The 57,671-nt window shown below is 66.8% G+C and carries 51 protein-coding genes and 1 pseudogene (2 of these 52 cut by a window edge); 23 read left to right on the top strand and 29 right to left on the bottom strand.

The window, feature by feature from the left end; genetic code table 11:
- Positions 1 to 1,239 carry the 5' portion of a formimidoylglutamate deiminase gene (locus VER16_RS02770; protein WP_324805346.1) on the bottom strand. The gene continues 132 nt to the left of window position 1, outside the view, so only the first 1,239 of its 1,371 coding nucleotides appear in the window; the start codon lies at positions 1,237 to 1,239; its stop codon lies off the left edge, out of view.
- Between the two features lie 67 nt (positions 1,240 to 1,306).
- Between VER16_RS02770 and hutI the strand changes: the two genes are divergently transcribed.
- The 5 genes from hutI to VER16_RS02745 all read left to right on the top strand — a co-directional run bounded on the left by hutI (position 1,307) and on the right by VER16_RS02745 (position 8,886).
- Positions 1,307 to 2,530 carry an imidazolonepropionase gene (gene hutI / locus VER16_RS02765; protein WP_324805345.1) on the top strand — a complete coding sequence of 408 codons (1,224 nt, stop codon included), beginning with the start codon at positions 1,307 to 1,309 and terminating at the stop codon, positions 2,528 to 2,530.
- Positions 2,527 to 4,068 (top strand): histidine ammonia-lyase, encoded by a 1,542-nt coding sequence (hutH, locus tag VER16_RS02760; protein ID WP_324805344.1) that lies wholly within the window; start codon positions 2,527 to 2,529, stop codon positions 4,066 to 4,068. Before hutI ends, hutH begins: the two co-directional genes overlap by 4 nt.
- Complete coding sequence (gene hutG, locus VER16_RS02755) at positions 4,065 to 4,922, top strand: N-formylglutamate deformylase (protein ID WP_324805343.1); 858 nt, start codon at positions 4,065 to 4,067, stop codon at positions 4,920 to 4,922. The genes hutH and hutG overlap by 4 nt, the downstream gene beginning before the upstream one ends.
- A complete protein-coding gene (hutU, locus tag VER16_RS02750; protein ID WP_324805342.1) occupies positions 4,919 to 6,586 on the top strand; it encodes a urocanate hydratase in 1,668 nt (555 codons plus the stop codon). Before hutG ends, hutU begins: the two co-directional genes overlap by 4 nt.
- Before the next feature lie 191 nt (positions 6,587 to 6,777).
- Positions 6,778 to 8,886: a TonB-dependent receptor family protein gene (locus tag VER16_RS02745; RefSeq protein WP_324805341.1), complete on the top strand. Its 2,109-nt coding sequence runs from the start codon at positions 6,778 to 6,780 to the stop codon at positions 8,884 to 8,886.
- 39 nt (positions 8,887 to 8,925) lie between these two features.
- Here VER16_RS02745 and VER16_RS02740 read toward each other — a convergent pair whose 3' ends face one another.
- Positions 8,926 to 9,702, bottom strand: coding sequence for a hypothetical protein (locus tag VER16_RS02740; RefSeq protein ID WP_324805340.1), 777 nt, complete (start codon positions 9,700 to 9,702; stop codon positions 8,926 to 8,928).
- A gap of 78 nt (positions 9,703 to 9,780) precedes the next feature.
- The gene (locus VER16_RS02735; RefSeq protein WP_324805339.1) at positions 9,781 to 10,362 is read right to left on the bottom strand and encodes a TetR/AcrR family transcriptional regulator; all 582 of its coding nucleotides are present in this window, start codon (positions 10,360 to 10,362) and stop codon (positions 9,781 to 9,783) included.
- Between the two features lie 69 nt (positions 10,363 to 10,431).
- On the opposite strand from VER16_RS02735, the gene VER16_RS02730 reads away from it, so the two are divergent.
- Complete coding sequence (locus tag VER16_RS02730; RefSeq protein ID WP_324805338.1) at positions 10,432 to 10,977, top strand: thioesterase family protein; 546 nt, start codon at positions 10,432 to 10,434, stop codon at positions 10,975 to 10,977.
- A gap of 3 nt (positions 10,978 to 10,980) precedes the next feature.
- Here VER16_RS02730 and VER16_RS02725 read toward each other — a convergent pair whose 3' ends face one another.
- The 9 genes from VER16_RS02725 to VER16_RS02685 all read right to left on the bottom strand — a co-directional run bounded on the left by VER16_RS02725 (position 10,981) and on the right by VER16_RS02685 (position 19,910).
- On the bottom strand, positions 10,981 to 11,700 hold the full coding sequence (locus VER16_RS02725) for a hypothetical protein (RefSeq protein WP_324805337.1): 720 nt from the start codon (positions 11,698 to 11,700) through the stop codon (positions 10,981 to 10,983).
- An 81-nt stretch (positions 11,701 to 11,781) separates the two neighbouring features.
- Positions 11,782 to 12,249, bottom strand: coding sequence for a hypothetical protein (locus tag VER16_RS02720; protein WP_324805336.1), 468 nt, complete (start codon positions 12,247 to 12,249; stop codon positions 11,782 to 11,784).
- A 16-nt stretch (positions 12,250 to 12,265) separates the two neighbouring features.
- On the bottom strand, positions 12,266 to 13,069 hold the full coding sequence (locus tag VER16_RS02715; protein ID WP_414716006.1) for an SGNH/GDSL hydrolase family protein: 804 nt from the start codon (positions 13,067 to 13,069) through the stop codon (positions 12,266 to 12,268).
- Positions 13,066 to 13,485, bottom strand: a complete 420-nt coding sequence (locus tag VER16_RS02710; RefSeq protein ID WP_324805335.1) for a hypothetical protein — start codon at positions 13,483 to 13,485, stop codon at positions 13,066 to 13,068. The genes VER16_RS02715 and VER16_RS02710 overlap by 4 nt, the downstream gene beginning before the upstream one ends.
- Positions 13,486 to 13,651: 166 nt before the next feature.
- Positions 13,652 to 16,039 carry a GH92 family glycosyl hydrolase gene (locus VER16_RS02705; RefSeq protein WP_324805334.1) on the bottom strand — a complete coding sequence of 796 codons (2,388 nt, stop codon included), beginning with the start codon at positions 16,037 to 16,039 and terminating at the stop codon, positions 13,652 to 13,654.
- Between the two features lie 135 nt (positions 16,040 to 16,174).
- Positions 16,175 to 16,462: a hypothetical protein gene (locus tag VER16_RS02700; protein WP_324805333.1), complete on the bottom strand. Its 288-nt coding sequence runs from the start codon at positions 16,460 to 16,462 to the stop codon at positions 16,175 to 16,177.
- A gap of 72 nt (positions 16,463 to 16,534) precedes the next feature.
- Positions 16,535 to 16,861: a hypothetical protein gene (locus tag VER16_RS02695; RefSeq protein ID WP_324805332.1), complete on the bottom strand. Its 327-nt coding sequence runs from the start codon at positions 16,859 to 16,861 to the stop codon at positions 16,535 to 16,537.
- A 123-nt stretch (positions 16,862 to 16,984) separates the two neighbouring features.
- The gene (locus tag VER16_RS02690) at positions 16,985 to 19,447 is read right to left on the bottom strand and encodes a S9 family peptidase (RefSeq protein WP_324805331.1); all 2,463 of its coding nucleotides are present in this window, start codon (positions 19,445 to 19,447) and stop codon (positions 16,985 to 16,987) included.
- 133 nt (positions 19,448 to 19,580) lie between these two features.
- Complete coding sequence (locus tag VER16_RS02685) at positions 19,581 to 19,910, bottom strand: hypothetical protein (protein WP_324805330.1); 330 nt, start codon at positions 19,908 to 19,910, stop codon at positions 19,581 to 19,583.
- A gap of 156 nt (positions 19,911 to 20,066) precedes the next feature.
- Here VER16_RS02685 and VER16_RS02680 point away from each other — a divergent pair, with 156 nt between their 5' ends.
- Together VER16_RS02680 and VER16_RS02675 are read left to right on the top strand one after the other, a co-directional pair.
- Positions 20,067 to 20,843 carry a HipA family kinase gene (locus VER16_RS02680; protein ID WP_324805329.1) on the top strand — a complete coding sequence of 259 codons (777 nt, stop codon included), beginning with the start codon at positions 20,067 to 20,069 and terminating at the stop codon, positions 20,841 to 20,843.
- Positions 20,821 to 21,213 (top strand): DUF3037 domain-containing protein, encoded by a 393-nt coding sequence (locus VER16_RS02675; RefSeq protein ID WP_324805328.1) that lies wholly within the window; start codon positions 20,821 to 20,823, stop codon positions 21,211 to 21,213. The genes VER16_RS02680 and VER16_RS02675 overlap by 23 nt, the downstream gene beginning before the upstream one ends.
- A 14-nt stretch (positions 21,214 to 21,227) precedes the next feature.
- On the opposite strand, the gene VER16_RS02670 is transcribed toward VER16_RS02675, so the two are convergent.
- From VER16_RS02670 to VER16_RS02660, 3 genes are all read right to left on the bottom strand, one after another.
- On the bottom strand, positions 21,228 to 21,452 hold the full coding sequence (locus VER16_RS02670) for a hypothetical protein (RefSeq protein WP_324805327.1): 225 nt from the start codon (positions 21,450 to 21,452) through the stop codon (positions 21,228 to 21,230).
- A 62-nt stretch (positions 21,453 to 21,514) separates the two neighbouring features.
- Complete coding sequence (locus tag VER16_RS02665; protein ID WP_324805326.1) at positions 21,515 to 22,867, bottom strand: serine hydrolase domain-containing protein; 1,353 nt, start codon at positions 22,865 to 22,867, stop codon at positions 21,515 to 21,517.
- A 146-nt stretch (positions 22,868 to 23,013) separates the two neighbouring features.
- Complete coding sequence (locus VER16_RS02660) at positions 23,014 to 25,554, bottom strand: membrane-bound PQQ-dependent dehydrogenase, glucose/quinate/shikimate family (protein ID WP_324805325.1); 2,541 nt, start codon at positions 25,552 to 25,554, stop codon at positions 23,014 to 23,016.
- A gap of 521 nt (positions 25,555 to 26,075) precedes the next feature.
- Between VER16_RS02660 and VER16_RS02655 the strand changes: the two genes are divergently transcribed.
- Complete coding sequence (locus VER16_RS02655) at positions 26,076 to 27,173, top strand: hypothetical protein (protein WP_324805324.1); 1,098 nt, start codon at positions 26,076 to 26,078, stop codon at positions 27,171 to 27,173.
- A gap of 61 nt (positions 27,174 to 27,234) precedes the next feature.
- Here VER16_RS02655 and gyrA read toward each other — a convergent pair whose 3' ends face one another.
- The 6 genes from gyrA to ligA form a co-directional block, all read right to left on the bottom strand.
- A complete protein-coding gene (gene gyrA / locus VER16_RS02650; RefSeq protein WP_324805323.1) occupies positions 27,235 to 29,949 on the bottom strand; it encodes a DNA gyrase subunit A in 2,715 nt (904 codons plus the stop codon).
- Between the two features lie 288 nt (positions 29,950 to 30,237).
- A complete protein-coding gene (gene mtnA, locus VER16_RS02645; protein ID WP_324805322.1) occupies positions 30,238 to 31,302 on the bottom strand; it encodes an S-methyl-5-thioribose-1-phosphate isomerase in 1,065 nt (354 codons plus the stop codon).
- Between the two features lie 47 nt (positions 31,303 to 31,349).
- Positions 31,350 to 32,090, bottom strand: a complete 741-nt coding sequence (locus tag VER16_RS02640; protein WP_324805321.1) for a DUF3011 domain-containing protein — start codon at positions 32,088 to 32,090, stop codon at positions 31,350 to 31,352.
- A 132-nt stretch (positions 32,091 to 32,222) separates the two neighbouring features.
- Entirely contained in the window at positions 32,223 to 33,179 is a 957-nt protein-coding gene (gene epmA / locus VER16_RS02635) for an EF-P lysine aminoacylase EpmA (RefSeq protein ID WP_324805320.1), read from the bottom strand.
- A complete protein-coding gene (locus VER16_RS02630; protein ID WP_324805319.1) occupies positions 33,176 to 33,661 on the bottom strand; it encodes a GNAT family N-acetyltransferase in 486 nt (161 codons plus the stop codon). The genes epmA and VER16_RS02630 overlap by 4 nt, the downstream gene beginning before the upstream one ends.
- Positions 33,662 to 33,713: 52 nt before the next feature.
- The gene (ligA, locus tag VER16_RS02625; protein ID WP_324805405.1) at positions 33,714 to 36,185 is read right to left on the bottom strand and encodes an NAD-dependent DNA ligase LigA; all 2,472 of its coding nucleotides are present in this window, start codon (positions 36,183 to 36,185) and stop codon (positions 33,714 to 33,716) included.
- A gap of 235 nt (positions 36,186 to 36,420) precedes the next feature.
- On the opposite strand from ligA, the gene VER16_RS02620 reads away from it, so the two are divergent.
- Together VER16_RS02620 and VER16_RS02615 are read left to right on the top strand one after the other, a co-directional pair.
- Positions 36,421 to 37,533 (top strand): pyridoxal phosphate-dependent aminotransferase, encoded by a 1,113-nt coding sequence (locus VER16_RS02620; protein WP_324805318.1) that lies wholly within the window; start codon positions 36,421 to 36,423, stop codon positions 37,531 to 37,533.
- A gap of 244 nt (positions 37,534 to 37,777) precedes the next feature.
- Positions 37,778 to 38,110, top strand: a pseudogene (locus VER16_RS02615) (REP-associated tyrosine transposase); the annotation flags it as partial.
- Positions 38,111 to 38,141: 31 nt separating this feature from the next.
- On the opposite strand, the gene zipA reads toward VER16_RS02615, so the two are convergent.
- From zipA to VER16_RS02585, 6 genes are all read right to left on the bottom strand, one after another.
- Positions 38,142 to 38,879, bottom strand: coding sequence for a cell division protein ZipA (gene zipA, locus VER16_RS02610; RefSeq protein WP_324805316.1), 738 nt, complete (start codon positions 38,877 to 38,879; stop codon positions 38,142 to 38,144).
- 46 nt (positions 38,880 to 38,925) lie between these two features.
- Positions 38,926 to 42,429, bottom strand: coding sequence for a chromosome segregation protein SMC (gene smc, locus VER16_RS02605; protein ID WP_324805315.1), 3,504 nt, complete (start codon positions 42,427 to 42,429; stop codon positions 38,926 to 38,928).
- 246 nt (positions 42,430 to 42,675) lie between these two features.
- Complete coding sequence (gene rplI, locus VER16_RS02600) at positions 42,676 to 43,128, bottom strand: 50S ribosomal protein L9 (protein ID WP_108765551.1); 453 nt, start codon at positions 43,126 to 43,128, stop codon at positions 42,676 to 42,678.
- A gap of 105 nt (positions 43,129 to 43,233) precedes the next feature.
- Complete coding sequence (gene rpsR, locus VER16_RS02595; protein ID WP_002804494.1) at positions 43,234 to 43,464, bottom strand: 30S ribosomal protein S18; 231 nt, start codon at positions 43,462 to 43,464, stop codon at positions 43,234 to 43,236.
- An 11-nt stretch (positions 43,465 to 43,475) separates the two neighbouring features.
- Entirely contained in the window at positions 43,476 to 43,913 is a 438-nt protein-coding gene (gene rpsF, locus VER16_RS02590) for a 30S ribosomal protein S6 (RefSeq protein ID WP_049445625.1), read from the bottom strand.
- A gap of 226 nt (positions 43,914 to 44,139) precedes the next feature.
- Complete coding sequence (locus tag VER16_RS02585) at positions 44,140 to 44,478, bottom strand: HesB/IscA family protein (protein WP_006452998.1); 339 nt, start codon at positions 44,476 to 44,478, stop codon at positions 44,140 to 44,142.
- Positions 44,479 to 44,607: 129 nt separating this feature from the next.
- Between VER16_RS02585 and asnS the strand changes: the two genes are divergently transcribed.
- From asnS to VER16_RS02525, 12 genes are all read left to right on the top strand, one after another.
- Entirely contained in the window at positions 44,608 to 46,002 is a 1,395-nt protein-coding gene (gene asnS, locus VER16_RS02580; protein WP_324805314.1) for an asparagine--tRNA ligase, read from the top strand.
- Between the two features lie 33 nt (positions 46,003 to 46,035).
- Positions 46,036 to 46,335: a hypothetical protein gene (locus VER16_RS02575; protein ID WP_005410232.1), complete on the top strand. Its 300-nt coding sequence runs from the start codon at positions 46,036 to 46,038 to the stop codon at positions 46,333 to 46,335.
- A gap of 7 nt (positions 46,336 to 46,342) precedes the next feature.
- Entirely contained in the window at positions 46,343 to 46,657 is a 315-nt protein-coding gene (locus tag VER16_RS02570) for a hypothetical protein (protein ID WP_324805313.1), read from the top strand.
- A gap of 10 nt (positions 46,658 to 46,667) precedes the next feature.
- Positions 46,668 to 47,303 carry an FMN-binding negative transcriptional regulator gene (locus VER16_RS02565; RefSeq protein ID WP_324805312.1) on the top strand — a complete coding sequence of 212 codons (636 nt, stop codon included), beginning with the start codon at positions 46,668 to 46,670 and terminating at the stop codon, positions 47,301 to 47,303.
- 74 nt (positions 47,304 to 47,377) lie between these two features.
- A complete protein-coding gene (gene can / locus VER16_RS02560; RefSeq protein ID WP_324805311.1) occupies positions 47,378 to 48,040 on the top strand; it encodes a carbonate dehydratase in 663 nt (220 codons plus the stop codon).
- Positions 48,041 to 48,056: 16 nt separating this feature from the next.
- Positions 48,057 to 48,578 carry a 3-hydroxyanthranilate 3,4-dioxygenase gene (locus VER16_RS02555; protein ID WP_324805310.1) on the top strand — a complete coding sequence of 174 codons (522 nt, stop codon included), beginning with the start codon at positions 48,057 to 48,059 and terminating at the stop codon, positions 48,576 to 48,578.
- Positions 48,579 to 48,988: 410 nt separating this feature from the next.
- Positions 48,989 to 50,263, top strand: a complete 1,275-nt coding sequence (gene kynU, locus VER16_RS02550) for a kynureninase (protein WP_324805309.1) — start codon at positions 48,989 to 48,991, stop codon at positions 50,261 to 50,263.
- 32 nt (positions 50,264 to 50,295) lie between these two features.
- On the top strand, positions 50,296 to 51,663 hold the full coding sequence (locus VER16_RS02545; protein ID WP_324805308.1) for an NAD(P)/FAD-dependent oxidoreductase: 1,368 nt from the start codon (positions 50,296 to 50,298) through the stop codon (positions 51,661 to 51,663).
- The gene (gene sbcB, locus VER16_RS02540; protein ID WP_324805307.1) at positions 51,663 to 53,102 is read left to right on the top strand and encodes an exodeoxyribonuclease I; all 1,440 of its coding nucleotides are present in this window, start codon (positions 51,663 to 51,665) and stop codon (positions 53,100 to 53,102) included. Before VER16_RS02545 ends, sbcB begins: the two co-directional genes overlap by 1 nt.
- Positions 53,099 to 53,785, top strand: a complete 687-nt coding sequence (locus VER16_RS02535; protein ID WP_324805306.1) for a DUF2461 domain-containing protein — start codon at positions 53,099 to 53,101, stop codon at positions 53,783 to 53,785. The genes sbcB and VER16_RS02535 overlap by 4 nt, the downstream gene beginning before the upstream one ends.
- A complete protein-coding gene (locus VER16_RS02530; protein ID WP_324805305.1) occupies positions 53,785 to 54,777 on the top strand; it encodes an aldo/keto reductase in 993 nt (330 codons plus the stop codon). Before VER16_RS02535 ends, VER16_RS02530 begins: the two co-directional genes overlap by 1 nt.
- Before the next feature lie 42 nt (positions 54,778 to 54,819).
- On the top strand, positions 54,820 to 55,371 hold the full coding sequence (locus tag VER16_RS02525; RefSeq protein ID WP_324805304.1) for a DUF2939 domain-containing protein: 552 nt from the start codon (positions 54,820 to 54,822) through the stop codon (positions 55,369 to 55,371).
- Positions 55,372 to 55,944: 573 nt separating this feature from the next.
- On the opposite strand, the gene VER16_RS02520 is transcribed toward VER16_RS02525, so the two are convergent.
- Complete coding sequence (locus tag VER16_RS02520; RefSeq protein WP_324805303.1) at positions 55,945 to 56,892, bottom strand: 5'-nucleotidase; 948 nt, start codon at positions 56,890 to 56,892, stop codon at positions 55,945 to 55,947.
- A 48-nt stretch (positions 56,893 to 56,940) separates the two neighbouring features.
- On the bottom strand, positions 56,941 to 57,671 hold the 3' portion of the coding sequence (locus tag VER16_RS02515) for an NAD kinase (protein ID WP_324805302.1). 43 nt of this gene lie beyond the right edge of the window; 731 of the gene's 774 nt are visible here — the last part of the coding sequence; its start codon lies beyond the right edge, outside the window; it ends in the stop codon at positions 56,941 to 56,943.

The following is a 57,671-nucleotide window of genomic DNA, read 5'->3' as shown; positions in this document are numbered from 1 at the left end:
CACCCAGCTGTCAAGCCACGCGTCGCCCTGCCGGGCCTGCAGCGCAGGATGCGCGGGGTCCAGTTCCAGCAGATCGGCGCTGGCACCCGGCTTCAGGCCGGCCGGTACACCCAACGCCTGCGCGCCGCCGCGCAGGGCACCGTCGAACAGGAACCGGCCACTGCTGCGGCCCGCATCCGGGGCCAGCACATTGCGCCCGCGCAGGGCCAGGCGCTGGCCGTATTCCAGCAGGCGCAGCTCTTCGGCGGCGTCGATCAGCACATTGGAATCCGAACCAATACCAAAATGTCCCCCTTCGCGCGCAAACGCCTGCATCGGGAACAGGCCGTCACCCAGATTCGCTTCGGTGATCGGGCACAGACCCGCCACCGCACGGCTGCCGACGATGGCCGCACGTTCGTCATCGGTGATGTGGGTGGCGTGTACCAGGCACCAGCGCGCGTCCACCGGTGCGTGGTCATACAGCCACTGCACCGGCCGCTGGCCGCTCCAGGCCAGGCACGCCTCGACCTCGCGCACCTGTTCGGCGATATGGATGTGCACCGGCCCGGTGTTCAGCGGCAGCAGGGCGTTGAGTTCCCTGCCGGTGACGGCGCGCAGGCTGTGCGGCGCAATCCCCAGGACAGCATCGGGCAGCGTGGCCAGAGCGGTCTTCGCTCCTTCCAGCAGCCGCGCGAACCCGTCCACGTCGTGGATCAGCCGGCACTGCGCGGGATTGGGCGGCGCGCCACCAAAATCGGCGTGTGCATAGAACACCGGCAGCAGGGTCAGGCCGATACCGGTCTGCTCGGCCGCCGCCGCGATGCGCGCACTCGTTTCGGCCGGGTCGGCGTAGGGCTGGCCATCGGCCTGGTGGTGCAGGTAGTGGAACTCGCCGACGCGGGTGAAGCCGCTTTCCAGCATTTCCATGTAGGCCTGGGCGGCGATGGCCTGCACGGCGTCCGGACACAGATGGGCCAGGAAGCGATACATCAGCTCGCGCCAGCTCCAGAAACTGTCACCGTCGCCGCCACCGATCTCGGTCAGGCCGGCCATGCCGCGCTGGAAGGCGTGGCTGTGCAGGTTGGGCAGGCCCGGCAGCAGCAGGCCAACGCGGGTGTCACCGTCCTGTGCACCCTGCCCAGTTTCAATGCAGGCGATGCGCCCGCCCTGCACCTGCAGGCGCACGTCGCGCGCCCAACCCTCGGCCAGCAGGGCGTGGGCGGCATGGAAACAGTGCGGGGAACGCGAATCGGACATGGCTGGACAACCCGAAATGGACGCCTATATTGTATAGACATATAAGCACAGCCGCGTTGTGGATGCCATGCACGTCGATACCCTCTGGTCCAACGTCCACCTGATGACCCTCGATGGCGAGGGCCTGGGTGTCATCACCGATGGTGTGCTGGCCTGTGCCGGGGGCCGCATCGTCCATGTCGGCCCCGCTGGCAGCGATGCGCACCTGCAGCCGACCACCCGCATCGATGGCGAAGGCCGCTGGATCTCGCCGGGCCTGGTCGACTGCCACACCCACCTGGTCTACGCCGGCAACCGCGCCAATGAATTCGAGCAGCGCCTGCAGGGTGTCAGCTACGCCGACATCGCCCGGGCCGGCGGCGGCATCGTCTCAACCGTGCGCGCCACCCGCACCGCCTCGGCCGAACAGCTGGCCAACGAAAGCCGCCCGCGCCTGCTGGCGATGCGCGCCGAAGGCATCACCACGATCGAGATCAAATCCGGCTACGGCCTGACCCTGGACGACGAGCGAAAGCAGCTGCAGGTGGCCCGCGCACTCGGCGAGGAATGCCGGGTGAACGTGGTGCCGACCTTCCTCGGCGCGCACGCGGTGCCGCCGGGGCGCGAGGCGCAGGAGTACACCGACGAGGTGTGCAACGTGATGATCCCGGCCATCGCTGCCGAAGGCCTGGCCGAGGCCGTGGACGTGTTCTGCGAGAACATCGCCTTTTCCCCAGCGCAGGCGCGGCAGGTTTTCGAAGCGGCGCGTGCGAACGGGCTGGCGGTGAAGATCCACGCCGAACAGATGAGCAACCAGCATGGTGCCGAACTGGCGGCCGGCTTCGGGGCGCTGTCGGCCGACCATATCGAACACCTCGACGAAGCTGGCATCGCCGCCATGGCCGCCGCCGGCACCGTGGCCGTGCTGCTGCCGGGCGCGTTCTATTTCACCCGTGATACCACCCTGCCGCCGATCGCCGCGCTGCGTGCGGCCGGCGTGCCGATGGCGCTGGCCACCGACAGCAACCCGGGCACCTCGCCGCTGACCAGCCCGTTGCTGGCGATGAACATGGGCGCCACCCTGTTCCGCCTGACCGTGGACGAATGCATTGCCGGCTTCACCCGTGAAGCGGCGCGCGCGCTGGGCCGCGGCGAACGCATCGGCCGCCTGGCCGTGGGCATGGACTGCGACCTGGCGATCTGGGACATCGACGCGCCGGCCGACCTGGTCTATCGCATGGGATTCAACCCGCTGCACGCGCGCGTGGTGCGCGGGCAGCCCGACCTGCCTGCTTCCTGGAGCAACACATGAGCAACACCCTGGTTCTTCGCCCCGGCCATGTCACCCTCGCCCAGTGGCGGCAGGTCTACCGCGGTGCGCCGCTTGCACTGGACCCGGCCGCGTTGCCGGTTGTGCGCGCCAGCGCCGCCGCGGTGGCCGCCATCGTCGCCAAGGGCGCGCCGGTGTATGGCATCAACACCGGCTTCGGCAAGCTGGCCAGCGTGCGCATCGAGCGCGAAGACCTGGCCACCCTGCAGCGGAACATCGTGCTCTCGCATGCCGCCGGCGTGGGCGAGCCGATGCCGGCCAGCGTGGTGCGGCTGATGATGGCGCTGAAGCTGGTCAGCCTGGCGCAGGGCGCTTCGGGCGTGCGCGAGGAAACCCTGCTGCTGCTGGAAGCGATGCTGGTGAAGGGCGTGCTGCCGGTGGTGCCCGCACAGGGCTCGGTCGGTGCGTCGGGTGATCTGGCCCCGCTTTCGCACCTGGCCAGCGTGATGCTGGGCGTGGGCGAGGCCTTCCTCGGCGAGGAACGTCTGCCGGCGATGGACGCCCTGGCACGCGCTGGCCTGCAGGCGGTGGAGTTGGACGCGAAGGAAGGCCTGGCCCTGCTCAACGGCACCCAGTTCTCCACGGCGTATGCGCTGGCGGGCCTGTTCGAGATCGAAACCGTGTTCCAGGCCGCGCTGGTGACCGGCGCGCTGTCGGTGGAAGCGGCCAAGGGCTCGGACACCCCGTTCGACCCACGCATCCATGCCATCCGTGGCCAGCGCGGGCAGATCGCCACCGCCGCCACGCTGCGTTCGCTGATGCAGGGCTCGGACATCCGCGAATCGCACCGCGACAACGATGTGCGCGTGCAGGATCCGTACTGCCTGCGCTGCCAGCCGCAGGTGATGGGCGCGGCGCTGGACATCCTGCGCCAGGCCGCGACCACGCTGGAAATCGAAGCCAACGGTGTCTCCGACAATCCGCTGGTGTTTACCGATACCGGCGAAGCACTGTCGGGCGGCAACTTCCACGCCGAGCCGGTGGCCTTCGCCGCCGACATGCTGGCGATGGCCGTATGCGAGATCGGTTCGATCAGCGAGCGCCGCCTGGCGATGCTGGTGGACCCGGCGCTGTCCGGCCTGCCCGCCTTCCTGACCCCGCGCCCGGGCCTGAATTCCGGCTTCATGATTCCGCAGGTGACCGCTGCGGCGCTGGTTTCGGAAAACAAGCAGCGTGCCTACCCGGCCAGCGTCGATTCGATCCCGACCTCGGCCAACCAGGAAGACCACGTGTCGATGGCCGCGCACGGTGCGCGCCGCCTGATGCAGATGGCCGAGAACGCGGCCAACGTGATCGGCATCGAGCTGCTGGCTGCGGCGCAGGGCTGCGATTTCCACGCCCCGCTGCGCTCCAGCGCCGCTCTGGAAACCGTGCGCGCTACCCTGCGCGCGCAGGTGCCGACGCTGGAAGAGGATCGCTACTTCCACCCGGACATGGTGATCGCCACGAACCTGGTGCGCAGCGGCATGCTGGCACAGGGCCTGGGTGAACTGCTGCCGACCGTGGAGCCGCAGGCATGAGTGCCGCCCGCCCCGAATGGCTGACGGTGCACGAGGGCGACGCCCCGTTGATCGTCAGCTTCCCGCACACCGGCAGCGAGCTGCCGCACGAGCTGATGGGCGACTACCACTCGCCGTGGCTTGCCCGCCGCGATGCCGACTGGTGGGTGCACGAGCTGTACGACTTCGTGCGCGGCATGGGCGCGACCACCGTGCGCTCGGCCATTTCGCGTTCGGTGATCGACCTCAACCGCGACCCCAGCGGCGTGTCGCTGTATCCGGACCAGAACACCACCGGCCTGTGCCCGTTGACCACCTTCGACAACCAGCCGCTGTACCACGCTGGGCGCGAACCGGATGAAGCGGAGATCGCCCGCCGCCGCGAAACGTATTTCGCGCCGTACCACGATGCGCTGGCTGCGCAGATCGCACGCCTGCGCGCGCGCCACGGCACGGTGGTGGTGTATGACGCGCATTCGATCCGATCGCATATTCCGCACCTGTTCGACGGCGAGCTGCCGCAGTTCAACCTGGGCACGGCCGGCCCATCGGGTGCACCGGATACCTCCTGCGACAACGCGCTGAGCGATGTGATGGAGAACCTGCTGAAAATCAGCGGCATGAGCCAGGTGCGCAACGGCCGCTTCAAGGGCGGCTGGATCACCCGCCACTACAGCGACATTGCCGGCGGCGTGCACACGCTGCAGATGGAACTGGCCTGCCGTGGCTACATGCACGAACCGCTGCCCGACCAGGTGGACGAACACAGCTGGCCCACCCCGCTCGACCCCGAACACGCCGCACCGCTGCGCCACACCCTGGCGCAGGTGCTCAATGCCTGCCTTGAATTCGCTACGAACCGGAGCGCCGCATGACCCGCAACGACCCCAGCCGCACCATCATCGCGCCCACCGGCACCACGCTGAACGCCAAGAGCTGGCTGACCGAAGCGCCGCTGCGCATGCTGATGAACAACCTGCACCCGGACGTGGCCGAGCGCCCGCAGGAACTGGTGGTGTACGGCGGCATCGGCCGCGCCGCACGCGACTGGGAAAGCTTCGATGCCATCGTCGAAACGCTCAAGCGGCTGGACGATGACCAGACCCTGCTGGTGCAGTCGGGCAAGCCGGTGGGCGTGTTCCGCACCCATGCCGATGCACCGCGCGTGCTGATCGCCAATTCCAACCTGGTGCCGCGCTGGGCCAACTGGGACCACTTCAACGAGTTGGATAGGAAGGGCCTGGCCATGTACGGCCAGATGACCGCAGGCAGCTGGATCTACATCGGCGCGCAGGGCATCGTGCAGGGTACCTACGAAACCTTCGTGGAAATGGGCCGCCAGCATTTCAGTGGCGACCTCACCGGCAAGTGGCTGTTCACCGGTGGTCTGGGCGGCATGGGCGGCGCGCAGCCGCTGGCCGCGGTGATGGCCGGTGCATCGTGCCTGGCTGTCGAGTGCCGCAAGAGCAGCATCGACATGCGCCTGCGCACCGGTTACCTGGACACCTGGACCGACAACCTGGATGAAGCACTGCGGCTGATCGATGAAGCCTGCAAGGCGGGCACGCCGAAGTCGGTAGGCCTGCTGGGCAACGTGGCTGACGTGCTGGCCGAACTGCTGGAACGCGGCATCAAGCCGGATCTGCTCACCGACCAGACCTCGGCGCACGACCCGGTGAACGGCTACCTGCCGCAGGGCTGGACGGTGGAGGAATGGGACCAGAAGCGCGTTTCCGCACCGAAGGTCGTGGAAAAGGCTGCGCGCGAATCGATGGCCAACCACATCCGCGCCATGCTCGGCTTCCACGCGCTGGGCGTGCCGACCGTGGATTACGGCAACAACCTGCGGCAGATGGCGCTGGAAGAAGGCGTGGAAGATGCCTTCGATTTCCCCGGTTTCGTGCCGGCCTACATCCGCCCGCTGTTCTGCCGTGGCATCGGCCCGTTCCGCTGGGCCGCGCTGAGTGGCGATCCGGAAGACATCGCCAGGACCGATGCCAAGGTGAAGGAGCTGATTCCGGACAACCCGCACCTGCACCGCTGGCTGGACATGGCCGCCGAGAAGATCAAGTTCCAGGGCCTGCCGGCGCGCATCTGCTGGGTGGGGCTGGGCGACCGTGATCGACTGGGTCTGGCCTTCAACGAAATGGTGGCCAACGGTGAACTGAAAGCACCGGTGGTGATCGGCCGCGACCACCTGGACAGCGGCAGCGTGGCTTCGCCGAACCGCGAAACCGAAGCGATGGCCGATGGTTCCGATGCGGTGTCCGACTGGCCGCTGCTGAACGCCCTGCTCAACACCGCCAGCGGCGCGACCTGGGTGTCGCTGCACCACGGCGGTGGCGTGGGCATGGGCTTCTCGCAGCACGCCGGCATGGTGATCGTGTGCGATGGTACCGAGGCGGCGGCGAAGCGGATTGGCCGCGTGCTGTGGAACGACCCGGCGACAGGCGTGATGCGCCATGCCGATGCGGGGTATGAGATCGCGGTGGAATGCGCGAAGGAGAAGGGGCTGGATCTGCCGGGGATTCTGGGCTGATCGAGCGTCGCCGGGCACTGCCCGGCGCTACCGCGGATTCTTGTAGAGCCGAGCCGATGCTCGGCTCCGTGAGAAAAGCAGTCGAGCATGGCTCGACTCTACAGGGCATGCCCCATACGCCTCCGATGGGTGACGTGGGGCACGGGACCTGTTAACTTGCGCGCCACTTTTGTGGTTTACAGCCTGTCCGCATGTCGCTCTCGTCTTACCGCCCCACCCCGTCCCTGCTGTTCCTGGCCGTCTCGCTCGGCCTTGCCGCCACCGCCCACGCCGCCCCGCAGGCCACCACGCTGGACGCGGTGCAGGTCACTGCCGCCGATGCCAGCGCCCAGGCGCGCGAGGCGCTGAAGCGCGTGCCCGGCGCCGGCAATGTCATTGACGTGGCCAAGGCCGACAGCCGTTTGTCCAGCAGCGCCGACGTGCTGGCCTACCAGCCCGGCATCAGCGCGCAGTCGCCGGGCAACGAGGGCACCAAGGTGTCGATCCGCGGCTCGGGCATCAACCGTGGGCCGGGCGCCCATGCGTCGGGCATCGCTGTTTCCCTTGATGGCCTGCCGCTGACCGGCGCGGGCGGCACGCCCTACGAACTGCTGGAACCGCTGTGGCTGTCGCGGGTGGAGGTGTTGCGCGGCGCCAACGGTTTCGAGCGCGGCGCGCTGGCGCTGGGCGGTGCCATCGACTATGTCAGCCGCAGTGGCCGTGATTCGGCCGGCGTGCAGCTGCACTACGAAGCCGGCAGCCGCGGCTACCAGAAGCGCGGGATCAGCTGGGGTGGCGTCAGTGGTGATGTTGATTACTTCCTGGCCTACACCGACAGCGAATTCGACGGCTACCAGCGCCACGCGCGCGGCGACGGCAAGGGCGCGATGGCCAACATCGGCTGGCAGATCAACCCGGACCTGCAGACGCGCTTCTTCGTCCGCTACCGCGAGACCAATCACGAAACGCCCGGACGCCTGACCCGCGATCAGATCCGCAACGACCCACGTGCGGCCAACCCGGCCAACCTGGCCATCGATGCGCGCCGCCCGCAGCCGGGCAGCACCTGGATCGGCAACATGACCACGCTGCAGATCGACGAGGATTCCTCGCTGCAGGCCGGGCTGGTCTACCACAAGTACCCGATGGACCTGGGCGAGAGCCTGTACCGCCAGCAGCTGGACTACGCCGACCTCAACGCGACGCTGGACTACCGCCGTCGCCACCCGCTGTTCGGCCTGGACAGCGAAACCACGGTCGGCCTGCGCGTGACCCACGATCTGGATGCCAATGTGCGCGAATCGCTGCGCTTTGCCAGCAACGGTTATGCCGCAGGCACCCGCACGCGCGACTTCCAGCATCTGGGTACGCAGAGCACGCTGCACATCGGCAACAACCTTGCGCTGAACGATCGCCTGCGCGTGCAGACGGGCCTGGCCCTGATCAACACCCGCAGCGATGTGCAGGTCACCTGGCCCAGCAGCGGTGGTCGCCTGCGCGACCACGACTGGGATTACGCGCCGCGCCTGGGCTTCACCTGGCAGCACAGTGCGCAGACGCAGTGGTTCGGCAACCTCAGCCGCTCGGTGGAAGCACCGCATCCGTGGTCGATGATCTGGGGTTCGAACCAGTTCTTCGGCGCCGGCAACGGCCCGTCGACCGGCCGCCAGAGCACGCCGGTGCCGATGCAGGACCAGACCGCCACCACGCTGGAACTGGGCGCACGTGGAGAGGCCGCGCTGGGCCGCTGGGAACTGACCGGCTACTACGCGCACGTGAACCACGAACTGCTGAGCGTTGAACTGCAGCCGGTGCCGAACCTGTTCGTGGCCGAAAACAACGCCAGCCCCACGGTACATCGTGGCATCGAGGCCTGGCTGGACAGCACGCTGTGGCAGGGGGTGCCGGGGCGCCTGTCGCTGCGCCAGGCCTATACCTTCAGTGATTTCCGCTACCGCCACGACGCGCGCTTCGGCAGCAACCGCCTGCCCGGCCTGCCGCAGCACAGCTACCAGGCCGAACTGCGCTTCGACCATGCCTCGGGCCTGTACGCCGCGCTGAACACCGAGTACGCCTCGCGCATCGCGGTGGACTATGCCAACACCTTCTGGGCCGACAGCCACGTGATCTTCGGCAGCCGCATCGGTTACGACGCGCCGGGCGGCCGCTGGCAGGCGTGGGCGGAGATGCGCAACATCGGCGACCGCCACTACGCGGCCACCGTCACGCCGGGCTACAACGATGCGGGCAAGGATGTCGCCCGCTCGACGCCGGGCGAAGGCCGCGGCGTGTATGCAGGGGTGCGCTGGCGCTTTGAGTGAGCGGCGATCAACAGCCCCCATGCAGGCGCACGCAGGGCCTTACAACCCCTGCACCACCTGCATGAGGCTGACCGCACCGGGTGCCAGTTGCTGCGCGAACCCACCCAGCAACGCGAAGAACACCAGCAGGCCCAGCAACGGCCAGAGCGTGTGTGACAGGCACAGCCGCCACCAGCCCTGTGCACCCATGCCCTGCATGCGCCGGTACAGGCCGCCAACAATCGCGGCGTCCACCAGCAGTTCGGCCATCAACACTGGCGCCGACCACACCACCCAGGCGCTGGCCAGCAGCACGCCTGCCACAAGCGCAAGGATGCCGGCCACGGCCAGCAGCGGTAGACCGGCGTCGCCATCGGCGGCGTCCAGCAGTGAGCCACCGTCGCTGTCCATCGCCGACGCTGCAGACGCCTCGCCCCAGGACGCCGACGCCCCGCCGCCACCGGAATGGCCACCTTTGCCGCCCCATGCAGGCCCCCCGCGCGGAACACCGCCGCCGCCACCGTTGCTGGCAGCCGCGTCCGCCGCATCGGCCACGCTGTCCCAGCGCCAGCGGATCCAGATCCACATCAGCAGCAGGAACACGGCATAGGCCAGCAGCACCGCCAGCGGGTAACGCAGCAGCATGCTGTCCAGCCCGGCCAGGCGCAGCGCATGTGATGCGAGGAAGCCGGCGCCCCCGGTCAGCAGCACGATCAGCACCATCTGCAGGCGCGGCCAGCCGTGGTGCTGCAGATGGCGGCGCGCACGCGCGACCTCGCTGCTGCGGGTCATCGGCAGCTTCAGCGGCGTGCGGTTGAAATGCCTGGTCTGCTTCATGCCGGCACTTGGCCGGACAGATACGGGTGCTGCATGCGGACATCCTTGCCGGGCACGCGCGGGTGCGTCCGGTCGATTCTAGCCTGCTGGCGGCGCGACCGCCTTCAGCAGCTGCGCAGCCACCTGGTCAAACGGGGCGATGTCCTGCAGCGCGCGGCTCATGGCCACGGCGCCTTCCACGCTGGCAATGACCAGGCTGGCCAGCCCGGCGGCCTGTTCCGGCGCGTGGCCGTCGGCCACGAAGGCCTGGGCCAGATGGCCCTGCCAGCGTGCGAACACGTCGGCCGCCGCCGCCCGTGGCTGGCTCGCCACGGCGTCCACCGGTTCTTCCACTGCCGCGGCCAGCACCGGGCAGCCGGCACGGTACTGCGTGCGCAGCAGCCGCCCGCGCCACATCGCCAGGAACTGCTGCAGGCCCTGCACCGCCCCGCCCTGCAGCAGCTCCACCAGCAGGGCCTCGACCTTGTCGCCGGCCATGTGGGTGGCGCGGGCCAGCAGCTCCTGCTTGCCGCCGGGGAAGTGGTGGTAGGTCGAGCCCAGTGGCGCTTCGGCCAGCTTGGTCACCTCGCGGATGCTGGTGGCGTTGAGGCCGACGCGCGCCAGCATCTGCGCAGCAGCATCGATCACACGCTGTGGGGCATCGGACGATCGCGGACTCATGCCGCTCTCCTTGCTAGGACAGTCGTCATAGATTAGCGTATCGACCGTCCTATAACAGTCGTCATAGTCATGAATCTCTGGTTCCGCCTGTTGCACCTGCTGCTGTGCAGCCTGTTCCGGCCAACGCTGGACGCCCCCTTCGGGGTATCGCGCCTGCCGTTCCGGGTGCTGCCCAACGATCTGGACAGCAACCTGCACATGACCAATGGCCGCTACTGGAACATCTTCGACCTGGGCCGGCTGGACCTGATCCTGCGCATGGGCCTGGGCAAGGTGGCACTGCGCGAGAAGTGGGCACCCATCGTCGGCGCCGGCACCATCCAGTTCCGCCGCGAACTGAAACCCTTCCAGACGTTCACGCTGGAAACGCGGCTGGCCGGCTGGGTCGGTACACGGGTCATCATGGAACAACGCGTACTGGTCGGGCCTGAACAGAAAGTGGCCACGCGCGCCATGCTGGTCACCGGCATCTACGACCGCCGCGCGCGCAGTTTCGTTGGCATGGATCGCATGATGGCGGCCATCGGCTGCAGCACGCCGCCCTCGCCACCGCTGAGTGCCGCCGCCGAAGCGCTGCTGGCGGCCGATGCGGCACTGAAGCGCGACGACGACTGATCTTCAGCGCGCAGCAACTGCACCCGGCAACGGACCTGCCTGCGTCACCTGCGTGCGCGTGCCCACGTGCAGCACATACTCGAAGCTCTGCTGCATGTGCCCGTATGCCTCGTCGCCCGGCGCGCCGTAGTTCGCCCCCACCCTGATCGTGTGCCGCCCGCGCGACAGTGGCTTGATCATCAGCCAGTAGCCATCGGCGGCGGCCAGACGCGAGGTATCGTCGTCGGGGTCCATGCGGAAGCAGCCCGGGCTCTTTACCCGGTGCACGCGCATGTCGCCCAGCAGCTGACCATCCAGCACGACCACCGCGCTGAGCAGATGCTCATTGTTGACTGCCGCACCAGCCTGCATCTGCGCACAGGGCAGATCCGGGTCAAGCTGGTAATAGGCCATGTTGATGATCGGCAGCAGCAGGTACTTGCCTTCGGGTACATCGCATTCGCGGTTCGGCGCGAAGCGCCCGTTGGTGCCGGCCAGATACCAGAACGGTCCCTCCTGACCCAGCTCGCACAGCCGGCCATCGGGGTCGAGGTACGGTGGCACCCGCTGCGCATCGGCCCAACGCCACCAGCGCGCGGTCCACTCGCTCAATGAAGCGCCCGCTACAGCCTCGCCGGTGACCGGTGAGGCAACCGGGGTCGCACTGCCCGCCACACCGGCAAACAGCAGTGCCGCCATCGCTGCGCCCCAACGACGCGCGCGTCCAGCCTTTTCCTTGTGCATTCCCTGCCCTCGCATCCCTGGCGGCCAGCGCGTGCGGCCGCTTCGGGCGCACTGTAGCGCATCGGTTTCGGGGAAGGGGGACTAGAGCGCCTTCTTCAGTACACCCTGCAAGCGGCGCTTGTGGGTTTCCACCGCCTTCCAGTTCCAGTCGCACACCGGCGGAACATCCAGCGCGCCGCGCTCGCGGGCCAGCGCAGCGCGCTCGGTGAGGGCCTGGACCTTCGCGCTGCAGTTCGCATCGATGGCCATCGGCAACAGGATCGAAATCAGTCCCCAGCCGGACACCATGACGCGCGCCGATTCACTACGCCCGGTGTCGAAGGGACGCACACGCACGGCACCGCCCATGTCCGCGTACTGCACACCCACCAGCAGCAGGCCGCCGGACTCCCACTGCAGTGCCCTGGCGTGCTCGCAAAGCGCCTCGGCGGACACGTAGCGGCGTGGCGGCACGCCGGCACGTGGATAGAGTTCAGTGACCAGCACCGGGTTGCGCTTGAAGACAGCGCGCGCCACGGTCTCGACCACCTTGTTGGAAACGGCCGCCATGTCGTCCCGGATGCAGTCAGTGCGTGGCCGCCGGCGCGTCCTGCAACGCCTTCGCAATCGCCTGTTCGGCCAGCGGCGACATCAGCGCATAGCCTTTCGCGGTGGGATGCACGCCATCGGCAGCCAGGGCGGGGTCCAGTCCACCGGCTGCATTGGCCATGGCCGCGTAGTAATCCAGGTACACCAGCCCCTGCGCATCGGCGTACTGCTTGAGTGCGGCGTTCAGCGCGCGCACCTTGGGCGCAGGTTCGATACCGGGCATCCAGCGATACTCGCTGACCGGCAGCACCGAGGCCAGTACCACGCGGATGCCGTTGGCGCGGGCCAGCTCGACCATGCTGTGCAGGTTGTCTTCGATCATCGCCTGCGTGCTGGGACCGGTATTGCCGGCAATATCATTCGTGCCGGCGAGGATGAGCACCACGTCCGGCTGCAGCGCAATGACATCCTGGCGGAAACGCAGCAGCATCTGCGCCGTGGTCTGCCCGCTGATGCCGCGGTTGAGGTAGCCCTTGCCGGGGAAGAACGTGGACGGGTCCTTCTCGCCCCACAGCTGGGTAATGGAATCGCCGTAGAACAGCACGCGCGGCACACCGGCCTGCTTGGCTGGTACGCGCGCGTTGGCCTCGCGGTAACGGGCCAGGTTGGGCCAGTCGGACAGGCGCTGCTGCATGCCGCGCACCTCGTCCGGGGTGAGCTGGTCCACCGGCTTCAGCAGCAGCGGGTTGACCGCCACAGGCGGCTGCGCCTGCGCGCAGGCCATGGCCATCAGCAGGGCCACGGCAGTGGCGCAGTAACGCGAACGTCGAAGGTGGGTCATGAGTTTTCCAGCAGGAACTGGCTGATCTCGCGCCGCAGATCAAGATCGTCGGTCTGCCGCGCGGCTTCGTCGGCGCGCAGCGCGAATTCATAGCCGCGCTCGTTCTCACCCTGGTCGATGTGACGCCGCGCCAGTTCCAGGCAGATCGATGCCTCACCTTCGATGACGCCCAGCCGGCGTGCCTGGGTCAACGCGCGCTGGTAATAGCCGATCGCTACGCCGCTGTCGCTGGTGAAGTCACCCAGGGTTTCCCAGAGGAAAGGATGGTCGCGGCCTTCCACCGCCATCGCATCGCAGTACTGCCGCAGTTCGTCGTGCAGCCGCCACTGGCTGCGGGTATCGCCGTGGGTGCTGGCATTGGCCATTTCGACCGCCACGCCCAGTACGTGCTCGTACACGTCCTGTGGAATTTCCATGGGGACCTCCTGCCGCTTGTCTGTCGCATGGTCAGGCTAGCACGGGCCGGGGGGCATTCATCCACGCATGGCGTGGATCTACTGGGCCGGGTGGCGCCCGGCCGGGTGTTGATTCATCCACGCATGGCGTGGATCTACGGGTGGAAGGCCGTTTGCTGACGCCGATTCACCGGGGCCCGTGCGAGGGCGGTACGTCCTGTGCGCCCCACTGCTCGTTCTTCGTGCTGCCCAGTTCGAAGTCCAGGGTGCCGCCGCGCTGCACGAAGCTGGCCGGCAACCAGCTGGCATTGCTGGCCTTGCCATTCACCTGCAGCGACTGCACGTACGGCGCATCCATCGCTGCGCCGCGCGCGCGCACCACGATCTCCGCGCCCGGGCGGGTGATCACCGCCTCGGTGAACAGCGGGCTGCCGATCACCAGGTCCGCGCGGCCCGGATACACTGGGTACAGGCCCAGCGCCGACCACACGTACCACGAGGACATCTGGCCGAGGTCATCATTGCCAGGCATGCCTTCAGGCGTGTTGGTCCAGATCTGCCGCATCGCCTGACGCACGGTTTCCTGGGTCTTCCACGGCTGGCCGAGGAAGTTGTACAGCCAGGGCGCAGCGATGGACGGCTCGTTGTCCAGCTCGGCGTGCAGCGGACCGGACTTGGTCACTGCCCACGCACCATCCGGCTTGCGGAAGAACGCATCGAGCCGCGCGATGCTGGCTTCGCGGCCCCCCAGCGCCTCGAACAGGCCCGCCGGATCGAACGGCACCATCCACAGGTACTGCGCGCCACTGCCTTCGACGAAACCATCATCAGCGGCCGGATCAAAGGCCGGCCAGCTGCCATCGGCATTGCGCGGCTGGATGTAGCCCTGCTGCGCGGTGGCCTTGGGGTTGTAAAGATTGCGCCACCAGCCGGAGCGCTCACGGAGCTGCTTTGCACCCTGCGCATCGCCGGCGGCGAGGGCCAGCTCGGACAGGCCGAAATCGGCGCTGACCATTTCCAGCGTGTCGGCCGCACTGCCCCAGCCCGGCGCGCCTTCCGGCATGTACTTCAGGGCAAGCCACTGGTCCAGGCCCGGGCGCTGGCCCACGCACAGCACCGGGCAACCGCGCTTGTCCAGGTCGCGCGCGGTGGGCACGGTCGCCGCCTTCTTCAGCGAGGCGTAGGCGCGCTGCAGGTCGAAGCTGCGGCCGCCAAAGGCATGGATCGCCGCCACCGACGGCGGCGACGGATCGCCGTTCATCACACCGGTGGCGCCGGTGATGTGGGTCCAGCGATCCCAGACGCCGCCATTCTGGTCGGCCTGGTTGAGCAGCGACTGCGCCACGTCCGAGCCCACCTGCGGCTGCAGCAGGGTCAGCAGCTGCAGCTGCGAGCGGTACACATCCCAGCCCGAGTAGTTGGCGTACTGCGCCTGCTGCCGCTTGGACAGCGCATGCACCTTGCCATCCATGCCGCGGTAACGGCCATCGCCATCACTGTGCAGGTTGGGCGCCAGCATGGCGTGGTACAGCGCGGTGTAGAACACGGTGCGTTCATCGGGCGTGCCGCCCTGCACCCGCACCTGCCCAAGCAGTTCGTTCCACTTCGCGCGGGTAGCCGCCTGCGTGGTCGCCACAGTCGTGCCCTGCGGACTCTCACGGCGCAGATTGGCCCGCGCGCCGGCTTCATCGACGTAGGAAACACCGATGCGCGCGGTCACCTGCGGCGTGCGCTTGGCATCGAAACTGATCCAGCCGCCCGCGCCCTTGCCTGCCGGCGGGTGACCCTTGCTGCCATAGGTGGTGCCACCGCCGCCCTCGCGTGCGCCGGCCTGCACGGTGTCATCGCGCCAGGTGCCGCCCACCTCGAACGGCTGGTCGAACTCGGCGACGAAATGCAGGGTGTAGTAGCTCTCGCGGCGGTCCTCGGCGAGGTAGCCGCAGAAATTGCCGCTGGTGACCGAACCGCGCACGGTGCGCGTGGCCGGGTCGATGATGATGGTCGAGTTGCTGCTGCCCACCTCGCTGTCGGAGGTGCGGAACAGCAGGTTGGCCGGCTTGTCGGCCGGGAACTGGAACTGGCCTACCGCGGTGCGCGCCGTGGCTGCCAGGCTCACGGCCACGCCGTTGTCGAGGGTGAGCGTGTAGGCGCCGGGGCTGGCGCTTTCCTTCGCGTGGTCCAGCAGGCTGGTATAGCGCACGCCGGCATTGGCCGAAGACGGCGACAGCTCGACGGGCAGGGTTACCGGCATCAACGGAATATCGCCGCTGGCGCCTGTACAGCCGGTGCCATTGACGTGGGTCAGGCTGAAACCGCGCACGCCATTGCTGCGCCACTCATAGCCACCGGGCGCGGCAATCGGGAAGCGCTTGCCCGGCAGCGCGGTCATTTCCGGGCTGAAGGCCACCATGCCGAAGGGCACCGTCGGCCCCGGGTAGACGTTGCCGGCGTTGGTGGTGCCGATGAAAGGATTGACCTCGGCGGCCAGGTCCTGCGCGGGTGCCCTGGCGGCGAGCAACGGCAGCGGGGACAGCGTCAACACAGCGGACACGACGACCAGCAACGAACGGGACATCGACAACTCCAGTGGAAGGTGGCACCCACGCGCCTTGAACCATTGAGAGTAGTGCGCACCCGCATGCCCGGCGACGGGCCGGAGGTCATGGTTGGTGGTACCCGGTCACGATCACGGCCATTGGCCGCGCGCCGATCAGAACAGCGTGCCGAGCCTGAACAGCGGCAGATAGGCTGCGAACATGGCAATCGGGGTCGCCATCATCAGCACCGCGCTACCGACCAGTGCCGACAGCCGCGCATGCCCTGCGAGCCAGGCGGCAACCACCAGCAGCGGGCCGAGCCAGACCAGGCCGTAGCTGCTGGCAAACAGCTGGGTGATCAGCGGCAACGGCTGCCCCGCTTGGGCAAACCGCTCAACGAAGCTGGGTATCGCAAATCGGCCGAGTGCCGTACAGCCCGCCGCGGCGGTGCCACTGAACAACAGGCCGACCAGCAGCCATCCCCATCCGGTACGTCCTGGTGCAGCGATTCTCATGGCGACGTCCGTGCGCGGTCAGTACGTGCCCTGCACGAACGGCTGCCCCGCCTGGGTGGTGCCGATGATCATCGCCAGCGATTGACCGTTCCTGTGGAAACCGGCCGAGCAGATGGCATCGCGGCCCTGGCCACATTCGATCTCGGGGAAGCCTGGCAACGCAGCCTGCCCGGATTCCGGCGGTGAGACCTGCCAGCCCGCCGCATCAAGCAGACGCTTGGCCTTGGCATAGGGCATGCCGGCGCTGATGCCCAGCGCGGCCAGTTCGCCGGTCTTTTCCTGCGCCGATGCAATGGCCGGTGCAATGGCCAGTGACAGGAGCACAGCAGGAATGATGGTTTTCATTGAACGCATCCGTGGCAAACACCAGAGCTGCAGCGTACCGCAGCTTTGCGGCAATGCAATGGCATTGCCCTTGTAGAGTCGAGCATGGCTCGACTCTACAAGGGCAGTCGAGCAGGCTCGACGTTACTTGGCGTTCTTCACGTAGGTATCGAACCAGTTCAGCATTTCCGACACCAGCTGCTCGTTCGATTCCAGCGCGGTGTACCAGTGCGGTTCGTTCGGCAGCATCACCAGGCGGGTGGTGCCGCCGTTGCCACGGATGGCCTGGTACAGCTTGCGCGACTGGAACGGCTCGGTGCCCGGGTTGGCATCGTCTTCGCCATGGACCAGCAGCAGCGGCAGCTTGATCTTGTCGGCGTAGAAGAACGGCGAGGCCTTCAGGTACACGTCCTGCGCCTGCCACACCGAGCGACGCTCGTTCTGGAAGCCGAACGGGGTGAACGTCTTGTTGTACGAACCGCTGGTCGCCACGCCGGCCTTGAACAGGTTGGTGTGGGCGATCAGGTTGGCGGTCATCAGGCCGCCATGACTGTGGCCGGTGACACCGATACGGTTGCGGTCGACCACACCCATGTCCACGGCCTTGTCCACCGCAGCCTTGGCGTCGGCCTCCAGCTGCTCCAGATAGGTGTCATAGGCGGTCTTCGGATCGCCGACGATCGGGAACGAAGCGTTGTCGATGATCGCGTAGCCGGCCAGCAGCATCAGACGGTACGGCTGCAGGCGGGTGAAGGTCTGCTGCGAACCCGAGACCTGCCCGGCCTGGGCCGCGTTGGCGAAGTCGGCCGGGTACGCGTACAGGATCGCCGGCACGCGCTGGCCTTCCTTGTAGCCCGGTGGGGTGTACAGGGTGAAGGACAGATCCACGCCGTCGGCGCGCTTGTAGGTCACCAGCTGCTTCTTGATCTGGCGCACTTCCGGGGTCGGGTCGACCAGCTTCGTCAGTGCAGTTGCCGTGGACGCGAACTGCGCCTCACCTTCCTTGGCGGCGGCAACCGCCTCGCCCTGCTGGCGCACGAACGCGTTCGGCGGGTCCATCACCGACTGGTGCCAGGTCAGGTAGCGGCCGGGGGTATTGCTGAAACCGAGGAACTGCTCATAGGCATCGGCATCGCTGCGGAACAGGCGCTCGCTCTTCAGCGAACCCAGGTCCAGGCGGTCCAGGAACGGGCGGTCGCCCTGCGGCGAAGCGCCCTGCCCGCGCAGGAACACGAAATTGCCTTCCTGGCGCACCACCGCTGCGCCGTTGGGCAGGCGCTTGAACACCAGGTTGCCCGGGTCGCCGTACAGCTCGTCGCTGGACATGTCCCACAGCAGGCGGCCTTCCTTCTTCGGCTGGTCGACATCGACGATGCGGGTCTGCACCCAGTGGCGGTTCTCATCGTTCTCGAACATGAAGGACACGGCCGGATCCGCCGACCAGGCCAGGCCTTCGAAACGCTGCGCGGTGCGGGCGATTTCCACCGGCTTGCCATTGAACGGGGCCTTCAGCATCAGCACGCGGTCGCGGTGCGGCACGGTCACCTTCCAGTCGCCCTTGTCCAGCGCTTCGGCATAGACCAGGGTGGCCGGATCGGTGGAACGCCAGTCGAAACCACGCGGGCCTTCCGGCACGCCGTGCACCGGCACGCGGTCGGCCAGCGGCAGGCTGGCGATGGCGGTGGTCTTGCCACTGGTGATGTCCAGCACCGCAACGTCGTTGGCGAAGCGCTGGTAGGTCACCGCGTGCGAGAACGGCGGCTTGATCGATTCGGTCAGCACGTGCACGCCATCGGGCGCGGCGCTGACGTCGTTGAAGATGGCGGCGCTGCCGACCGGGCGCACCTTGCCGCTGGTGGTGTCGACCACCGCCAGCTGCGAGGCGCCGTAGTAGGCGAACAGCTTCTCATCGTGCGCGCTGGTCAGCGTGTCACGCGCTTCATAAGTGCTGCTTTCGCCGCTGCTGCCCAGCGATTCCTGCGCATCCGGGCCGGTCGGCACGCCGCCGTCGGACGGGGCCGCGCCCTGGTTGGCCGGCACCAGCTTCACCAGCAGGTTCTGGCTGCCCCCCAGCCACTGCACGGTGCTGCCGAAGATCGGGTTGAGCTGCACGCCCGGCACCTGCTTGACCTGGCCGGTGGCTGCATCGCCCACCCACAACTGCACGCTGTTTTCCACCGCATTCTGGAACGCGAAGTGGCTGCCATCGGCCGACCACTGCGCCGCACCGGCGCAGCCCTGCGGCAGGTCGACCTGGGTGGTCTTGCCGCTGGCGATTTCCACCACGCTGAAATCGGCCACGCAGGCCGGAATGCCGTAGCCACCGGGGGTGTCATGGCGGCTGCGGTTCTTCGGCTCCAGGCGCACGCCGGCCAGCTTCAGGTAGGGCTGGGCCACACGGGCGATGGATGGATAGGTCTGTGCGGTGGTCAGCAGCAGGCGCTGCCCGCTCGGGTCGACGTTCGGTGCCGGCGGCGGCGGTGCCTTCAGCACCTTGAGCAGTTGTTCCGGCGGCTTTGCGTAATCTGCAAGGGCCGGGCCAGAGGCCAGCAGGCCGACGGTGGCAACGGCGATGGCCGCCGCCAGAGAAGTGCGTTGGATGAGCATCCGTGGTCCCCAGGGGTGTGATCGGGCACCCGCCAGGCAGCGGGCATCGGCCGAATCTAGCACCCCGGGGTAGGTTGTGAATGGGCCGGAAGCAATGCTCGCCGGGCCATGCCCGGCGGACGAAGGACAGGATTCACTGCTGCGCGTGCAGGTCCCACGTAGTCAGGTAATCGGGGTCCACCACGATCTCGCCACCGGAGCGCAACCGGTACTCGCCCGGTTCAGCCGGCAGGTACTGGTCCAACATGGGCGGCAGGTACCGCTCATGGCCATCGGCCTCGTCGGCCAGCACTACGCCTTCCTCGGCACTGATGCGCAGCACCGTACCCGAATACTGCTGCTGGTCCTGCATCTGGCCATCACCGCCGTAGCGGGTGATACCCACCAGCACCACCTTGCCGATCATCTGCTCTGCCTTGACATCATCCAGGGTCGGCAGCAGGGAATGGGATTCATCGTTCATGGGTGCACCTCCAAAGCCTGCAAGTACATCGTGGAAACGCTTGAAGGATGGCAGCTCTCGTACACCACGGCCATCCTGGCCGGTTCACGCTCCCCGGGGTCTGATGCTGCCACCGCAAGCGGCAGGGTGAAGTGAAGACTGCAGTAGAATCCGTTCATGCGCACTGTCCATGCCCTCCGCTACATCACCCCGCTCCGCGAAGGGGGTTCATTGCCCGCCGTGGTCGAGACCGACGACGACGGCATGGCCGTGCTCAAGTTCCGTGGCGCCGGCCAGGGCCCGAAGGCATTGATCGCCGAGCTGATCGCCGGCGAAATGGCCCGCGCGGTCGGCCTGCCGATTCCCGAAATCCTGTTCGTCGAGCTGGACAGTGAATTCGCCCGCACCGAACCGGACCCGGAGATCCAGGATCTGATCCGTGCCAGCGAAGGCCTGAACCTGGGCATGGACTACCTGCCCGGCGCGATCAACTACGACCCGGCAGCGATGCCGGTGGACGCCGATCTGGCCTCACGTATCGTCTGGTTCGATGCGTTCACCAGCAATGTCGACCGCACCACGCGCAATCCCAACCTGATGGTGTGGCACCGCAAGCTGTATCTGATCGACCATGGCGCGGCGATGTACTTCCATCACGACTGGGCCAACGCCGGCGACGCCTGCGAAAAGCCCTTCGTGCTGATCCGCGACCACGTGCTGCTGCCGTTTGCCAGCCGCATTGCCGAGGTGGATGCCGAGCTGGCCGCGCGCCTGCCCGATGCGGAAATCGAGCGCATCGTTGGCCTGGTGCCGGACAGCTGGCTGGTGGATGAGCCCGCCTTCGACAGTCCCCAAGCCTATCGGCAGGGCTACATCAACTACCTCAAGCACCGTCTGAAGGTGCGTGCGGTGTTCGTGCAGGAGGCCGTCCGTGCCCACGCTGCACACGTATGACTATGCGGTCATCCGCGTGGTGCCGCGGGTGGAGCGCGAAGAGTTCATCAACGTCGGGGTGATCGTCTCCTGCCCCGGCGCACGCCACCTGGAAGCAGCCATCGAGATCGATGCAGCGCGCCTGCAGACGTTCGCGCCCGCACTTGACCAGGAGGCACTGCAGCCGTGGCTGGATGCCATCGTGGCGATCTGTCGCGGCGATGCCAATGCAGGCCCGATCGCGCAGCTGCCTGCGCGTGCGCGCTTCCATTTCCTCACGGCCAAGCGCAGCTCGATCGTGCAGATGTCGAGCACGCACGTCGGCCGCACCGCCGACCCGGCCGGCGTGGTCGAGCACCTGATGACGAAGATGGTGCGGGTCCCGCGCTGAGGCGGCGCCTTGTATCAACGTCCGGCGCGTGTCCGGCGCCATGCGATGAACGCACAACTTCCGGCGGCGGCGATGAACAGCCCTCCCGCTGCCATCTGACCGTGCAGGTAACCCTGCGCGTACGCCACGCTGGAGCCACTGGCATCGATCAGCGGGGTGCCATTGAGGAGCACGTGCACGCCGCGCAGCAGGAACGCCAGGCTGCCGACCAGACACATCAGGGAAACGAATCGGTTCATGGTCCGATTCTGGGTTGCCAGCCGGCGTAGCGTCAACACGCCTGTACTGCGATCAGACCCGCTTACAGCGGCAATCGCCGCGCGATGTAATTGACCACGTTGCCGACCGCATCCGGATCAACGTTCGCCAGGCCGATGACCACATAGCCCTGCTCGGGCAGCACCACGATGGCACTGTTCGAACCCGGCGCCCCGCCCTCGTGCCCGTACTGGCGCTGGCTGCCCTGCCCCTGCACGACGAAGCCATAGCCATACCAGCCCTTGTGGTTCTGCGCGGTGGTGGCCGGCTGCAGCAGCGCCTGCGATACCAGCTTGCGGCTGCGCAGGGCCTCGCAGAACTTCAGCATGTCTGCGGCGGTGCTGTAACCACCACCAGCTGACATGCCGCGCCAGGGCAGCGTCTTCGTTTCGCGTACCCACCGCCCGTCCTTCCTGGTGTAGGCGACGGCACGGTGCGCAACGTCCTCCGTTTCCGGCTCGAACCCGGTGGCGGTCATTCCTGCCGGGCGCAGGATGTGCGCGTCCACGTAGTCGTAGTACGACTGCCCGGAAACGGCCTCGATGATGCGGCCAAGCACGATGAAGCCGTAGTTGGAGTAGGCATCCTGGCTGCCCGGCGTGAACTGCGGCGCATCCTTGGCGAAGCGCTGCACGTAGTCATCCAGCGTCTTCAGCGAGGCCGAGTACTGGTCGAAATCATCGCCGAAGAAATCACCCAGGCCGCTGGTGTGGGTCAACAGCTGGCGCACCGTCACGGCATCGGCAACGGCCTTGTTCGGATACTCCGGCAGGTGCTTGCCGATCGTATCGTCCAGGCTCACTTTGCCGGCCTGCACCAGCTGCAGGATGGCCACCGAGGTGAACATCTTGTTTGACGAGGCAAGACGGAACTGGGTCTGTGCATCGACCGCCTTGTTCGCGCTGCGGTCGGCCAGTCCACGGTGCCAGTCCAGCAGCACGCGCCCGTTCTGCGCGACCAGCACGCTACCCGACAGCGCATCCTCAGCGGCCAAGGCGTCCAGCTTTGCGCTGGCGTCGGCCATCAGCTGCGGCAAGGCGACGCGTGCAGGCTGGTACTTTTCCGGCGTAGGCGTGCCTTCCAGCTGGAACAGCTTCAGATGTGCCGGATGGGCCGGATCCAGCTCCGCGGTCACCAGCATCGCACGCTCGGTCTGCTGCGCCAGCACCAGCAGCTTCACCTGCAGTGGCGTGCTCTCACGCACTTCCAGCAGCTTCAGTGCACCGGTGGACTCGCGGAACTCCAGGTAATCCTGCGGGGTGCTGCCTTCCTTCTTGGCGTAGCGGCTGGCGAAGGCCTGTAGTCCTTCAAGACTGCTGTCATTGAACGCGGCGAGCCAGTCATCGGCGGCGCGTCGTGCATCAGGAGCGGGCGGCGCAGCATGCGCGGCGCCCATGCACATCAGCATCAACAAGGCCCAAAGCAATGGGCGGGCGGAAAGACAGCGCACGAACATGGCGATTCCTTCGCAGACGAGGCGTTCGGCCATCCTAGCCCAACGCCAGCCCGGCGAGGGTGGCGTTGGGGTGTCGCCCCCCCCCATCATTTCGGCAACGCGTACGCCATCACGTAATCGCCTTTCGGCGTTTCCATGAAATGATGTCCAGCCGCGACGATCACCACGTACTGGCGGCCGTCCTGCTCGTACACCATCGGGTTGGCCTGGCCACCGGCCGGCAGCTTGACGTGCCACAGCTCCTTGCCGGTCTTCAGGTCGATCGCGCGCAGCAGGTCGTCGGTGGCGGCGGCAATGAAGATCAGGCCGCTGGCGGTCACCACCGCGCCACCGTTGTTGGGCGTGCCAATCTCGATTGGCAGGCCGGAACGGATGCCGAACGGCCCATTGCCGCGGGCACTGCCGAACGGGCGGTCCCACAGCAGCTTGCCGGTGCGCAGGTCGACCGCGCGGATGCCGCCGTAGGGCGGCTGCTTGCACAGCAGGCCGGTGAACGGCAGGCGCCAGCCAGCATTGACGTCGATGGCGTACGGCGTGCCCACCTGCGGGTCACCCGCACCTTCGGCACCGCCCTTGTCGGTGCGGATGTCCTCGCGCGGCAACCAGCCCTTGCGGTCGGCTTCGGCGCGCGGCACCAGCCGGTTGTAGTTGGGCATGTCGTTGTAGTTGGCCACGATCACGCCGCGACGCGTATCGATGGCTACGCTGCCCCAGTCCGAGCCGCCGTTGTAGCCGGGGTATTCAATCGAATGGTGGTCGGCGCTCGGTGGCGTGTAGAAGCCTTCGTAATGCGCCTTGCGAAACTGGATGCGGCACACCAGCTGGTCAATCGGAGTGATGCCCCACATGTCCTGCTCGGTCAGGTCATGTTCGCGGCGCAGCGTGTGGTACAGCGAGAACAGCTGCGTGGGCGAGCGCTGCTCCGGCTCCGCACCACCACCGGGCACCTTGCGCTCTTCGGCCGGGGTCAGCAGCTGGCCGGTGCGGCGGTCGAGGATGTACATGTCGCCCTGCTTGGTCGGCAGCAGGATGGCCGGCACCTTGCCCTGCGCGGTCGGGTAGTCGATCAGGCTCGCCTGCGAGCCCATGTCGTAGTCCCAGACATCCTTGCGCACGGCCTGGAAATGCCAGGCCGGCTTGCCGGTGGTCACGTCGATGGCCACCAGCGAGGTCGCGTACTTGTTCTGGTTCTCGGTGCGCGAGCCGCTCCAGTAATCGCCCGCGGAATTGCCCATCGGCAGGTAGACCAGGCCCAGCTTTTCATCGCCGGTGGCGGTGGTCCACATGTTCGGCGTACCGCGCGTGTATTCCTTGCCCTGTGCGGGCAGGCCGGTCAGTTCCGGCTGGTCCATGTCCCAGGCCCAGCGCAGCTTGCCGGTCACCGCGTCGTAGGCCTGGATGACGCCCGAGGGTGCGTCACGGCGCTGGCCGTCCAGCACCTGGTGGCCGGTGACGATGACGCCGCGCACGATGGCCGGCGGCGAGGTGATGGAGACATAGCCCGGCGGCGTCGAGCCCATGCCCAGGGTGATGTCGACCTGGCCGTTGTTGCCGAAGTTGGCGCAGGGCTTTCCGCTGTCCGCGTCCACCGCGATGATGCGGCCGTCCAGGGTGCCTTCGATGATGCGCGCGGTGCAGGCCGGGCGGTTGCCGGGCACGCTGGCCGCGCCCGGGGTCGGCGGCGGCGCAGGCAGTGCCAGGTCGGCGGCCGCATCAGCCAGCGCGGCATCGACCACGGCGGCGCCACTGGGCTGCTCGTAATAGGACACGCCGCGGCACGCTGCGGTATAGGGAATCGAAGCATCCTTCACCTTCGGATTGAAGCGCCAGATCTCCTTGCCAGTGCTGGCGTCGAGGGCGATCAGCTGGTTGCGCGCGGTGCACAGGTACAGGCGGTTGCCGATCTTCAGCGGCGTGGTTTCCGCGCCCCAGCGGTTTTCCGGCAGGTCACCGGTGCGGAACTGCCAGGCCGGCTGCAGCGTGGCCACGTTCTCCGGGGTGATCTGCTGCAGCGGCGAGAACCGCGTCGCGGCGTTGTTGCGGCCCCACGCAGCCCAGTCACCGTCGGCGGGACGGTCGGAGGGCTGCAGGCCCGTGGTGTCCTCGGTGGGATCGATGCCGGTCGATGCCGCCGCATCGGGGAACGGCTGGTCGCCGCGCACTTCACCATGCGGCACGAAGGCCAGCGCGAAGGCCGCCACGAAGACCAGCATCAAGACCGCCGCAACACCGCGTGATGCGCGACGCGAGAAAGGCTGCTGCAGCGTCGGCGCCAGCAGCGCCATCACGATCGCCAGCGCGGTCACCAGGCCCAACCGTGGCACCCACCGCCAGTAGGTGCTGCCCGATTCCCACCACGTCCATAGCAGGGTGCCGACGAAGATGAGCGCGAACAGCAGCGCAGCGCTGCGGCGATTGCCCCACAGGAGCACGCCGCTGACCAGCATGGCGATGCCGGCGATGGCGTAGTACCAGGAACCGCCCAGCGTGAGCAGCCAGACGCCCAGGCCGCCGAGGACCGCGCCGAGCAGGATCAGCAACAGGGAGAGAACGGTGGCCACCGGGTGCCGACGACGCGGCGGGAGGGTCTGGCAATCGGGAGGGACAGCAGCGGGGGCGGCGGGCATTTCAGGCTCCAGTGCGCGACCGGGTGGTCGGTTGGACGGGGGGCTTCACTGCGGACGGCACCGTCCGCTGGTTCACCCACCGTTATCCGCCCCTGCCTGTGAAATGAATGCGTTCTTTGCCCGCAGATACGACGACGCCGGCACAAGGCCGGCGTCGTCGGGTACCTCTCATCGCGGCAGGATCACTCCTGCGCGGCGTCCTCGCTGCTGGCAGCAGCCGGTGCGCCGTCGGTCGCGGCCGGGGCGGCGGCAGCCACCTCGAATGAGGAGCAGTGCGTTCGAGTAGGTCTTTTGCTTTCCACAGTATTGCTTCCGCCATTACTACCAACGAGGTGCCCCAGCCGGCCTGAGGTGTGCTCCTTTTCATAGAAGCGGCATCTACGGACCGTGCAGTGAATGCAAGGCGGACTTGCCTTACCGCACCCAGCCCTCTCGGATAGCGCGTGAACGTTATTGACGGGATCCATCATTCCGCATGAAATGCAACTCTAAAAGGAGCTAACTTCAACAAGGGGAAGTGAGTGGAAATGCCAACCAGCGCTTTTTTTTCAACACCACAGTGGCAAAGCAGACTCATCCAAGCACAAAGAGCTGCAGACGAGAAGATAGCCTCAAACTTGAAACCCGAAGGATTTGGAAATATCCTCAACGAAGTATTCGAAATCATTATCAATTCCGCGACCTTCATTGACGAAAATTGCGAATTCAACATCGAGGCAGTCGGAAAGAGCATGGAAAGAGAGGCAATCGGCCTCATATCAAGCTCTACCACCGATGAAGCAGAGCGCAGCGCACTTGCATTCTTTGCATTTTCATACAGATTAATAAGCGAAGCTGATATTCAAGGCTTAGGAAAAAGGGTCAGCGAAATTCAGGCAATCCACGAATTCGTTGACGCTACCCTCGAGTCCTACACACCAGGCATCAGAAGGCAACTGTCTTTTGCACTTTACTCGATGCCCGTGCGAATTATTAAGCGACTGATCGCCGACCCGTCAATTGTAGATTTTAGAAATTTTGCAAACTCAGTAAAACAATCAAGAATCCACAAGAAGAACTGGGATGATGAATATTCGAAGCACACCGAAAAATTGGATGCTCTATCGAAGAATATTAAAAACCTAGCTTCAGAGTACAACTTCGTCGGCTTGGTCAACGGATTCAAGAATCTTAGATCTCAGAAAAATCGCGAACTCAAATGGCCGTTCGCTACACTGATCACACTAGGACTCTTGATAATCGCAACGCCACTTGCACAGTTTATATTCGTCACCAGCCACATTGAAACAATTGACGGCAGCCGTACAGCGCTTCTTTACACCATCCCATCATTAGTCGCGGCAGAGCTCTTTGCCCTTTACTTCTTCCGAGTCGTACTACTGCAGTTTAGGTCGGTCAAAGCCCAGCTCTTGCAACTGGACTTAAGAATTGCTCTCTGTCAATTCATTGAAGGATATTCGGAGTATGCAAAGTCCATACGAAAGAGCGATGGCGAAGCGCTTTCTAGATTTGAGGCGCTAATTTTCAGCGGTTTGGTGACTGATGAAACGAACCTGCCGTCAACCTTTGATGGACTCGATCAGATCGCCAATATTGTTAAGAGCATTCGCAGCAACTGAGCTAGATACGACGACGCCGGCACAAGGCCGGCGTCGTCGGGTACCTCTCATCGCGGCAGGATCACTCCTGCGCGGCGTCCTCGCTGCTGGCAGCAGCCGGTGCGCCGTCGGTCGCGGCCGGGGCGGCGGCAGCCACCTCGTCCTCGTCCTCGTCGATCGAGGCATCCATGCGCTCCACCGCCTGCAGCTTCTCGTCCTTGGACAGACGGATCAGGGTGACGCCCTGGGTGTTGCGTCCGACGCGGCTGATTTCAGAGCCCCGGGTACGCACCAGGGTGCCGCCGTCGGAGATCAGCAGGACCTCGTCATCCGAGCCCATCAGGACCGCGGCGACCAGCTTGCCGTTGCGCTCGGTGGTCTGGATGCCGATCACGCCCTGGGTACCACGCCCCTTGCGCGGGTAGTCCGGCAGCGGGGTGCGCTTGCCGTAGCCGTTCTCGGTGGCGGTGAGGATGTAACGCAGGCTGGCGTCATCGGCGCCGTCGATCACCGCATCGCCAGTGGCTGCGGTTTCCTCGACACCGTTGTCGTCCTCGTTCTCGTCCTCGCTGCCGCCGGCACTCTCGGCCACGATCAGGCTGACCACTTCCTCGCCGGCCGGCATCTTGATGCCGCGCACGCCGGTGGCGGTACGGCCCATCGAGCGGACCTTGTCCTCGCCGAAGCGAACGGTCTTGCCGTTGGAGGCGAACAGCAGGATGTCACGCTCGCCATCGGTCAGGCCGACACCGACCAGGGCATCGCCCTCGTCCAGGTTGATCGCGATCTTGCCGCGGGCCAGGCGGAACGCGAACTCGCTCAGCGGGGTCTTCTTGACCGTACCGTTCTTCGTGGCGAAGAACACGAACTGACCATCTGCGTACTCGCGCACCGGCAACACGGCCTGCACGCGTTCGCCCGGCTCCAGCGGGATCCAGTTGATGATCGGCCGGCCACGGGCGTTGGAACCGGCTTCTGGCAGCTGGTACACCGGCAGCCAGAACACCTTGCCCGAACTGGTGAAGGTCAGCAGCGTATCGTGCGTGTTGACCAGCCACAGCTGTTCAATGAAATCCTCTTCCTTGGTCGCCGCTGCACTGCGGCCACGGCCACCGCGGCGCTGCGCGCGGTACACGCTCACCGGCTGGCGTTTCACGTAACCGGCGTGGGACACGGTGACCACCACGTCTTCCGGCGCGATCAGGTCGAGGATGTCCAGGTCTTCTTCGCTGTGGCGGATCTCGGTGCGACGCTCGTCGCCGAACTCCGCCTTGACGTTGACCAGTTCCTCGCGGATGACCTGGCGCAGGCGGTCGGGATCTTCCAGGATGTGGATCAGCCCGGCGATTACTTCCAGCAGCTGCTTGTACTCGTCGGTCAGGCGGTCCTGCTCCAGCCCGGTCAGGCGGTGCAGGCGCATTTCCAGGATCTGGGTCGCCTGGATCTCGGTCAGCTGGTAGCCGCCCTCGATCAGGCCCACGCCCTTGGGCAGGTCTTCCGGACGCGAGGCTTCGGCACCGGCGGCGCCGAGCATCGAACCGACCAGCCCCGGCTCCCACAGGCGGGCGAGCATGCGTTCGCGCGCTTCATTGGGGTTCGGCGAGGTCTTGATCAGTTCGATCATCTCGTCGATGTTGGCCAGCGCGACGGTCAGGCCTTCCAGCACGTGGGCACGGGCGCGCGCCTTGCGCAGCTCGAACACGGTGCGGCGGGTAACCACTTCGCGACGGTGGCGGACGAAGGCCTCGAGCATCTGCTTGAGGTTCATCAACTGCGGGCGGCCATCGACCAGCGCCACCATGTTGATGCCGAACACCGATTCCATCTGCGTCTGCTGGTACAGGTTGTTCAGCACAACCTCGGCAGATTCACCGCGCTTGATCTCGATGTAGATGCGCATGCCGTCCTTGTCGGACTCATCGCGCAGCTCGCTGATGCCTTCGATCTTCTTTTCCTTGACCAGCTCGGCGATCTTTTCGATCAGACGCGCCTTGTTCACCTGGTAAGGAATTTCAGTGACGATGATCGATTCGCGCCCGTTGTCGGCCACTTCGATATCGGCACGGGCACGGATGCGCACGCGGCCACGGCCGGTGCGGTAGCCGGCGACGATGCCGGCGGTGCCGTTGATGATGCCGGCGGTGGGGAAATCGGGGCCCGGGATGTACTCCATCAGGCCGTCGACATCAATTTCCGGATTGTCGATCAGCGCGATGCAGGCGTTGATCGACTCGCTCAGGTTGTGCGGCGGGATGTTGGTGGCCATGCCCACCGCGATGCCGGCCGAACCATTGACCAGCAGGTTCGGGAACCGGGTCGGCATGACCGTCGGCTCCAGTTCCTTTTCATCGTAGTTGGGCTGGAAATCGACGGTTTCCTTGTCGATGTCGGCCATCAGCTCGTGCGCAAGGCGCGACATGCGCGCTTCGGTGTATCGCATGGCCGCAGCGGAGTCGCCGTCGATCGAGCCGAAGTTACCTTGGCCATCGACCAGCATGTAACGCAGCGAGAACGGCTGTGCCAGACGCACCAGCGTGTCGTACACCGACTGGTCGCCATGCGGGTGGTACTTACCGATGACGTCACCGACGATACGCGCCGACTTGAAGTAGGGCTTGTTGCTGTGCGCGTTCAACTCGTTCATCGCGAACAGCACGCGGCGATGCACCGGCTTGAGGCCGTCGCGCGCATCCGGGAGCGCGCGGCCCACGATCACGCTCATGGCGTAATCGAGGTAGCTCTTGCGCATCTCGTCTTCCAGGTTGACCTGGATGATTTCCTTGGCGGTTTCTGCCATTCGGGTTCCGTTGTCTGGTAGCGGTCCAGTCCGGCGCAGCCCTCTGCGGGAGGGGGTCGTGCCGGAACCTCGATTCAACCTGTGGATACTACCACAACAGGCCGTTTTCCGCTTCCCTTTACCGGGATTTTACCGGCACAAATCAGGAACTTAGGGGGTTCAGCAGCCCCTCTAGAGCCGAGCCCACGCTCGGCTGCGCCAATACAGTAGATCCACGCCATGCGTGGATCGGGCGAACAAGGGGTCAGAGCCCTTTCCTGCGGCAAGGGCTCCGACCCCGCACCTGCGTCAACCGCCGAAGGCGGCGCGCATGTTCTCCGGGGTCGGATTCAGGATGACCCCGCGCTCGGTCACGATGGCGTCGATCAGTTCACCCGGGGTGACGTCGAACACCGGGTTCCAGGCAGCAATGCCCTCGGCCACGGTGCGGGTGCCGCCCACGCCGTACAGCTCGCCCGGGTCACGCTGCTCGATCTCGATCTGGCTGCCGTCCACGGTGTCCATGTCCACCGTCGAGGACGGGGCCACGACCATGAACTTCACTCCATGGTGGCGGGCGGCAATCGCCAGCTGGTAGGTACCGATCTTGTTGGCGGTATCGCCGTTGGCGCAGATGCGGTCGGCACCGACGATCACCCACTGCACCGCCCCGGTCTTCATCAGGTGCGAGGCGGCGGAATCGGCGATCAGGGTGGCATCGATGCCGTCCTGCTGCAGTTCCCACACGGTCAGGCGCGCCCCCTGCAGCCACGGCCGGGTCTCACCGGCAAACACGCGGGCAATGCGGTGCTGGGCCATGCCGGCGCGGATCACGCCCAGCGCGGTGCCAAAGCCGGCCGTAGCCAGCGAACCGGTGTTGCAGTGGGTCAGCACACCACTGCCGGCGTCGATCAGACCGGCACCCAGTGCGCCCATGTGACGGTTGGCGGCCAGGTCTTCCTCGGCGATGGCCTGGGCCTCGGCCTCCAGCAGCGCCTTCCAGTCGGCGCCAGCGGCGGCCAGGCAACGGCGCATGCGGGCCAGCGCCCAGGCCAGGTTCACCGCGGTCGGGCGCGAGGCGTTCAGGCGCTGCAGCGCCGGTTCCAGCTGCTGCAGGGCGTGCGTGCCATCGATGGCCTGCACGTCGCGCGCGGCCAGCACCACGCCCCAGGCGGCCGCAATACCGATGGCCGGCGCACCGCGCACGGTCAGCGCGTGGATGGCGGCGGCGACATCGTCGCTGTCATGGCAGACCACGTGTTCAACCACGAACGGCAGCTTGCGCTGGTCGAGCAGTTGCAGGGCATCGCCGGTCCACAGGATCGGGCGGATGTGGTCGTAGCGGGCGTAGTCGAGGTCGGTGGCAGTGTTCATGGGCCCATTGTAGGGCCACGCTCGGCGCGGTTGGAGCCCGCGCAGGCTCAATTCACCGAGAATTCGGCCCTGCAGCCGCCATCCACCCAGATGCCGCTGCGGCTCCAGCCCCAGGTCCTGCCTTCTTCGCAGGGCGTGCCGGACAGCTGGTGGATCACCCTGGCTTCGACCGCGATGCTGGCGCCGCAGAAACGCCGCCGCTTGGATTTGGATTCGCAGGTGACCTTGCGCGCCACGTCGACGAAGCGGCCATCATCATCGGCCACCTCGAAATCACCCTGGCAACCACGGCTGGTCCAGACCTCATTGCGCTTGTAGCCCCAGCCCTGCCCTTCGCGGCACGGCAGCACCGAGAGCTGGCGCAGCAGCCGCACCGGCGCGCCATCCAGCCGCACCGGGCAGCTCTGCGGGCGGCCGTTGGATTCGCAGCGCACCACGCGCCGCACCAGGCGCTTGCTCTTTCCTTCACCGGCAGCGGCGGAGCTGGCGGCACCTTCGGCGGTACGGGCACGGAACTCGGCACGGCAGCCCAGGGTCACCCAGACGCCACTGCGGTCAGTCCCCCACTCGCTGCCGCGGATGCAGGTGTTGCTGGACAGCTGGCGCACCAGATCGACACCGTTGCTGACGTCCAGATCGCAATGCACCCAACCCATGTCGCGCGATTCGCAGGTCACCACTTCGCCCGCGTAGCCAGCCTGCTGGGCCGACGCCGACAACGGCTGCACGCCGCCCCATATCGCCATGGAGTACACCGGTGCCGCGACGACCGCAAACCACTTGACCAAAGCATTCCCCAACGGAGCGGATGAACCACGATGCCAGTGTCCTGCATCTGGCGTGATAAGACCATCATCGCGCTTGCTGAATCAAGCGCGAAATCCGCCGTTTTTGTTCAGGCGCAGTGAGCGCCGCGTCATTCAGGCATGTGCGAAATCGAACGCCAGCACATCTGCGATGCGTGGCGTGCGGTTCATCGCCATCAGCAGCCTGTCCACGCCCACGGCCACACCGGCACACCCCGGCATCGCAGGCAATGCGGCCAGCAGCGCCTCATCCAGCGCGGGCTGCACCTGGCCGCGTTCGTGCCTTCGCTGCTGGTCACGCTCGAAGCGCGCACGCTGCTCGCCTGCATCGTTCAGTTCATGGTAGCCGTTGGCCAGTTCGACCGCGCCCAGGTACAGCTCGAAGCGTTCGGCCAGCGGCGGTGTGCCGGGGCGGACGCGCGCCAACGCCGCCTGGCTGGCCGGCCAGTCGTGGACCACAGTCATGACCGCGTCATCGAAGTGCGGTTGGATGCGATGGGTCATCAGCAGGTCCAGCCAATCGTCGCGGGTCAGGCCGACCGGATCGATATGCACGTCGCCCAGCGCCGCGCGCAACGCACGTTCGTCCGCATCGAACGGGTCGATGCCGGCGTGCTGCTGGAACAGCTCCCGGTAGCTGAGCACGCGCAGACTCGCCGTGCGCCCGACCAGCGCCAGTGCTTCGCGCACCAGCTCGGCGGTCTCGTGCATCAAGCGATGGTGATCCCAGCCCACGCGGTACCACTCCAGCATGGTGAATTCGGGATTGTGGCGGCCACCGGCCTCACCATTGCGGAACACCCGCCCAAGCTCATAGCAATCGCCCACGCCAGCAGCCAGCAGGCGCTTGAGCGGAAATTCCGGCGACGTGCGCAGCCAGCGGCGGCGGCCACCCGCATCGACATGGCCGCTGAAATCGGTATGGAAGCTGTCGATGTTCGGCTCGGTGTTTCCGGCCACCGACAGGATCGGCGTCTCCACTTCCAGCACATCGCGTTCGGCGAAGAAGCGGCGCATCAGCGCGTTCAGCGCCGCACGCTGCTGCAGCGTGCGCAGCAGGGCCTCGCTCACAGAATCCCCTCCGGGCGCGGGTGGTCCAGCGGCAGGGTCAGCAGGTCACGGGTGTCATCGATGTAGCCGCTGGCCAGGTACAGGCGCCGTGCCAGTTCATTGTGGTGGTTCACTTCCAGGCGCAGGCGGCTGACACCGCGCCCGCGTGCACGTTGTTCACAGATGGCCAGCGCCTGCTTGCCACGCCCACGGCCGCGCGCGCGGTGCGCCAGGTACAGTTCGTCCAGCAGCATGAAATGGCCGCCCTGCTCCAGGCTGAAGCCCATCGCGATGACCGCATAGCCGCACACCTGCGCCGCTTCGTCCAGCCACAACAGCACCTCGCCGTTGCGCGGGTCGGCCAGCAGCGCATCAACGCCACGGCGCACGCGCGCTTCATCGAACTCGATCCTGTCTTCGGCGTAGAACTCACGCATCAACGCGATCAGCAGTTCCTCATCGGCACGGGTGGCCAGGCGGAAATCCAGCGGAGCGGTCTGCATCGGGTGTCCTCTCGTGCATCAGGCCGGGCGCGCGTGACGCCCGGCGGGGTCATCATTCGTGTTCGGCCAGGTAGGCCAGCAGGCGATCTTCATCCCACACCGGCACGCCCAGCGACTGCGCTTTGTCCAGCTTGGAGCCGGCCTCGGTGCCCGCCACCAGGAAACTGGTCTTCTTGGAGACACTGCCGGACACCTTGGCGCCCAGTGCCTCCAGGCGGTCCTTGGCGGCGTCGCGGGTGAGCTGGGACAGCGTGCCGGTGAGCACCACGGTCTGCCCGTCCAGCGGACCGGCCACGACTTCGGCCAGTGCCGGCGCCTTGGCCAGGATGTGCTGCATCTCGGTTTCCGCCGCCAGCAGCATCGCGCCATGGCCATCGGTGTCCAGCCACTGGGCGACGCCACGCGCGGTGTCATCGGGCAGGCCGGCATTGACGAACTGCCCATGCTCGGCGTCGAGTACGGCCTGTGCGCTGGGCAGCGCCGCCACCAGCTTTTCCGCACGCAGGCGGGTGATGCCGGGAATTTCGGCTTCCACCAGCAGCTGCGCCAGATCCAGGCCCTCGCGCAGCTTCGCGCTCGGCGGATGCGCATCGCGGATGCGCACCTGGCCGACCTGCAGCAGCGCGTCGATGGCGTCCTGGTTGCCTTGCTGCTCGAAGAAGTGACCCAGCGAGCGCGCGACTTCGCCACCGATGTCCGGCACGCGCTTGAACAGCGGCCACGGCAACCGACGGATCAGCGCCAGATCACCGAACCACAGCGCCAGCGCCTTGGCCGTGCTTTCGCCCACGTGCTCGATGCCCAGCGCGAACAGCAGGCGTTCAAGGCTGGCTTCGCGGCTGGCGTCGATGGCAGCAATCAGGTTGTCGGCCCACTTGGTGGCGATCTTCTTCGTGTTCCATTCAAAGGCGACCGGCTGCACCAGCGCCTGCGTGCGCCATGCAGGGTCCTGCCCATCAAGATTGAGGACCGCCTTGAGCACCTCGCCACTGCCTTCGGCAGGAAGGTGCGGCTTCAGGTTGTTGGCCAGCGCCGAGGGGTCTTCGGCATCCAGCACCAGCTTCAGGTGCAGCAGCTGGTCGCGGGTCAGCTGGTAGAGGTCGGCGACGCGCTTGACGATGCCGGCGTCGACCAGGGTTTCAATGTACTTGTCACCGAGGCCGTCGATATCCATCGCGCGGCGCGACGCAAAGTGGGCAATGGCTTCCTTGCGCTGCGCCGGGCAGGATAGTTCGCCCGAGCAACGCCACGCGGCGGCACCTTCCTCGCGCACGATCTCCGAGCCGCACACCGGGCAACGGGTCGGCATCTGCCACGGCGTGGTGCCCTGCGGACGACGGTCGAGGATGACGCTCACCACTTCGGGGATGACATCGCCGGCACGGCGCACGATCACGCTGTCGCCCACCCGCACGTCCAGGCGCGCGATCTGGTCGGCGTTGTGCAGGGTGGCATTGGACACGATCACGCCGGCCACCGCCACTGGCGCCAGCCGCGCGACCGGCGTTGCTGCACCGGTGCGGCCGATCTGGATCTCGATGGCCTCCACCGTAGTGCTCTGTTCCTGTGCCGGGAACTTGTGCGCGATGGCCCAGCGCGGTGCGCGCGAAACGAAGCCCATGGCCTGCTGGCCGGCGCGGTCATCCAGCTTGTAGACCACGCCATCGATATCGAACGGCAGGCCGTCACGGCGCTCGCCGATGCTGCGGTAATAGCCGAGCAGGCCATCGGTGCCTTCGACCACCTTGCACAGCTCGCTCACCGGGAAGCCCCAGGCGCCCAACTGCGCCAGCGTGCCCGAATGGGTATCGGGCAGCTCACCGCCCTGCACTTCGCCGGTGCCGTAGGCGAAGAAGCTGAGCCTGCGCTGCGCGCTGATCTTCGCATCCAGCTGGCGCAGCGAACCGGCTGCGGCATTGCGTGGATTGGCCAGCACCTTGCCCCCGTGCAGGCGCGCCCGCTCGTTGTAGGCTTCGAAATCGGCGCGGGCCATGTAGACCTCTCCGCGCACTTCCAGCACGTCCGGCCAATCCTGCCCGTGCAGGCGCTTGGGAATATCGGCGATCTCGCGCAGGTTGGCGGTCACGTCCTCGCCGGTGCTGCCATCGCCACGGGTGGCGCCCAGCACGAACTGGCCGTCTTCATAGCGCAGGCTGATGGCCAGCCCGTCCATTTTCGGCTCGGCCGAGAACTGCAGGCTGCGGCGGCCAAGGCGCTCGTCGATGCGGCGCACGAAATCGGCCACTTCCTCATCGCTGAAGGCGTTCGACAGCGACAGCATCGGCACCGCGTGGCGCACTTCGGCGAAGCGGCCGGATGGGCGCGCTCCCACCTGCTGGGTTGGGCTGTCGGCGCGGGCCAGTTCCGGGTGGTCGCGTTCCAGCGCTTCCAGCTCGCGCACCAGCCGGTCGTAGTCGACGTCGGGGATCTCCGGCGCGTCCAGCTCGTGGTAGGCGCGGTTGGCCTGGGCGATCTGCCGGCGAAGGTCTTCGGCGCGTTCGGCGGGGCGGGGGCTCATCGGGATCCGGTGCTTCTGGAATGACCGGGGATTCTACCGCGCCCGGGCGTCAGGCCTCGTCATACCGACGTCTATCGGGGGTCGGATCCCCGAAGGGGTTCTGACCCCGCTGTTGTAGCGTCGAGCCATGCTCGACTGACCCGATAGAGCAGTCGAGCATGGCTCGACTCTACAGACCCCCCGCTTGCCGCCCGCCGCCACCAGCGTTAGCGTGCGGCGGTTGCCCTTCGGAATCCCGCCCGTGTCCCTGCCCGCCTCCCGCCGCCACTTCCTGCAACTGGCCGGTGTCGGCCTCGTCGCTGCTGGCAGCGGCCTGCCCGGCCTCGGCCAGGCCCAGCCCGCTGCGGCTCCAGCCACTGGCCCGGTCCTGCTCAACTTCAACGAATGCCCGTACGGACCCTCGCCCGCCGCCCAGCAGGCCGCGCGCGACAGCATCGCCGGCAGCGGCCGCTACCAGTTCGCCCTGGCCGGACAGGTCCGTGATGCCTTCGTCGCCCAGGCCGGCATCCCCGCCGACCACGTGCGCCTGTACCCGGGCTCCAGCGAGCCGCTGAACCGCGCCGCCCTCCTGTGGACCGGCCAGCAGGCAGCCTTGGTGGTGGCCGACCCGACCTTCGAAACGCTGGGCGAGATGGCCGCCGCACGCGGTGCACACGTGCAGAAAGTGCCACTGCGCGCCGACGGTGCGCACGATCTGCGGGCGATGGTGGCGGCGGCGCACGCCCAGGCCACCGGGCTGATCTATGTCTGCAATCCGAACAATCCCACCGGTTCGATCAGCCCTCCGGCCGAACTGGCGTGGCTGCTGGCCAACAAGCCGTCATCTACCCGCGTACTGGTGGACGAGGCCTACCTGCAGTACAGCGATCAGCCCAGCCTGATCGCACAGGTGGCAAGGCGCGATGACCTGATCGTGCTGCGCACCTTCTCCAAGCTCTACGGCATGGCCGGCCTGCGCTTGGGCGTAGCAGCAGCCCACCCCGAGCGCCTGCGCGAACTGGCCAGCCTGGGCGAGAATCCCCTGCCGGTACCGGCCCTGGCGGCCGCGCTGGCCAGCCTGCAGGATCCGCAGCTGATCGCGCAGCGCCGCCTGCAGAATGCCAAGGCGCGGCAAACGACCATCGCCTGGCTGGGCAAGCGCGGTTTCAGCTGCGTGCCGTCGGAAGCGAACTGCTTCGTAGTGGATGTGCGGCGCGACGGCAACGCCTTCGCCAAGGCAATGGCCGACAATGGCGTGGTGATCGGCCGCAGCTGGCCGATCTGGCCGCAGCGCGTGCGGGTGACCGTCGGCACCGAAGAGGAAATGGCAGCGTTCCGCCAAGTGTTCGCGAAGGTGGCCGGCATACCGGCGTAACCCATCCAGGGAGGGGCCGACCCGGCCCTCTGTAGAGTCGAGCCATGCTCGACTGGGGCCTTCCCTACACGCCTGAGCGCATTCAAGCGATACCCAAGTTGCCTCAGCCAGCCAATGCTGGGGCATGCCCAGTCCACGTCTCCTGAAAGGCCGTTGGTCGCAACTGCGGAACGTCCATGCGATCACCACGGTCACTCACCAGCGCCATCGGCACGTTGATGATCCATGACAGGCCGCCGTCGTTGTCGCGGGCCTGCAGTGGATCCAGCAGGAGGGCGGGTGCCTCAACCTCGCGTGGGCGGTGGTGCCGGATCACGTGCATTGGTTGATGCAACTGCGCTCAGGAACCCTTGCCGCGTCGGTGCAGTTGATGAAATCGCGCTGCAGCCGACTCATCGGCATCGAGGGACCACTCTGGCAGCGCGGCTATCATGATCACGCGGTGCGATGTGATGAATCTTTGAGAAACCAGGCGCTGAACATCTCGGCGAATCCTGTCCGCGCCGGACAGGCGGCACAGCTTGGCGATCATCCGTTTGCGTGGTGCCGATGGCTGGATCGATCGCCAGTCCTGTAGTCGAGCATGGCTCGACGCTACCCTTGGGCTTTTACCAGCGCGGGGTCTTGGTCAGCGGCGGTGCCTGGTGCTGCCGGTCATAGGCACGCAGCTCATCGCGGATGTGTGCAATGCGCTGGCGGCCCAGGGCGTTGCGGCTGTCATCGAGCACCACGCCATCAAGCAGTTCGGCCATGCGCTGCACCGTCGGCAGCATCTTTTCCCACGCATCCAGCGCGGTCAGCGGCGCCGGCAGGGTCAGGAAGAAGGCAATGGCCGGGGTTTCCATCGCACGGATGTTGGCCATGTCGAAGCTGCCAGGCTTCATGATGCTGGCCATCGAGAAGATCGGGCCGCGTTCGGGATGCCCTTCCACCAGGCGGTGGAACACGTTCATGTGGCCGAACACCAGACCGGTCTTCTCGGCCGCCACCACGATGTCCTCGCCACGCAGCTGCTCACCAGCGCGGGCGGCCACGAACAACGACACGATCTTGTCGAAGTCCTGGGTCGCACGCTTGCCCAGATCGCTGTTGCCCGGGTCGGTATCGGCCAGGCCCAGTTCGGCCTGCTGGCCTTCATCGCCCAGGCCCGGCTCGCTGCGGGTCTCGGCAAGGGCCACGCCGTCTTCGCCCAGCACCGGCTCGCGGCGCTCGCCGCTGGTGGGTTCGGCGTTTTCCACGCGACGTCCCTGCGGCTTCTTCTTCGGACGGCCAAACAGGAAGATCGCAGCAACCAGCAGCAGGCCGGCGGCCAGGATGCCGATGCGCAACAGTGCCGTGTCGGTCATTCGTCAGGTACTCCGGCTAGTTCATTCAGGTAACTAGAATGGCACGTCAGGCCGCGCCCGCCAATCGCGCGGCTTCTTCCAGGTCCACGCTGACCAGGCGGCTGACGCCCGGCTCGCGCATGGTCACGCCCGAGAGCTGGTGGGCCGCCTCCATCGTCGCCTTGTTGTGGCTGACGAACAGGAACTGCACCTTCTCGCTCATTTCCTTGACCATGTTGGCCAGGCGACCGACGTTGGCCTCATCCAGCGGCGCGTCCACCTCGTCCAGCAGGCAGAAGGGCGCGGGGTTGAGCTGGAAGATGGCGAACACCAGGGCCACCGCGGTCATCGCCTTCTCGCCACCGGACAGCAGCGAGATGCTCGACACGCGCTTGCCCGGCGGGCGCGCCATGATGGTCACGCCGGTATCGAGCAGGTCTTCACCGGTCAGTTCCAGATAGGCATGTCCGCCACCGAACAGGCGCGGGTACAGCGCCTGCACGCCGGCATTGACGCGGTCGAAGGTGTCCTTGAAGCGACCGCGGGTCTCGCGGTCGATCTTGCGGATCGCGTCTTCCAGGGTTTCCAGCGCCGTGGTCAGATCGGTGTGCTGCGCATCCAGATAGTCCGAACGCTGCGAAGCCTCGCCATATTCATGGATCGCGGCCAGGTTGACCGGCTCCAGCCGGCGCATGCGCCCATCAATCTGGTGCACGGCCTGTTCCCAGTCGCCCAGGCGGGCATCGTCGGGCAGCGCGTTGAGCACGTCCTGCAGCACGAACCCGGCCTTTTCCACCGCACCCTGCAGCGTCTCGGCGCTGAGCACCAGTGCCTGCTGGTCGAGCTTGCGCTGGGAAATGCGCTCACGCTGGGCCAGCGCCTGTTCGTCGCGCTGGTGGCGGGTCTGTTCGTAGTTGCGCAGCTCAGCGTCGATGCCATCGAGCAGCGTGCGCGCTTCGGTCAGCACGCGGTCGGCGCGCACGCGCTCTTCAAGCGCATTCTGGTGTTCGGCCTGCAGGGATTCGACCGGCGAATCGCCCTCATCCAGCTGCGAATGCAGTTCGCCCAGGCGCGAATCCAGCTGCCCGCGCTGGGTGCTCATGCGCTCCAGCGCCTGGCTCAGCGATGCCAGCTGCGCGCGCTGCGATTCCAGGGTCAGGGCCAACGAATGCGAGCGCTCGCGCACCGCGCGCGCTGCTTCCCGCGCCAGGTCACGCGCCTCGGTCAGCTGGCGGCGTTCGCTTTCCAGGCCCTGCCGGGTCGACTCCAGGTCACCCATGCTGCTGACCGCGTTTTCCAGCCGCCCGCGTGCTTCGCGTGCCTGTTCGCGGTTGACGTCCAGCGTTTCCAGCAGTTGCGCCAGCTCGCCTTCGATACGATCGATGCGGGTGCGTGCCGCCTCCACCTTGCCCTGCTGGCCCTGCAACTGGCCGGCCAGTTCAGAGACTGCGCGGTGGGCCTGGTACAGCGTCCGTTGCGCATCCTCGCGCTGCTGCTCCGCCGCCAGCAGCTGGTCACGGAAACCCGCCAGCTGTTCTTCCAGCGCGGCCTCGCGCTCCTGCAGCTGTTCGATCTGCTCGCGCAGTTCGTTGATCTCGCGCTCGCGCAGCAGTGCACCCTGCTGCGCCGCGCCGGAGCGCGACAGGCACAGCCAGCCTTGCCCCAGGCGCTCGCCATCCTGGGTAATGATCGAATCACCGTCGGCCAGGCTGGCCTGCAGCGCCTTTGCCTCGGCCAGGTCCCTGGCGCCGTGCAGATGGGCCAGCAGGCGACGGATCGCCACCGGACCGCGCACGCGCGCAGCCAGCGAGGTCGGCGCCACGTTGAGGTCACCGGCATCGTCGGCCACCAGCGCGATGCGGCCATCGCCCAGCTCGCCCAGAACATCGACCAGGCGCGCCGGATCATCCACCAGCACGCCTTCGATCAACTGACCGAGTGCGCTTTCCACGGCATTTTCCCAGCCCGCGTCAACGTCCAGCCGCTCGCCCACGCGCGCAGCCGAATCCAGTCCATGGGTCTTCAACCACGCTGCAGCGGCGCCCTGCTCCTGGCCGAGCGCAGCCTGCTGCAGCGTTTCCAGCGAGGCCAGCCGACCGCGCAGGCCATTGGCCTGCTTGCGCAGCTCGGCCAGTTCGTTCTGGCCGGTGCGCTGCTGCTCCTGCACGGCGGTCACGCCCTGCCTGCGGCGTTCGACGTCTTCGCCAAGTTCGTCCAGCGCGGTCTTCTGCGTTTCGTGCTGCTGGAACAGCTGCTCGAAGGCCTCTTCCAGCGCGTCCACATCCAGCCCGGCGCGCTCGCCGGCCAACGCTTCGCGGCGGCGGTCGGCATCGAGAATCTGCTTGTCCAGGTAATCCACGCGGGTGCGCTCGACATCGCCGGCGCGCGAGGCTTCCGAACTCTGCGAGGTGTGCTGTTCCCAGCGCTGCTGCCAGCTGGCCAGGCGATCCTCGGCTTCGCGCAGGCTTTCCTGCTTGATCTGGTTCTCTTCCTGCAGCGCTTCCAGCTGCGGGGTGGCATCTTCGACAGCGTCGCGCAGCACCCCCAGCTTGGCTTCGTCGCCACTGATGTGCTGGCCAAGCTCGGACAGCGCCTGCCGCGTCTCGTCGCGCGCCTTGTGCAGGCGCTGCGACAGTTCGCGCTGGTGCTGGATCTGCTGCTCGACACGGGCGAGCGTGCTGCCCACCTGGTAGACGGCAGCCTGCGCGGTATTGAGCGCGTCAGCGGCCTCTTCGCGGCGCACGCGCGAGGTCTCGATGCGCGCTTCGGCTTCACGCTGGTCGGCGATCAGCTGCTGCAGCTTGGTTTCTTCCTGCGACAGGCCTTCGCGCAGCTTGGACAGTCGCCCGTCCAGCCCACGGAATTCCAGGGTCTTCCACTCGGCATCCTTGACCCGGCGCTCTTCCTGCAGCGCCTGGTACTGCTCGGCCTGCCGGGCCTGGCGCTTGAGGTGTTCGAGCTGCTTGCTGATCTCGTCGCGCAGGTCGCCCAGCCGGTCCAGGTTCTCGCGGGTATGGCGGATGCGGGTTTCGGTTTCCTTGCGGCGCTCCTTGTACTTGGAGATGCCGGCGGCCTCTTCCAGGTACACGCGCAGGTCTTCCGGCCGCGCCTCGATGATCTGGCTGATCATGCCCTGCTCGATGATCGAGTAGCTGCGCGGGCCCAGGCCGGTGCCGAGGAACAGATCGGTGATGTCGCGGCGGCGGCACTTGGTGCCGTTGAGATAATAGTTGCTGCTGCCGTCGCGGCTGACCGTGCGCTTGACCGAGATTTCGTTGAACGAGGCGTACTCGCCGGAAATCGTGTGGTCCGAGTTATCGAAGATCAGCTCGACGGTGGCCTGCGAGACCGGCTTGCGGGCGTTGGAACCGGAGAAGATCACGTCGGTCAGCGAATCACCGCGCAGGCGGCTGGCCGAGCTTTCGCCCATGACCCAGCGCACGGCGTCGATGATGTTCGACTTGCCGCAGCCATTGGGCCCCACCACGCCGGTCATGTTGGTCGGCAGGTGCAGGGTGGTCGGATCGACGAACGACTTGAAGCCGGACAGCTTGATCGTGGAAAGACGCATAGAGGTTCCGGACTGGGGCCGCCGAGCGGCCTGCTTACCCTCCAAGCCATTGATCCTGCTCGGATCGCTGGCCGTGGAACGGGCGTGACGCCCTGAGTATACCGATGTGGCCGTGTTCTACGAGACAGGGGCTGCGAGGAGCGTGGAACATGACCCGGCCCGGCCGCAGCACCGGCGGGCCCGCAAAACAAAGCGGGCACCCTTGCGGGCGCCCGTTCTGGTGACACCAGGCCTTGCGGCTTGGGATCAGGCCTTTTCGGCTTCAACCACAACCTTGACGGTGGTTTCGACGTCGGCGTGCAGGTGCACCAGGACGTCGTACTCACCGATGTTGCGGAAGGCGCCTTCGCCCAGGATGACTTCGCTCTTGCTCAGCGGCAGGCCGGCAGCGGTGAAGGCATCGGCGATTTCGCGGGCGCCGACCGAGCCGTACAGCTTGCCTTCGGTCGAAGCGTTGGCGGCGATGGTCACGCTCGCGCCTTCCAGCTTGGCCTTGCGGGCGTCAGCGTCGGCGTGGATGGCCTGGGCCTTGGCTTCGTATTCGGCGCGCTTGGCTTCGAACTCGGCCTTGTTGCTCTCGGTGGCCGGAACGGCCTTGCCCTGCGGCACGAGGAAGTTACGGCCGTAGCCCGGCTTCACGTCGACCAGGTCGCCCAGGTTGCCGAGGTTGGTGACTTTCTGCAGGAGGATCAGCTGCATGGTATTGCTCCAGATAAGTTATTCGTTAGCGAGGCGATGCCCCGCAACAAAGGCTGTCCGAATAGCTGGCACAGCGGGGGCGGCACCGGGCCGCCCCGCCGGGCATCAGACGTCGTGGTTGTCGGTGTACGGGATCAGGGCCAGGAAGCGAGCGCGCTTGACGGCGGTCGCCAGCTGGCGCTGGTACTTCGACTTGGTACCGGTGACGCGGCTCGGCACGATCTTGCCGTTCTCGGTCAGGTACTGGCGCAGGGTGTTGAGATCCTTGTAGTCGATCTCCTTCACACCTTCAGCCGTGAACTTGCAGAACTTGCGGCGACGGAAGAACTTGGACATGGGAAGGCTCCTTAGGCGGCGGAAGCGGCGTCGTCGCCGGCTTCGTTGTCAGCGGTGGTGGTGGACTCGCCTTCTTCGTCGTCACGACGACGGCGCTCACCGCGCTCCGGCTTGTCACCCTTCTCGTCCTTGCTCTTCATGATCAGCGACTGCTCGGTGTCAGCCTCGTCACGCTTGATGACCAGGTTGCGCAGCACGGCGTCGTTGAAGCGGAAGCTTTCGGTCAGTTCGTTCAGAACGGCCTGGTCGGCTTCGATGTTCAGCAGCACGTAGTGCGCCTTCACCAGGTTCTGGATCGGGTACGCCAGCTGGCGGCGGCCCCAGTCTTCCAGACGGTGGATGGTGCCGTTGCCGTTCTCGACCAGCGACTTGTATCGCTCGATCATGGCCGGGACCTGCTCGCTCTGGTCCGGGTGGACCATGAACACGATTTCGTAATGACGACTCATGTTTTTTCTACCTTTCGGATGTGGCCTTGCGGCCGGACAGCCCCCCGCCGTGGATACCGCGGTGGGGCAAGGGTTCCCGCCAGGAAGGCAGGAAGCCGCGCATTATGGCGCAGATGGGGGGGGCGGGCAACCGGGCCGGGGCCGGGGCCGGGGCCGGGGCCGGACGAAGCTGAACGGGATGCCCTGCCCCTGCCGACCAAGGTCGGCAACGACCAACGCAGGGCGCTCAGGCCTTGTCGGCGTCGGTCGTGAAGCTCTCGCCGCAGCCGCACTCGGCGGTGGCATTCGGGTTGCTGAACGTGAAGGTCTCGCTCAGGCCGTGCTTGCCGAAGTCGATGACGGTGCCATCCACCAGGGCCAGGCTCTTGGCGTCCACGTAGATCTTCACGCCATCCTGGTCGAACACGGTGTCGCCCTCGCGCTCGTCACGGGCCAGGTCGGTCACATGGCCCCAGCCGGAGCAGCCGGTCTTGGTCACGCCGAAGCGCAGGCCCAGGGCGCCGGGGGTCTGGGCGACGAAGCGCTGCACGCGCTCGAAGGCGATGGGGGTCAGGCTGACGGCCATGAGGCTCACTCCAAGGATACAGGGACATTATAAGGAGCCGGCGGCCGCAAAAATGCCTCGCAAGCAGAACGCTGCAACCGGTAAACTCCCGTGTTCACAGATCGAGTCGATCAGCAGAGGATTCAAGTCATGACGGTGGTCAGCGTTGAACATGCGCTTGCCGGGAAGATCCCGGAAGGCGGCGAAGTCACGGTACGCGGATGGGTGCGCACGGTGCGCGGTTCAGCGAATCTGGCCTTCGTCAATGTGAGCGATGGTTCCTGCTTCGCGCCGATCCAGGTCGTGGCCAACGACACGCTGGCCAATTTCGACGAGATCAAGCGCCTGACCAGCGGCTGTTCGGTCATCGCCACCGGCACCCTGGTGAAGTCGCAGGGCAAGGGCCAGTCGTTCGAGATCCAGGCCAGCACGCTGGAGGTGGTCGGCTGGGTCGAAGACCCGCTCACCTACCCGATCCAGCCCAAGCCGATGTCGCCGGAGTTCCTGCGTGAAGTGGCGCACCTGCGCCCGCGCACCAACCTGTTCGGCGCGGTCACCCGCATCCGCAACTGCCTGGCCCAGGCCGTGCACCGTTTCTTCCACGAGAACGGCTTCAACTGGATCAGCACCCCGATCATCACCACCTCCGACGCCGAAGGCGCCGGCCAGATGTTCCGCGTGTCCACCCTGGACATGGTGAACCTGCCGCGCGACGACAAGGGCGCGATCGATTTCAGCCGCGACTTCTTCGGCAAGGAAACCTTCCTGACCGTGTCCGGCCAGCTGAACGTCGAGGCCTACTGCCTGGCGCTAAGCAAGGTCTACACCTTCGGCCCGACCTTCCGCGCCGAGAACAGCCACACCACCCGCCACCTGGCGGAGTTCTGGATGATCGAGCCGGAAATCGCCTTCGCCGACCTGGCCGAAGACGCGCGCCTGGCCGAGGAGTTCCTGAAGTACCTGTTCCGTGCCGTGCTGAACGAGCGCGGTGACGACCTGGCCTTCATCGCCGAGCGCGTGGACAAGAACGCGATCACCAAGCTGGAAGACTTCATCAACGCACCGTTCGAGCGCATCGACTACACCGATGCGGTCAGCCTGCTGCAGAAGTCGGGCAGGAAGTTCGACTTCCCGGTCGAGTGGGGCCTGGACCTGCAGACCGAGCACGAGCGCTGGCTGACCGAGGAACATGTCGGCCGCCCGGTGGTGGTGACCAACTACCCCGAGCACATCAAGGCCTTCTACATGCGCCTGAACGACGACGGCAGGACCGTCGCCGCGATGGACGTGCTGGCCCCGGGCATCGGCGAGATCATCGGCGGCAGCCAGCGCGAAGAGCGCCTGGACGTGCTGGACGCGCGCATGGCCCAGTTCGGCCTGGATCGCGAACACTACAGCTGGTACCGCGATTTCCGCCGCTACGGTTCGGTGCCGCACGCCGGCTTCGGCCTCGGCTTCGAGCGCCTGGTGGTCTACGTCTGCGGCCTGTCCAACATCCGCGATGCGATCCCCTACCCGCGTGCCCCGGGCAGCGCGGACTTCTAAGCCACACCCCACGACCACGGAGGTACTGCCCCCATGACCCTGTTCTTCGCCCTCTGTTTCGTTGGCGTGGCAGTGGCCGGGTTCAGTGCCTTCGTGATCTTCTGGCCATTGACCCTGGTGCACGTGCGTGACCGCCATCCGGCGCTCGCCGCGCGCTTCGGCAGTGGCGCTTTCCTCAAGCCCGACGCCCTGGCCTGGCTGCTGCGCCGCGATTACCGCCAGCAGCCGGACCGTTCGCTGTCCGGGCTGGCGACGCCGGCCTGGGTATCGCTGCTGACCCTGCTGGCCGGACTGGGCATGGCTGCCCTGCTCTGGCTGGCCTCGCTCTGGTAACACACCTATGAACGACAACACCGACGCCCGCGACAGCTGGTGGCTGGCCAGCCTCGGCAACACCCTGATCTGGGCACGCCTGCGGGTACGCCCGGCCGGTACCGCCGAAGTGCTGGACAGCGATGGCAACACGCTGAGCTATGACAGCGAGGACACCGCACGTGCCCAGCTGTTCGATGCCGAATTCGTCGAGTACGACGGCCTGGACGAAGAAGACGCACTGGTGCGCGGCTTCAGCCTGCACGAAGTGCAGCCGCCGCAGGCCGGCAGCGATGAAGGCCTGCGCGGCCGCATGGTGCAGTCGCTCGGCGGGCGCGCCTGAGCCCAGGCCGATGTTCACCCCGCGCGCCTTCGCCGAAACCGACCTGCACTGGCTGGACCGCCTGCTGGCGCGCGATGCGTTCGTCACGGTGCTGACCACCGGTGACGATGGCCTGCCGGAACTGACCCGCATGCCGGTGCTGTACCAGCGCCAGGGCACCCGGATCGAACTGCGAGGGCATTGGGCCCGCGCCAACCCGCAGTCGCGCCGCGATGGCCCCGCCAAGGTGCTGGTCGACGGCCCGCATGGCTATGTGTCGGCCAGCTGGTACCCCGACAAGGAAGCTGCCGCGCGCGTGCCTACATGGAACTATGCCGCCGCCGAACTGCGCGGGCAGCTGCAGCGGTTCGATGATCCGGCCGCGCTGGCCGAACTGGTGGGTGCCGTCAGCGATCACTTCGAAGCCAGCGTCGGCCAGCAGTGGCAGTTCGACGCGGACCGTCCCGAGCACGGCCCGGAACTGCGCGGCATCGTCGGCTTCCGTTTCCAGGTTGAACAGGTGCAGTTGAAGCTGAAACTGAGCCAGAACCACCCCGAGGCCAACCAGCAGGCGGTGATCGCCGCCCTGGACGACCTGCACACCCCCGCATCCATCGAGCTGGCGCAGTGGATGCGCTGGCACCGCGACGAAGCCGCCAGCGGCTGAGCGCCCGCTTTCCCGCCACGACGCGGCCGGCAGGGCCGTCTCGTGCGCCCACCTGACATCCGGGACACACGCACATGAAAGACATCCGCAAGCTGCTGCAGAACAACCGCGAATGGGCCGACCGCATCGAGAAGGAAGATCCCGAGTTCTTCCACCAGCTGGCCAAGCAGCAGCATCCGGAATACCTGTGGATCGGCTGTTCCGACTCGCGCGTGCCGGCCAACCAGATCATCGGCATGGCCCCGGGTGAGGTATTCGTGCACCGCAACGTGGCCAACGTGGTGGCGCACAGCGACCTGAACTGCCTGAGCGTGGTGCAGTACGCAGTGGACCAACTGAAGGTGAAGCACATCCTGATCGTCGGCCACTATGGCTGCGGCGGCGTGCATGCCTGCCTGCACAACACCCGCGTGGGCCTGGCCGACAACTGGCTGCGCCATGTGGGCGATGTCGCCCAGAAGCATGCGGCCATCCTCGATGCCATCGACGATGACGATCTCAAGCACGCCCGCCTGTGCGAACTGAACGTGATCGAGCAGGTGGCCAACCTGTGCCGGTCCACCATCGTCGAGGATGCCTGGGCCCGTGGCCAGAAGCTGATGGTGCACGGCTGGGTGTACAGCCTGAAGGATGGACGGGTCAGCGAGATGGGCATCGACGTCGGCGCCCAGGATGAGCTGAAGCCGGCCTACGAGAAGGCACTGGCCTTCGTACCGCGCCAAGGCAAGCGCGACTGACCTTCCGGAGATCGCCATGCTCGCCTCGCCGATCAATCTGCTGGCCTGGATCGAAGAACATCGCCACCTGCTGAAACCGCCGGTGGGCAACAAGATGATCGACAACGGCGGCTTCATCGTAATGGTGGTGGGCGGGCCCAATTCGCGCACCGATTACCACTACGACGAAGGCCCGGAGTGGTTCTACCAGCTCGAAGGCGAGATGGTGCTGAAGGTGCAGGAAGGGGGCGCGGTGCGCGATATCCCGATCCGCGCCGGCGAGATCTTCCTGTTGCCGGCGAAGGTGCCGCACTCGCCACGGCGCCCGCCGGGCGGCATCGGCCTGGTGGTCGAGCGCAAGCGTCTGCCGCATGAAAAGGATGGCGTGATCTGGCATTGCGAGCGCTGCAACCACAAACTGCACGAAGAGTATTTCCCGCTGCAGAACATTGAAACCGACCTGCCCAAGGTGTTCGCGCGTTACCAGGCCAGCCTGGAACTGCGTACCTGCAGCCAGTGCGGGCACGTCGACCCGTTGCCGACGCCTGCGGTGGGTTGACGTCCACACCGGTAGGTGCCCACCTTGGTGGGCGCATGGATCCACATGCGCCAACCAAGGTTGGCCACTACCAGAAAACGCCATGCCCACACCGGTAGGTGCCCACCTTGGTGGGCGCATGGATCTACGAGCGCCAACCAAGGTTGGCCACTACCAGCAAACGCCACGGCACACCGGTTGGCGCCCACCTTGGTGGGCGCATGGAACTACGAGCGCCAACCAAGGTTGGCCACTACCAGAAAACGCCACGGCCACACCGGTAGGCGCCCACCTTGGTGGGCGCATGGAACTACAAGCGCCAACCAAGGTTGGCCACTACCAGAATGTGCGGCGCTCGAAGCGTGGCCGCGACGCCCCGGGCAGGCCCCAGGCGCTACACTGACAGCCCCGTTGCAGCCTGTTGCCCGACCATGTCCGACCTGCTCAGCCGCACCCACGCCATCGCTCTGGACGCCGCCGATCCGCTGCGCCCGCTGCGCAACGAATTCCTGATTCCGCGCCATGGCGGCGGTGAACAGACCTACTTCGTCGGCAACTCGCTGGGTCTGCAGCCGCGTGGCGCACAGGCCGCCGTGCAGGAAGTGATGAAGCAGTGGGGCGAGCTGGCCGTGGAAGGCCACTTCACCGGCCCGACGCAATGGCTGTCCTACCACCGCCTGGTCAGCACACAGCTGGCCCGCGTGGTCGGCGCGCTGCCCAGCGAAGTGGTGGCGATGAACACGCTGAGCGTGAACCTGCACCTGATGATGGTCAGCTTCTACCGGCCCACCGCCGAGCGCCCGGTCATCCTGATGGAAGCCGGCGCATTCCCGACCGACCGCCATGCGGTGGAAGCGCAGATCCGCTTCCACGGTTTCGACCCGGCCGAGTGCCTGGTGGAAGTGCAGCCGGACGAAGCCAAGGGCACCATTTCGATGGCCGCCATCGAGCGCGCCATCAGTGAACACGGTCCGCGACTGGCGCTCGTGCTGTGGCCGGGTGTGCAGTACCGCAGCGGCCAGGCCTTCGACCTTGATGCGATCACCCGCCTGGCGCGCCTGCACGGTGCCCGCATCGGCTTCGACCTGGCCCATTCGGTCGGCAACCTGCCGCTGCACCTGCACGATGTCGCGCCCGATTTCGCCGTGTGGTGCCACTACAAATACCTCAACAGCGGCCCGGGTGCCGTGGCCGGTGCCTTCGTGCACGAACGCCACCACCGCGATACCACCCTGCCCCGCTTCGCCGGCTGGTGGGGCCACGATGAAGCGACCCGCTTCCAGATGGCACCGCAGTTCACCCCGGCCATCGGAGCCGAGGGTTGGCAGCTGAGCAACCCGCCGATTCTTGGCCTGGCCCCGCTGCGTGCATCACTGGACCTGTTCGAGCGTGCCGGCATGGAAGCACTGCGGCACAAGTCGCTGGCGCTGACCGGCCTGCTCGACGCGCTGGTGCGCACGCGCCTGCCGCAGGTGCTGGACATCGTCACCCCGTCCGAATCGGAACGCCGCGGCTGCCAGCTGTCCCTGCGGGTGATCGCCGGTCGCGAACGCGGCCGTGCCCTGTTTGAACACCTGCGCGCCATCGGCGTGCTCGGCGACTGGCGCGAACCGGACGTGATCCGCATTTCGCCCACCCCGCTCTACAACCGCTACCTGGACGTGCACCACTTCGTCGAGGAAGTGGAGGCCTGGGCCGGCCTGTAAGCCGCCCCCCTTCCCTACTGCTGGACAGTTCGTTGATCGCACACGCTTCCCGCTCGTTGAGCATCATCGGTGCCGGCCTGGCCGGTTCCCTGCTGGCCATCCTGCTGTCACGGCAGGGCTGGCGCATCACCCTGTACGAACGCCGCGGCGACCCGCGCGTGGCCGACTACGAAAGCGGCCGCTCGATCAACCTGGCGCTGGCCGAGCGCGGGCGCAACGCGCTGCGCCAGGCCGGTGTCGAGGACGAGGTGATGGCGCGTGCGGTGATGATGCGCGGGCGCATGGTGCACCCGCGCGAGGCCGCGCCGCAGCTGCAGCGCTACGGCCGCGACGACAGCGAGGTGATCTGGTCGATCCACCGCAGCGATCTGAACACCACGCTGCTGGAGCTGGCCGAACAGGCCGGCGCCACCGTGCACTTCCACCGCCGCCTGCACACGGTCGATTTCGATGCCGGCTACGCCCGCTTCATCGATGACCGCGACGACAGCCCGCACGACATCCGTTTCGACACGCTGATCGGTGCCGACGGCGCCGGATCGGCACTGCGCGCTGCGATGAACCGGCGTGCGCCGCTGGGCGAGGACATCGCCTTCCTCGACCACTCCTACAAGGAACTGGAGATTCCGCCTGCCGCCGACGGCAGCTTCCGCATTGAGCGCAATGCGCTGCACATCTGGCCGCGCGGCCACTACATGTGCATCGCCCTGCCCAACCACGAAGGCACCTTCACCGTCACCCTGTTCCTGCCAAACAAGGGTGATCCCAGTTTTGCCACGGTCAATACCGGTGCGCAGGCCGAGGCGCTGTTCGCCCGCGAGTTTGCCGATACCCTGCCGCTGATCCCGGACCTGCGCGCGGACTGGGAACAGCATCCGCCCGGCCTGCTCGGCACGCTCACCCTGGAGCGCTGGCACCAGGCCGGCCGCGCCGTGCTGATCGGCGATGCCGCGCACGCGATGGTGCCGTTCCACGGCCAGGGCATGAACTGCGCCTTCGAGGACTGCGTGGCGCTGGCGCGGCACCTGCACGACGCCGACGATCTGGAAGGTGCGTTCGCCGCCTTTGAGGCCGAGCGCAAGCCCAACGCGCGGGCGATCCAGCAGATGGCGCTGGAGAACTATCTGGAAATGCGCGACCGCGTGGCCGATCCAGCCTTCCTGCTGCAGCGCGAGCTGGAACAGGAACTGCAGCGGCGCTGGCCGACGCGCTTCGTGCCGCACTACACCATGGTCACCTTCCTGCACACGCCGTATGCCGAAGCGCTGCGCCGCACGGAAATCCAGCGCGACCTGCTGGTGGCGGCCACCGCCGGCCATGATTCACTGGACAACATCGACTGGGCCACGCTGGAAGCGCAGATCCACGCGCAGCTGCCGGTCCTGGAGGGCGCACACTGATGGCCGACAGCTTTCTGTTCTACGATCTGGAAACCTTCGGCCAGGACCCGCGCCGCACCCGCATCGCGCAGTTCGCGGCGATGCGCACCGATGCCGATCTGAACGTGATCGACACGCCGGTCAGCTTCTTCGTGCGCCCGGCCGATGACCTGGTGCCTTCGCCGATGGCAACGCTGGTCACCGGCATCACCCCGCAGCAGGCCATGGCTGAAGGCATCAGCGAAGCCGAGGCCTTCGACCGCATCAACGAACAGCTGTCGCGCCCCGGCACCTGCGCGCTGGGCTACAACACCCTGCGCTTCGACGACGAGTTCATCCGCTACGGGCTGTTCCGCAACTTCCACGACCCCTACGAGCGCGAATGGCGCAACGGCAACTCGCGCTGGGATCTGCTGGACATGCTGCGGATGATGCGCGCCCTGCGCCCGGACGGCATCCAGTGGCCGCTGCGCGAAGATGGCGCCACCTCGTTCAAGCTGGAACACCTGGCCGAGGCCAACGGCGTGCGCGAAGGCGATGCCCACGAGGCCCTGTCGGACGTGCGCGCGACCATCGGCATGGCGCGGCTGTTCAAGCAGTCGCAGCCGCGGCTGTGGGAGTACGCGCTGAAGCTGCGCGACAAGCGCTTCGTCGGCAGCCTGCTGGACGTGGCGGCGATGAAGCCGGTGCTGCACATTTCCATGCGCTACCCGGCCAGCCGCCTGTGCGCGGCGCCGGTGCTGCCGCTGGCGATGCACCCGACCATCAACAACCGGGTGATCGTGTTCGATCTGGAAGGCGAGATCGACGACCTGCTGGAGCTACCGGCCGAGGTGATCGCCCAGCGCCTGTACCTGCGCGCCAGCGAACTGCCGGAAGGCGTGACGCGGGTGCCACTGAAGGAAGTGCATCTGAACAAGGTGCCGGCGCTGGTGGCCTGGAACCACCTGCGCGCCGACGACCACGCCCGCCTGGGCCTGGACGTGGCGGCGATCGAAGCCAAGGCCGAGCGCCTGCGCGCGGTCGCCCCGCAGCTGGCCGAAAAAGCCCGCCAGGTCTTCAACCAACCGCGGCCAGCCACCGTGTCCGATGTCGATGCGTCGTTGTACGACGGCTTCCTCGGTGCCGGCGACAAGCCGCTGCTGGCCCTGGCCCGCACCACTGCGCCGCAGCAGCTGGCCGCGCTGGAAGGCCGCTTCCGCGACCCGCGCCTGCCCGAGCTGCTGTTCCGCTACCGCGCACGCAACCATCCCGACAGCCTCGCACCGGCTGAACGCGAGCGCTGGCAGGATTACCGACGCCAGCGCCTGCTGGGCGATGGCGGCCTGGGCGAACTGAACCTGCCGCAGTACCAGCAGCAGATCGAGGCGCTGGCCGCCGAAGCGCCCGATGATGCGCGCCGGACCCATCTGCTGCAGTCGCTGCGCGACTGGGGCCACCACCTGCAGGAGACGCTGTGAGTACGTATTTCTCCGACGCCAGTTTCAAGTTCCTGCGCAGCCTGGCGCGGCATAACGACAAGACCTGGTTCAACGACCATCGCCAGCAGTACGAAGACCATGTGCGGCAGCCGTTCCTGCGCCTGCTGGGAGACCTGCAGCCAGCGCTGACCGAGGTCAGCGACCACTTCCGTGCCGACACCCGCGGCGTCGGCGGCTCGCTGTTCCGCATCCACCGCGACGCGCGCTTTTCCCACGACAAGTCCCCGTACAAGACCTGGCAGGGTGCGCGCCTGTTCCATGAACGCCGCCGTGAAGTGGCCGCGCCCTCGTTCTACATCCACCTGCAGCCGGGCGAGAGCTTCGTCGGTGCCGGCCTGTGGCACCCCGAGCCGGACACGCAGCGGCGCATCCGCCACTTCATCCTGGACAACCCGGGCAGCTGGAAAGCGGCTGCGCACGCGCCCGCCCTGCGCAAACGCTTCGATTTCGAGCAGACCGAGAAGCTGGTGCGGCCACCGCGCGGCTTTCCCGCCGACTTCGAGTTCATCGACGACCTCAAGCACCGCAACTGGGTGATGTGGCGCACACTGGACGACGCCACCATGACCGGCCCACGCCTGCTGTCCACCCTGGGCAAGGATCTGGCCGCGCTGGGCCCGTTCGTCGATTACCTGTGCGCAGCGCTGGACCTGGAGTTCTGATGCCGCAGGAACTGCCCCTGGCCCGGCAGCGTCGCCTGCTGGGCCGCACTGGCCTGCAGGTGTCGCCGATCGGCCTGGGCTGTTCCGGTTTCTGGGGCCACCGCCGTTTCGCCGAGCGCGATGCGGCCGCGGTGGTCGAACACGCGCTGGCACAAGGCGTGAACCTGCTCGACACCGGGCACAACTATTCGGGTTTCCATGCCGAACCGCGCCTGGGCCGCATCCTGCGCCCGCTGCTGGCACGTATTCCACGCGATTCGCTGGTGGTGTCCAGCAAGGGTGGCACCCTGACCGGACAGGCCGGCATCAGCGGCGCCGAGCAGCGTGATTTCTCCGCGGCGGCCATCACCGCCAGCTGCGAGGCCTCGCTGCGCAACCTTGGCCTGGACTACCTGGACATCTACCAGCTGCACGGCGCCAGCGAACAGGACATCACCGATGAGCTGCTCCACGCGCTGCAGCGCCTGCGCGAACGCGGGCTGGTGCGCCACACCGGCATCAATACCCACTCGGCCAGCACGCTGCGCTGGATGATCGAGCACCCCAGGGTCTTCGATGTGGTGCTGCTGGACTACAACGCCCTGCAGCAGGACCGCGAGCCGTTGATCGACCAGCTGCAGGAGGTGGGCATCGGCGTGCTGGCGGGCACCGTACTGGCCCAGGGTCACCTGCTGCCGGCACGACCCCGCCTGCCGCGCCTGGCCGATGCCTGGTACCTGGCCCGCGCCTGGCTGAAGCCCAGCAGCCGTGCCCTGATGCGCAGCGCCCGCGACATGCGCCTTGCAATGGCCTGCATCCGCAGCCAGCAGCCTGCGCAGACCGCCTTCGCCTATGTGCTGCAGCACCCCGGCGTGGCCAGCGGCATCCTTGGCACCACCCGTGTCGCCAGCCTCGACCAGGTGCTGCAGACCCGTGTGCACGCGCTGGATGGCGTCGAGCGGCAGCGGCTGGTGGCTGCCTTCGGCGATGGCAGCGGCTCGCCCAGTCACTGACCCTTCACCCAGCACCGCCGCACTTGCGGCAGTCTGGGCGCCATGAAGAAGCTCATCGCCCTTGTGATCGCCCTCGTCCTGGCCGTCGTCGCGTGGTGGTTCGGCGGCCCGTACCTGACCGTGCATGGTCTGTCCAAGGCGATCGAGCAGCGCGACACCGCCGCGCTGGAGCGCTACGTGGACTTCCCGCGCGTGCGCAGCAGCCTGCGCGCGCAGCTCAACGATTACCTGGTGCGGCAGGCCGGACCGGACGTGGCGGCCAGCCCGTTTGGCGCCCTGCTCTACGGACTGGGTGACCAGCTGGGCGGCGCGGCCGTGGACACCATGGTGACCCCTGCCGGTATCGGCGCGATGCTGCAGGGCCACGTGCTGTGGAAGCGCGGCCGCAACGAACTGCAGGGCGGCGATGCCTTCGGTGCGACCGAACCGGCGCGGCCGTTGAAGCACGCCGAGCATCATTTTGAAGCGCTGGACCGTTTCGTGGTGGATGTGGACCGCGGGCCGGGCCAGCCACCACTGCGGGTGGTACTGGAACCGCAGGGCCTGCGCTGGAAGGTGGTGGACCTGCAGCTGGGGATGTGGGGCAGCCCGTAGCCCCGCTCTGGTAGGTGCCCACCTTGGTGGGCGCGCGCTCGCGTCAGCCGTATCGCGCTCTGGTAGGTGCCCACCTTGGTGGGCACGGCTGCGCCGCGATGCCAACCAAGATTGGCAACTACCATTCTCGCGCGCGTCAGCCGTACCGCGCTCTGGTAGGTGCGCACCTTGGTGGGCGCGGCTGCGCCGCGATGCCAGCTACCGGGCCTCGTGCGCTTCCGCCGTACCGCGCTCTGGTAGGTGCCCACCTTGGTGGGCACGCCTGCGCCGCGATGCCAACCAAGGTTGGCAACTACCGGGCCTCGCGCGCGTCAGCCGTATCGCGCCCTGGTAGGTGCCCACCTCGGTGGGCACGGCTGCGCCGCGATGCCAACCAAGGTTGGCAGCTACCGGCCTCGTGCGCTTCCGTCGTATCGCGCTCTGGTAGGCGCCCACCTCGGTGGGCGCGCCTGCGCCGCGATGCCAACCAAGGTTGGCAGCTACCGGGCCTCGTGCGCTCCCGCCGTATCGCGCTCTGGTAGGTGCCCACCTTGGTGGGCACGGCTGCACCGCGATGCCAACCAAGGTGGGCAACTACCCTTCGTTGGCGACGCCGTGCGGGACGTGCCCGGCGGCCACGTGTTCACGGGCGCTGTCGATGTTGTGCTGCGAATCATCAAAGAAGATGTCCGCGCCAAAGGCCTGCAGGAACGGGCCCTTGTGGCGCCCACCCAGGAACAGCGCTTCATCCAGGCGCACGCCCCACTCGCGCAGGGTGCGTATCACCCGCTCGTGCGCCGGCGCCGAACGCGCGGTCACCAGCGCGGTGCGGATCGGCGCGCTTTCTCCGGCCGGGAAGACTTCCTGCAACGTGTGCAGGGCCGACAGGAAACCACGGAATGGGCCACCGCTGAGCGGTTCGCGCGCACGCTCGCGCTCGTGGCGGCCAAACGCTTCCACGCCCTGCTCGCGGGAGATGCGCTCGCTCTCATCGCCAAAGATCACTGCATCGCCGTCAAAGGCAATGCGCAGCTGGCCGGCATTGCGCTCGCTGTGTACCACCTGGTCTTCCGCTGCCGCAGCCGTCTCACCCGGCGGCTTGGGCAGGATGGTTGCCGCGGCAATGCCATGGCGCAGCGCGCTGCGCACCGATTCAGGGTTGGCGGACAGGAACAGGTCGGTGCCGAACGGCTTCACGTAGGGCCAGGTGGGCTCACCGGCGGTGAACGTGGCGCGGATGATGCCCAGGCCGTAATGCTGGATGGAATTGAAGATGCGCAGGCCGGTATCGGCCGAATTGCGCGACAGCAGGATCACCTCGACGCGCGGATTCTCCGGGCTCGCTCCCTGGTTCAGCGCCAGCAGCTTGCGCACCACCGGAAACGCCACGCCAGGGCCGAGGATGTCGTCCTCATGCTGGCGCTGGTACTCGGCGTACGCCGCCACGCCATCGCTCTCGAACAGCGCGTGGCTTTCTTCCAGGTCGAACAGCGCGCGCGAGGTCACCGCGACGGTCAGCAGACGGGGGGAGTTGTCGCCCATCGGTGGGGGTCCTTCAAGCGATCGGCGGGGGCCGGCAGCGTATTGTCGTCAAAAAACGAACTGTTCGCTCAGGATCCGGTCTTCCAGGTTGTGTTCCGGGTCGAACAGCAGGGTCACCCGGCGGTCCCGGGACTCGCGGATGGTCACTTCCACCACGTCACGGGTCTCGTGCGAATCGGCGGTGACACTGACCGGACGCTTGTACGGGTCGAGCACGCGGAAGCGCACTTCGGTATCGGCCTTGAGGATGGCACCCCGCCAGCGACGTGGCCGGTAGGGGGCCAGCGGCGTCAGCGCGATGGTGTGCGATCCCAGGGGCAGCACCGGGCCGTGCGCCGAATAGTTGTAGGCCGTGCTGCCGGCCGGGGTGGCCACCAGCACGCCATCGCCGATCAGTTCGGCTACGCGTTCCTGGCCGTTGAGGTCGATGCCGATATGCGCCGCCTGGCGGGTCTGGCGCAGCAGCGACACATCGTTGTAGGCCAGCGAACCGGTGCTCGCCCCCGATTCGGTCAGCGCCACCATTTCCAGCGGCCGCAGGTTGGCGGGCTCGGCACGGGCGATACGCGCGACCACGTCATCCTCGGCGTGGTACTGGTTCATCAGGAAGCCGACGGTGCCCAGCTTCATGCCGAACACCGGCTTGCCCAGGTGACCGTGCCGGTGCAGGGTCTGCAGCATGAAACCATCACCGCCCAGCGGGCACAGCACGTCGGCCTGGTCGGGCGCGTGGTCGCCATAGCGGGAAACCATCGCCGCGCGGGCCATCTGCGCCGGTT

The organism is Stenotrophomonas sp. (assembly GCF_035634915.1).
Taxonomy (GTDB): Bacteria; Pseudomonadota; Gammaproteobacteria; order Xanthomonadales; family Xanthomonadaceae; genus Stenotrophomonas.
Note: the sequence above shows the minus strand (reverse complement) of the source record. Positions and strands in the feature narration are given on the sequence as shown.

Coding starts and splice junctions, on each gene's coding strand:
- VER16_RS02530 (WP_324805305.1), top strand. CDS start 53,785: ATGCCGCAGGAACTGCCCCTGGCCCGGCAGCGTCGCCTGCTGGGCCGC.
- VER16_RS02565 (WP_324805312.1), top strand. CDS start 46,668: ATGTTCACCCCGCGCGCCTTCGCCGAAACCGACCTGCACTGGCTGGAC.
- hutH (WP_324805344.1), top strand. CDS start 2,527: ATGAGCAACACCCTGGTTCTTCGCCCCGGCCATGTCACCCTCGCCCAG.
- VER16_RS02705 (WP_324805334.1), bottom strand. CDS start 16,039: ATGTCCCGTTCGTTGCTGGTCGTCGTGTCCGCTGTGTTGACGCTGTCC.
- VER16_RS02525 (WP_324805304.1), top strand. CDS start 54,820: ATGAAGAAGCTCATCGCCCTTGTGATCGCCCTCGTCCTGGCCGTCGTC.
- VER16_RS02575 (WP_005410232.1), top strand. CDS start 46,036: ATGACCCTGTTCTTCGCCCTCTGTTTCGTTGGCGTGGCAGTGGCCGGG.
- VER16_RS02695 (WP_324805332.1), bottom strand. CDS start 16,861: ATGAAAACCATCATTCCTGCTGTGCTCCTGTCACTGGCCATTGCACCG.
- smc (WP_324805315.1), bottom strand. CDS start 42,429: ATGCGTCTTTCCACGATCAAGCTGTCCGGCTTCAAGTCGTTCGTCGAT.
- hutG (WP_324805343.1), top strand. CDS start 4,065: ATGAGTGCCGCCCGCCCCGAATGGCTGACGGTGCACGAGGGCGACGCC.
- VER16_RS02585 (WP_006452998.1), bottom strand. CDS start 44,478: ATGGCCGTCAGCCTGACCCCCATCGCCTTCGAGCGCGTGCAGCGCTTC.
- VER16_RS02740 (WP_324805340.1), bottom strand. CDS start 9,702: ATGAAGCAGACCAGGCATTTCAACCGCACGCCGCTGAAGCTGCCGATG.
- VER16_RS02670 (WP_324805327.1), bottom strand. CDS start 21,452: ATGAACCGATTCGTTTCCCTGATGTGTCTGGTCGGCAGCCTGGCGTTC.
- rpsR (WP_002804494.1), bottom strand. CDS start 43,464: ATGTCCAAGTTCTTCCGTCGCCGCAAGTTCTGCAAGTTCACGGCTGAA.
- VER16_RS02710 (WP_324805335.1), bottom strand. CDS start 13,485: ATGGAAATTCCACAGGACGTGTACGAGCACGTACTGGGCGTGGCGGTC.
- VER16_RS02555 (WP_324805310.1), top strand. CDS start 48,057: ATGCTCGCCTCGCCGATCAATCTGCTGGCCTGGATCGAAGAACATCGC.
- VER16_RS02735 (WP_324805339.1), bottom strand. CDS start 10,362: ATGAGTCCGCGATCGTCCGATGCCCCACAGCGTGTGATCGATGCTGCT.
- VER16_RS02720 (WP_324805336.1), bottom strand. CDS start 12,249: ATGGCGGCCGTTTCCAACAAGGTGGTCGAGACCGTGGCGCGCGCTGTC.
- sbcB (WP_324805307.1), top strand. CDS start 51,663: ATGGCCGACAGCTTTCTGTTCTACGATCTGGAAACCTTCGGCCAGGAC.
- VER16_RS02730 (WP_324805338.1), top strand. CDS start 10,432: ATGAATCTCTGGTTCCGCCTGTTGCACCTGCTGCTGTGCAGCCTGTTC.
- mtnA (WP_324805322.1), bottom strand. CDS start 31,302: ATGAACACTGCCACCGACCTCGACTACGCCCGCTACGACCACATCCGC.
- zipA (WP_324805316.1), bottom strand. CDS start 38,879: ATGACCGACACGGCACTGTTGCGCATCGGCATCCTGGCCGCCGGCCTG.
- VER16_RS02715 (WP_414716006.1), bottom strand. CDS start 13,069: ATGACCCACCTTCGACGTTCGCGTTACTGCGCCACTGCCGTGGCCCTG.
- can (WP_324805311.1), top strand. CDS start 47,378: ATGAAAGACATCCGCAAGCTGCTGCAGAACAACCGCGAATGGGCCGAC.
- gyrA (WP_324805323.1), bottom strand. CDS start 29,949: ATGGCAGAAACCGCCAAGGAAATCATCCAGGTCAACCTGGAAGACGAG.
- VER16_RS02690 (WP_324805331.1), bottom strand. CDS start 19,447: ATGCTCATCCAACGCACTTCTCTGGCGGCGGCCATCGCCGTTGCCACC.
- VER16_RS02660 (WP_324805325.1), bottom strand. CDS start 25,554: ATGCCCGCCGCCCCCGCTGCTGTCCCTCCCGATTGCCAGACCCTCCCG.
- VER16_RS02630 (WP_324805319.1), bottom strand. CDS start 33,661: ATGCAGACCGCTCCGCTGGATTTCCGCCTGGCCACCCGTGCCGATGAG.
- VER16_RS02745 (WP_324805341.1), top strand. CDS start 6,778: ATGTCGCTCTCGTCTTACCGCCCCACCCCGTCCCTGCTGTTCCTGGCC.
- VER16_RS02685 (WP_324805330.1), bottom strand. CDS start 19,910: ATGAACGATGAATCCCATTCCCTGCTGCCGACCCTGGATGATGTCAAG.
- hutU (WP_324805342.1), top strand. CDS start 4,919: ATGACCCGCAACGACCCCAGCCGCACCATCATCGCGCCCACCGGCACC.
- VER16_RS02665 (WP_324805326.1), bottom strand. CDS start 22,867: ATGGGCGCCGCGCATGCTGCGCCGCCCGCTCCTGATGCACGACGCGCC.
- kynU (WP_324805309.1), top strand. CDS start 48,989: ATGTCCGACCTGCTCAGCCGCACCCACGCCATCGCTCTGGACGCCGCC.
- VER16_RS02520 (WP_324805303.1), bottom strand. CDS start 56,892: ATGGGCGACAACTCCCCCCGTCTGCTGACCGTCGCGGTGACCTCGCGC.
- VER16_RS02570 (WP_324805313.1), top strand. CDS start 46,343: ATGAACGACAACACCGACGCCCGCGACAGCTGGTGGCTGGCCAGCCTC.
- hutI (WP_324805345.1), top strand. CDS start 1,307: ATGCACGTCGATACCCTCTGGTCCAACGTCCACCTGATGACCCTCGAT.
- VER16_RS02680 (WP_324805329.1), top strand. CDS start 20,067: ATGCGCACTGTCCATGCCCTCCGCTACATCACCCCGCTCCGCGAAGGG.
- VER16_RS02725 (WP_324805337.1), bottom strand. CDS start 11,700: ATGCACAAGGAAAAGGCTGGACGCGCGCGTCGTTGGGGCGCAGCGATG.
- rpsF (WP_049445625.1), bottom strand. CDS start 43,913: ATGAGTCGTCATTACGAAATCGTGTTCATGGTCCACCCGGACCAGAGC.
- asnS (WP_324805314.1), top strand. CDS start 44,608: ATGACGGTGGTCAGCGTTGAACATGCGCTTGCCGGGAAGATCCCGGAA.
- rplI (WP_108765551.1), bottom strand. CDS start 43,128: ATGCAGCTGATCCTCCTGCAGAAAGTCACCAACCTCGGCAACCTGGGC.